Genomic DNA, 55,749 nt, shown 5'->3' on the forward strand with positions numbered 1-55,749 from the left:
GGAATCAGCTTGAGCGCGTGTTCGATCACTTCATCGTTGAGCATTTCGGTCTCGATCAGGCCCGGAGCCACGCAGTTGACGGTGATCTGGCGGCTGGCCAGTTCGAGCGCCAGGGCCTTGGTGGCACCGATGATGCCGGCCTTGGCGGCACTGTAGTTGACCTGGCCGCGATTGCCGGCCAGTCCGGACACCGACGACAGGGTGACGATGCGGCCGGGCTTGCGCCGCCGCACCATCGGCATGATCAGCGGATGCAGCACGTTGTAGAAGCCATCCAGATTGGTGTGGATGACCTGGTCCCAATCCTCGGCCGACAGTGCCGGGAAAGCACCATCACGGGCGATGCCGGCGTTGCAGACCACGCCGTAGTACGCGCCATGCGCCTCGACATCGGCCTCCAGCGCGGCGCGTGCGGCCTCGCGGTCAGCCACGTCGAACGCCAGCACGCGGGCCTGCTGGCCCAGTGCATGGATCTCGGCCACCACGGCCTGTGCCTCTTCCAGGCGGCTGCGGCAATGCACCACCACGTCGAAGCCATCACGCGCGATGCGCAGCGCGATGGCCCGGCCGATGCCCCGGCTGGCGCCGGTCACCAGCACGCTTCGATTCCCTGTCATGCCTGTCCACTCTCCAGATAGGCCATCGCGTCGGCCGGTTCGAACACCGACACGTTGGCTGTCGCCCATTCGTCCTCACCTGCCAGGATGCGGCAGGCGAACATCCCCAATCCATTGTCACCCAACAGCTCGCAGCGCGCCTGTACGCGCAGCCGCGAACCGGCGGGGAAGCTGCTGCGCGCGCTGCTGTAGCGGCGGCTGCCGAGCAGGAAGCCCAGCTGCGGCGGCTTGCCGGCCGCACGCGCGCGGCAGCCGGCCCAGGCCGCGATGGCCTGCGCCATGTATTCGATGCCGACCCACGCCGGCACTTCGCCGTTCTCCACGAACAGGCCGGCCTCGGGCACCACCAGTTCGGCCTCGAGGGTGTCCTGGTCCCAATGCGTGATGCGCTGCAGCAGGCACATGTCCTGGCGGTGCGGCACCACCTCTTCGATTGCATACAGCGTGTTCATCGACGCTCCAGTGCCAGCACGGCGTTGCTGCCGCCGAAAGCGAACGAATTGCTCAGCACCCGTCGCGGCGGCTGCGCCAGGCGGGTGGCCGGTGCGACCAGCGGCAACACCGGCAGCGCTGGGTCGGCCACGCCGTCCCACCAGTGCGGCGGCAGCTGCTGCTGCGGGTTCTCGGCCAGCAGGATCCAGCACAGCGCGGCCTCGATCGCGCCCGAGGCACCCAGCGTGTGCCCGGTCAGCGGCTTGGTCGAACTGGCTGGCACGCTGTTGCCCAGCACCTGCGAGACCGCCAGGCTTTCCATCGCATCGTTGTGGCCGGTGGCGGTGCCATGCAGGTTCACGTAATCCACTTCGTCGGCGCCCCAGCCTGCGCGCAGCAGCGCCTGCTGCAGCGCGTCGATGGCACCCAGCCCCTGCGGGTCGGGAGCGGACATGTGGTGCGCGTCGGCCGATTCGCCCCACCCCGCCAGGCACACCGGGCCGGGCTCGCGGGTGAGCAGGAACAGCGCGGCGCCTTCGCCGATGTTGATGCCGGCGCGGTGCTGCGAGAACGGGTTGCAGCGTGCCGCCGACACCGATTCCAGCGCGCTGAAGCCAGCCACGGTGAAGCGGCACAGCGAATCGGCACCACCGGCGATCACCGCATCGACGATGCCGGCGCGCAGCATGCGCGCGGCTGACATCAGTGCCTTGGCACTGGACGAACACGCCGTGGACAGGGTCCACGCCGGTCCCTGTGCGCCGCTGCGCTGGCGCACGAACTGCGCAGCGGTGCCCATTTCCTGCTGGGCGTAATCGAAGCCCTGCGGCCACTGGCCCTGTTCGGCGTGGCTGCGCAGGGCCTGCTCGGATTCACCGATGCCCGAGGTGCTGGTGCCCAGCACCACCGCCACGCGCTCGGCACCATGGCGGGCAATCGCCGCGGCCACCGCCGGTGCGATCTGCGCCAGCGCCACGTCCAGCAGGGCGTTGTTGCGCCCGCGCAGGGCCACCGGCAGGTCTTCCAGCGCCGGCAGAGGCGTGCGGACCTCTCCCAGCGCCAGGGTGCGCCCCGGCAGCAGGCTGTCGTTGTCGCTGAGCCCGCCCGGCACATCGGCGAACATCGCCGACGCGACCGCAGTGCGGCCATCGCCGAGCGCGCAGACCACGCCCAGGTCGTTCAGGTAGATCGGTGCACTCATCGGTCCTGTCCGGCCATATCGATCGATTCGATGCGCAGCGCATAGCCTTCGGCACGGTTGTCCAGCTGCACGCTGCCATCGTCCAGGCGCTGCAGCAGCAGCCACACCGTGCCGTCGCGCGACAGGCTGCGCTGCAGGCCGTCGTCGCTGACCTGCCAGTCGGCCGGCAGCGCGGCGGCGATGGCTGCGGTCGGCCACAGCGCGAACTGCAGGTCATCCAGCACACGCTCGGCACGTACCTGCGGCGGCAGCCACGGCGCGCGCTGCTGGGTCAGCTGCTGGCCGTCCCACTGCAGGCGCACGCCGGTCTGGCCCATCGCCTGCACCGCCAGCTGCACCCGCTGCGCGTCGGCCTCCAGCAGCGCGTCGAGGTCGCGCTCATGGCTGCCGAAGCGGAAATGCAGCTGCTGCTGCAGGGCCAGCGGCGCCGGCAGGCTGGCCGGCGACAGGCGCAGCGGCGGCAGTTCCACCTGTGGCTTGGGCATGCGCCCGGCACAGGCGGCCAGCAGCAGGCACAGCAGCAGGGCCGCAGTACGGAAGATCAGGCGCTGCACAATTCCTCCAGCACGCGCATGCGACGGCCGCTTTCGTCGGCCACATACGGGTTGTTGGTGTCCCAGGCGTAGCCGGCCAGGATGGAGCTGATCATGTCGCGCACTTCGGGCTGCTGCTGCGGGTGGTAGATGATCTTCTGGAAGCCGCCTTCGTACCAGCTTTCGACGAAGCGGCGGAAGGTCTTCACGCCGGCGCGCAGCGGGATCGAGAATTCAGCTTCCCAGTCGACGGTTTCACCGGCATAGCGGCGCGCCAGGCATTCGCTGGCCAGCTGCGCGGACTTGAAGGCAATGGTCACACCGGACGAGAACACCGGGTCGAGGAACTCGCCGGCGTTGCCCAGCAGGGCATAGCCGGGCCCCCACAGCGAACTGACGTTGGCCGAGTAGCCGGTGATGCGGCGCACCGGCAGCACCGCCCATTCGGCGTTGGCCAGCAGGCGGGTCAGGTTGGGGTCCTCGCCGACGATGGCCTGCAGCTTCTGCAGGTCGTCACCCTCGTAGCGCTCGAAGAACGACGGCTCGGCGACCACGCCCAGCGAGCAGCAGCCGTTGGAGAACGGGATCGTCCAGTACCAGACGTCGACGTGCTCGGGGTGGGTGGTGATCAGGATCTTGTTGCGATCGAAGTCCGCTTCGGCCGGAATGTTGTCGCGCACGTGGCAGAAGATCGCGCCGCGCACCGGGAAGTTGGATGGCGATTCCAGCTGCAGCAGGCGCGGCAGCAGGCGTGCGAAGCCGGAGGCATCGAGGATGAAGTCGGCTTCGATGCGGTATTCGCTGCCATCCGGGCGGCGCACGTTCACCGTGGGCTGTTCACCGGGTTCGACCGACAGCACTTCATCACCAAAACGCAGCGTGGTGCCCATGCGCTCGGCACCGCGTGCCAGCACGTTGTCGAAGTCGGCGCGCTGCACCTGGTAGGTGGTGCCCCAGCCTGGCGAGAACTTCTTCCGGAAGTCGAAGGCGGTACGCGCTTCGCCGTGCACGAAAGCGGCGCCGTTCTTGTACTGGAAGCCGGCCTCGACCACATCCTGCAGCAGCCCGGCGGCTTCAATGTATTCCATGCTCTGGGGCAGCAGGCTTTCGCCGATGGAGAAGCGCGGGAACTGCTGACGCTCCAGCATCAGCACCTGGCGGCCCTGCTGGCGCAGCATCGCCGCAGCCACGGAGCCGGCCGGGCCGGCACCGATGATCAGGATCTCAGTACGTTCGACAGCATCCACAGCAGTATTCATCGGTGCGTCCTTGTTGCTCGATCAGGTGGAAAGAAGGAAGTCGGAAGACAGGTTCAGGCTGGCGGCAGCTCATGCGGCGGCGGCCGGAACAACGGCGAGATCAACCAGACCAGGCCGATGCCGAACAGCAGGGTCAGGCCGAACGCGCGCAGCGCCGGGGTCTGCGACAGGCCCAGCAGACCGAACGACAGCCAGGTACTGGCCGCACCCACGCACACCGCCAGCCAGGCGCTGGCATCGCCACGGTGCTCGATCAGGAAGATGCCGTAGTCGATGCCCATGCCCAGCAGCAGCATCAACGCCAGCACGTTGAACAGCTGCAGCGGCTGGCCGAACAGGCCCAGCAGGCCCAGGGTCAGCGCGCCGGCGATCAGGGTCGGGGCGAACACGCGCCAGGCCTGGCGGCGGTAGCGCAGCCACAGCGCACCGAACACCAGTGCAATGCCGACCAGCAGCAGCCCACCCATCAGCTTGCGATAGTGGCCGAGCAGCTGCGAGAAATCGGCGGTGCGGTCGACCCAGCGCACGCCCGGCAGGCCCTCGGCCGCGCCACGCAGGGTCGTCAGTGCATCGGCGCGTGACAGGTCATCGACCATCACCACGCTGATCATCTGCCCACCCACCGCACCCACCCAAAGATGGCGGAACGGCTGCGACGCCGGCGAAGCGAGGAAGGCCTCGGCGGTAAGCGGTGCAGCCGCGAACTGCGGTCGCTGCAGCGGTTCACCCACGGCCTCGGACACGGCCGACAGCACGCCGGGTTCCACCTTCGCGGTCAGCGCGGCATCGGCTTGCTGGCGCGCCGGCGACGGCAGCCAATCGCTGATCGCGCGATAGCCACCAATGCGCTTGTCGTTGGCCAGTACACGCAGGCGCTCGGTCAGTGCTTCCTCGCGCTGCAGCAGCTGCGCGGCATCCGCGCCCTGCACCAGGTAGAACTGCGCCGGGCTGGGCATGCCCAGCAGCTGGCTCAGGCGGATCTGCTGCGCCATCAACGCTGGCGGTGATGACTGCAGGCTGCGCAGGTCGTCGTTGCTCTGCAGGCGTGCGATGCCGATTACAGACAGTGCCAGCGTGATCACCACGAACATCATCACCGCGCGACGGCCGTGCAGGCGCGGGAAGCGCTCCAGCGTGTTGCCCAGCCACTGCGAGAAGCGGGTCTGGCGGATCTCGCCGCCATCCAGCCACGGGAACCAGAAGATCACCGTGAGGAACGCAGCGGCCAGGCCCACCACCGAGAACAGCGCCATCTGGCGCAGGCCCGGGAACGGCGCCAGGCCCAGCGCCAGATAGGCCAGCGCGCTGGTCAGCAGGGCCAGCCACAGGCCCGGCAACAGGTGCCGCAGCAGTTTCCAGCGGCGATCGGCCGGCTCGGCCTGGCGCGAGGCGAACCAATGGATGCCGTAGTCCTCGGCCACGCCCACCAGCGACGCACCAAATACCAGGGTCAACACGTGTACCTTGCCGAACACCAGCACGGTCACCGCCAGCGCCACGCCACAACCGATCAGCAGCGAGGCGGCTACCAGCAGGATCGGCCGCAGCGAGCGGAATGCCAGCCACACCAGCAGCAGCACCGCCGCCAGCGAACCCCACCCGATGGTGTTGATCTCATGATTGGCCTGCACCGCGGCGGCCTCGGCATGCAGCGGCACGCCGGCATGCAGGATTTCCAGCTCCGGCGCTGCGGTCTTGGCCGCCTTTCCGGCCCGCTCCAGCAGGCCATCAAGATGGCGCTCGCCATCGAGCTGGAACGCCGAACCCGGCGTATCGAACTGCAGCGCCGCCCAATGCTTGCCCTCGGCCTCGAGCAGGCCGTCATCGCCCAGGCGCAGGCCCGAACCCTGCGCCTGCTGCTGCCACCACTGCGGCCACAGCGACAGCGGGTCCTGTCGCCAGTCGGTCAGGCGCGGCGCGCCCATCGGGCCGTACAGTGCAGCCAGCGCCTGCTCGGCCAACGCGCCCGGTTCACTGCCCTGCAGCTGCTCGCGCTGGGCCGGGGTCAGCAGGCGGTCGCGGTACGGCGCGTAGAACGCGCGCGCCTCATCGAACCAGCCTTCGATCGAACCACTGGGCACCAACAAGGCGTGGTCGGCGTCCTTGGCCATGGCCGCCGCAAAGGCCGCCTGCGCGCGCTTGGCGGCCGCGCTGTCCTTGCTGCCGAGCAGCACCACCACCTGCCGCGAACTGCCATCGGCGATGCGCCGGGTGACATCGCTCAACAGGCGGTCATGCGCATCCTGCGGCAGCAGCGCGAGGATGTCGGTGTCGATCCGCGACTGCTGGCTCCACAGGTGCCACTGCTGCGCGCCCAGCGCCAGCAGCAGCACCAGCCAGGCGATGCCCAGCCAGTGCCACCAGCGCCGCAGGCGGTCCGGTGCGTTGGATGCCACGGCCTCACTCAAAACGGCGGGCCTCGTCGGCGTTGAGCGTGGCCGGCGTCTCGCTCAACGCGCTGAACTGGATCTGCGTGCGGTCCTTGTTGGCCTCGACGATCTCGACCTGGCGCACGTAGCGATCGCCCTGCAGGGTCAGCGATTCGAAAGCCTTGGCCAGCATCGCCGACTTCGGCGTCAGGCGCAGCCGCCAGCCCTGTCCTTCACGGCTGGCCGCCACGTTGAACTGGCTGGACAGCGCCTGCACGTCGCCACTCATCAGCGCGAACATGATCGCGTTGACCGAACGCATCGCTGGCTGCTGCCGCGCATCGAGCTCAACGCGGGTGCTGCCATCGCGCTGGCGGCTGAGGATGCGGTCGGCGGTGACCACCACCTCGGAGGGGAACGGCTTGAGCGTGGTCCAGATCACGCCGTGCTGGCGTGCGACCACGAACCGGCCCTGCGAACGCAGCGGGTTCTTGAAGCCGCTGACCTGCTTTTCCTGGCTGAACTGGCCACGCAGCACCTCCGGCCGCGCCACCGCCTGGGTAATCGCATCGACAGCGGGGTCGGCAGCCTGCACCCGCGGTGCGGCCACCAGCAGCAGCGTGCACAGCAGCACGCTCGAAAGACGGGCAAGCATGGTCACGGCGCAGGCACTCCCAGGCGTTCCCACAGTACCGGCGGGCACTGGTACAGCATTTCCCTGCTGGTCGCGTCCACCGCGACCTGGATGGTCATCGCGCGGGTCAGCACCTGGCCGCTTTCCGCATCGAGGATCTCGTACTCGATCTTCAGCCGGTTCTCCCATTCCACGATGCGCGCGATCACGCGCAGGGCCTGGTTGAACAGCAGCGGGCGCACATATTTCACCCGTGCATCGACCACCGGCCACAGGTAGCCCGATTCGAGCATCTGCGGGTAGTCGTAGTCGTAGCGGCCGAGCAGCGCGCAGCGCGCGATCTCGAAGTACTTGAAGTAGTTGCCATGCCAGACCACGTTCATCGGATCGCAGTCATGGAAGGCGGGGGTCAGCGTGATTTCGCCGACCCGTTCAATGGCCTCATTCACCGGCATACAGCTCCCAACGTTGCGCGCGGATCTCCACCAGCAGTTCCCGCAGTTCGCGATCCAGCGCGCGGTCTTCTTCGACCAGGGCGATGCGCTGCCCCAGGTCGGCGTACATGTCGGCCAGACTGCCATGCAGCTGCGCGTTCAGGCCAACCCGCTCGCGCAGGGCCAGGCCCTGGCGCGCAGCGATCAGCATCGCCGCCACCACCTGTTCGGTCAGTTCGATCACGCGCAGGCAGTCGCGCGCGGCGATGGTGCCCATGCTGACCTTGTCCTGGTTGTGGCATTCGGTGGAACGCGAGAACACGCTGGCCGGCATGGTCTGCTTCAGCGCTTCGGCGGTCCACGCCGAAACGCTGATCTGCAGCGCCTTCAGGCCATGGTTGATGGCCGCGCGCGGGCCGGTGGCCGCCGACAGGTTGGCCGGCAGGCCATGGTTGTAGCGGGCATCGACCACCAGTGCCAGCTGCCGGTCGAGCAGATCGGCAACATTGGCCACGGTGTTCTTCAGGGTGTCCATCGCCAGCGCGATGTGGCCGCCGTAGAAGTGGCCGCCATGCAGGATGCGCTCGCCGTCGGCGTCGATCAGCGGGTTGTCGTTGGCACTGTTCAGTTCGGTTTCGATCAGCTGGCGCAGGAACGGCAGGCTGTCTTCCAGCACGCCGATCACATGCGGCGCGCAGCGCAGCGAATAGCGGTCCTGCAGGCGCTGTTCATTGCGCGGCGGGCGCTCGCTGTGCAGGTCGCTGCGCAAGCGCGCGGCGATGCGGCCCTGGCCCGGGTGCGGCTTGGCCGCGAACAGGGTCTCGTCGAAGTGGTGCGCGTTGCCGTCGCTGGCCAGCACGTTGAACGCGGTCAGGCGCGTGGCCATGCGGGCCAGGTAATCGGCGCGCTGCCAGGCCAGGCAGGCCAGGCCGGTCATCACCGCGGTGCCGTTCATGATCGCCAGGCCTTCCTTCGGCCGCAGCTTCAGCGGGGTCATTCCGATCTTCGCCAGCACCTCGGTCGCCGGCTGCACGCGGCCGTCGAACAGTACCTCGCGTTCGCCGCACAGCACTGCCGCCACGTACGACAGCGGGGTCAGGTCGCCACTGGCACCGACCGAGCCTTCGGCCGGAATCATCGGCAGCACGTCGTGCTGCAGCAGCGTGGCCAGGCCTTCCAGCAGCGGCACGCTGACACCGGACATGCCGCGCACCAGCGACGCCAGGCGCGCAGCCAACACCGCACGGGTCTCGACCGGGTCCAGGTAACGACCCAGGCCACAACCATGGTAGGTGTAGAGGTGGTGCGGTAGTTCAGCCACCAGCGCCGGCGGGATGTTCACCGTGCACGAGTCGCCATAGCCGGTGGTCACACCGTAGATCACGCCGTCCTCGCGCAGCAGGCGGTCGAGGAAGTCGGCACCACGCTGGATGTGCGCACGGAATGCCGGCGCGTCGCTCAGTGCGGCCTCGCACTGGCGCTGGGCCAGGGCAACCACGTCTTCGATGGTCAACGGTGCATCGCCAAAGCGGCACACGGGTACGGCGTCAGTCGTCATGCGGAGCCTGATCCCAGAAGGGGAAGAAATTGAACCAGTCCAACGGGGACTGGATGAGCTGGAGTTCCAGCCAGCGCGCGAAGCGCTGTGCCTGTTCGGCCAGTGCCGCATCGCGTGAGCCACGCGGCAGCACGATGCGTTCGGCGAACTGTTCAAACGCCACGCGATAGCCTTCGCCCTGGTGCAGGCAGGCCATGGTGTAGACCGGGCAGCCCAGCGCGGCGGCGAGCACGTAGGCGCCGATCGGGAACGGCGCCCGGTGGCCGAGAAAATCGGCGGTGACGCTGCGACCGCCCTGCACCGGCGTGCGGTCGCCGACGATGGCGACAAAGCCACCGGCGGCCACGCGCTCGGCCAGCATCACCGCCGTGGCCGGGCCCATCTCGGTGACCTGCACCAGTTCCACCGCCGCCAGCGGGTCCAAGCGCTGCAGGAGGCGGTTGAAGCGCTGCGCATGTGCGGTATGCACCAGCACGGTGATGCGGAACCCCGGCACCTGTTCGGCCAGCACCTGGCACAGTTCCAGGCAGCCGATGTGCGCGGTGAGGATCAGCCCACCTTCGCGGCGCGAGATCTTCTCCAGCACCAGGTCACGATGCAGGTGGATGCGTTCGGCCGGATAGCGCCCGCCCAGGCCGAGGATCTTGTCCAGCATCGTGTCGGCGAAGGCGAAGAAATGGCGCAGGCTGTCACGCCGCGTTGGCGTGCGGCCGAGCACGCCGCTGTGCGCCTGCAGCCGCTGCAGGTACTGCATCGAGGCCTGGCGCCCTACACGGTTGCCCAGCCAATGGCAGGCCACCACTGGCCACACGCACAGGCGGAACGGCCAGCGCCCGAACCAGCGGTGCACCCAGCACAGGAACAGCACGCCGGCCACCGACGTCGATTCGCCGATGTCGGCCCAGTGCGGGGCACCCTGCGCGGTCGCCATCTCAGTGCTGCCCCCGCAGGCGGCGCCACAGCAGGCGTGGTGCGCGCCAGAGCATGCCGAAGAACAGGCGGGTATGCATGCGGCTGATGCGCACGTTGTCGCGCCACACATCGAAGTGCGACACGCCATCGGCGGGATAGGTCACGCGCGTGGCCAGGTGCTCGACCGGCAGCTGCCGCCAGTACAGGCGCACCATCACCTCGGTATCGAAATCCATGCGGCGGCCGATGGTCTCTTCATCGATCAGGCGCAGCACCGCCGGCAGCGGATACACGCGGAAGCCGCACATGGTGTCGCGCAGGTGCAGCGAAAGCGTGTTGATCCAGACCCAGATGTGGGTCGCGTAGCGCCCGTACAGGCGCGCCTTCGGAACACTGGCGTCGTAGGCCGGAATGCCGCAGATCACCGCCTCGGGATGGGCGCGCGCCGCTTCGATGAAGCGTGGCAGGTCAGCGGTGTCGTGCTGGCCATCGGCATCGATCTGCAGCACGTGGCTGTAGCCACGCGCACCGGCTTCGGCGAAACCGGCCAGCATTGCCCCGCCCTTGCCCTGGTTGATGTCCAGGCGCAGCAGGTCGACGCCCTGGCGCTGTGCCAGCGAGCGCAGTGCATTCGCGCACGCCTCATGCGAGCCATCATCGACCAGCAGGCACGGCAGGCCGGCGGCCTGCACGCCGTCGACCACCGCCGCGATGGCGTGCTCGTGGTCGTAGACGGGGATCACCACCAGTGGCGCGAACGCGGCACTGGCAACGGCCGGATCAGTCCGCATCGGCGAAGACCACCTTGCCGCTGGCATGCACACCGTGGCTGGAGGTGTAGCGGAAGGCCAGCACGTTGCGTGCGGCATCCCAGTCCAGCTGCAGGGTCAGCTCATCGCCCGGGCGGGCCACATGCTGGAACTTCACCGCATCCATGCGCAGGAACGCTGCCGGCATCGCGAACATCTGGCGGCCAAAACGCACTGCCCAGTCCAGCTGCGCCACGCCGGGCAGGATCGCCGCCTGCGGGAAGTGGCCCTGGAACGGCCGCAGCGCCGGGTCGAGGGTCATGCGCAGGGTGGCGCTGGCGGCGTCGCGGCGGTCCCAGACCGGCACCGGCATCAGTGGCTGGAACAGCGCTGCCAGCGCCGCCTGGGTGACCTTGCCCTGTGCGTTGATCGGCAGCGTCGGCACCAGCCGCCAGCGGCGCGGCCGGGTGACCGCGTCATGTGCCTGTGCCAGGCGCGCGCCCAGGCGCTGGCCCAGCGCGCGGCGCGCGGCGTCACCGCCCTCCAGCAGCGCCAGGTCGGCCGGCACCACCACGGCCGCCAGCTGCTCGCGCTGGCCGGGCAGGACCAGCACGCGCACGTCGTCCACTTCGGCGTCTTCGCGCAGCGCGCGTTCGAGCGCATCCAGCGAAACGCGGCGCTCTTCGATCTTGACGATGCGGTCGGCACGGCCCAGCAGGCGGAAGCGGCCGTCGGCCAAGGCTTCCACGCGGTCCTGGGTGCGCCACCAGTCGAGGGTTTCCAGATGCGCCGAGGCGACGGCCAGGCAGCCATCCTCGATGCGCCACTGCACGCCCGGCAGCGGCTGCCACGGCGGCAGGTCGGCGTCCCAGCGGCGCCAGGCGATACCACCGGTCTCGCTGCTGCCATAGACCTCGGTCGGTGCCACGCCCAGCCACTGCCGTACCTGGCGTGCAGCTTCTTCCGGCAGTGGGCCACCGGAGGAGAACACCGCACGCAGGCGGCCATGCAGGCTGGCCCAGTCGAGCTGCTCGGGCAGGCGCTTGAGGTGAGCCGGGGTCGCCACCAGCACCGTGTCGGTACCGGCCAGCGCGCCCACCAGGTCTTCATGGAAGAACCGGCGTGGATGGATCAGGCGGCCGGCGGCCAGTGGCCACAGCACGCGGAACAGCAGGCCGTAGATGTGCTGGTGGGACACCGTGCCATGTACCTGCACGCCTTCCAGCTGCGCGCCGAACGCGGCCTGCAGCGCATCCACCTCGCGCGCCAGCTGGTCCATGCGCTTGCTGATCGCGCTCGGCTGGCCGGTGCTGCCGGAGGTGAACACGCACAGTTCGCAGGCGCGCTCGTCCAGCGCCTGCAGTTCGTCGTCCAGCGCGGCGTCCAGCGCCGCCAGCGGGCGGTAATCGGCGGACACGTCGCCTGCGAAACCGCTCACCTGCGGCTGCAGCGCCTGCAGCGTGGCCGGCAGGTTGTCGGCGGCCAGGAACACCCGCTTGCCGGCATGCCAGGCGCCGAACAGCGCCGCAGCAAAGGCCACGGCATCGTCGAAATACAGGGCCCAGTCACGGCCTTCGGCGGCCGCAAAGGCCGCGCGCCAGGCCAGCACGCGCTGGCGGAAGCGAGCGTGGTCGATCACCTCGCCATCGCAGACGCCAACATTGCGCTGCGGCCGCGCCTCCAGCAGCAGCCGGTCCAGGGCAATCCACTCAGCCATGCGCGTGCGCCGCCTTCACCCGCCGCCGCACCAGCCACTCACCTGCGAACAACACGCCCATCATCACGTACGCCAACAATCCGTTGTAGAGCATCCAGACCCGGTCCGACGCGTACAGCGCGGTCAGCAGGGCCAGGCTGCCGTTGAGAACGAAGAAGCCACACCACACCTGGGTGACGCGGCGGGTATAGGCCACTGCGAACGCTGGCAGGTCCGGTTCCTGCAGCCGTGCCAGGCGTTCCACCAGCGGCGGGCCGAAACGCAGGCTGGTGCCAAACACCGCCAGCATCACTGCATTGACCAGCGCCGGGTACAGCTTCAGCGGCAGGGCCTGGTTGAGTACCGTGGCCAGCACCGCCAGCAGGCCGGTGCCCGCGGCCGCGGCCCACCACAGCGGCTGGCGCGTACTCAGCGCGCGCAGCAGGGCCAGGGTGAACAGCAGCAGCGACAGCCAGCGTGGCTCGAAACGGCCCATCGCCAGGTACACCAGTACCGGGTAGGCCAGCGAGATCGCAGCCACCACGACCGTGCGTGCGCGTGCCATGGTGGAGCCGTCGGCGCTGCGGTCAGGCGGCTGCCTGGTCCGGCAGCAGCCTGTGCACCACATCAACGATGTCCTGCACGGTACGCACGGCCTTGAACGCTTCCGGCTGCAGATTGCGGCCGAGCAGCGGCTTGAGCTGCACGATCAGGTCCACCGCATCGATGCTGTCGATGTCCAGGTCGTCGTACAGGCGGGCCTCGGGCGTGATCCGGGCGGTTTCGATCTCGAAGCTGTCGGTCAGGATGCTGACGATGCGTTCGAACAGTTCATTCTTGGTCATGGCAGGTCCTGGCACCGTTACGACTGGCGGGCGGCGACGAACTCGCCGAGCGCGCGCACGCTGGAGAAATGGCGACGGGTTTCTTCCGAATCGGCCGAGAGGCTCACACCGTACTTCTTCTGCAGCGCCAGGCCCAGCTCCAGCGCGTCGATCGAATCCAGGCCAAGGCCCTCGACGAACAGCGGCGCGGTCGGATCGATGTCCTCCGGCGTGATGTCCTCCAGCGAAAGGGAGGAAATGATCAATTCCTTGATCTCGTGCTCAAGTGCTTGCACGGTTCGGATCTCCAGACAGGTCGAAATAACGAGAAAGGTGCTCGGTGACGCGACGGGCTGCCAAGGCATCCCCCCTTGGCGAGTCGTCTTCGGCCAGAAATGGCGCGATCGGGATATCTTCGCCGATCTGCAGCCGAACGTGAAAGCGACGTGAGGGGACACGATACCACTTCTGCCCCTTGGTCAGCGTTGGCGGGCTGCAGGTGATCCGCACCGGGGTGATGTCAAGGCGGCCGCGCACGGCGATGTTGGCCGCGCCCCGCTGCAGCCGCGGCGGCTGGCCCGGCACGCTGCGGGTGCCCTCCGGGAAGATGACCAGGGTGCCGCCGGCATGCACCGCGGCCACGCAGTCATCGACCAGTCCGGCGCCATCGTCATTGGCGATGTAGCCGGCGGCCCGTACCGGACCGCGCATGAACGGGTTGCAGGCCACGGCCCGCTTGACCACGCAGTCGGCGTTGGGAAGCAGCGAGATCAGGCAGACCACGTCGATCAGGGTCGGGTGGTTGGCCAGCACCAGCAGGCCGTCGCGCTGCAGGCGCTCACCGCCCTCGATCTCGTAGGTCATCACCCCCAGCCCGCGCATCAGCCGCAGGTGGCTGGCGAACGCGACCTGGACCACGCGCCGGGCGCGGCGGCGGCGCGCCACCGGGTCACGCATCAGCAGCAGTACCGGCATCACCAGAACGCCGAGCAGCACCCCGCCCAGGCCAAACGCGACGAAGCTGAGGCCGGTGCCAAACACCCGCCAAGCATGGTCGAGGCGGCGCAGCAGCTCAGCCACGGCGGCTCCAGCACCAGCGCTGGCCGTGGGCCACGTGTTCCAGTGCCGGCGCGCCGGACAACAGGAACCGGTGCAGGTCCAGCGCATGCGGCAGCAGGCCGGGCGCAGTGCTGGCCTGGCCGTCGGCCGGCTGCCACTGCAGCGACAGCGTCGGCCGGCCCTCTGCCGGAGCGGTCAAACGCCAGCACCATGCAAAGAACGGATCGGGTTCGTCGGCGAACGTCGCGTAAATTTCAGGAAGTGGCGACTCGTAGACCACTACCCGTACCTCGCGGGCGCCATCGGCAAGCAGGCCGACGGCCTCCAGGCAGGCCGTCTCCACCGTGGCCTGGCCCGCCGCCAGCGCCAGGTAGTTGCCGCGGTGACCGCGGGCGATCGAATACAGCGCGGCGATCGCGTTGTGCACGGACAGGCCGAATCCGGTCGGCGACAACGGCTGGTCGCCGACCAGCGCGCCCAGCAGGTCCATCGAACGGGCCACGTCGCCGTGGCGGCTGGCGAACACCAGCGGGACGTCACTGTCGGCGCCCTGCCCGTCCTCGCACCAGCACGCGGCCTGGATCGCCATACGACCCAGCCGCTCGATGCGACGGCGCTGCATCGCCGGCACTTCGGCCAGCGCCGGCGTGTCCCCGCCATGCGGCAGGTACGGCGTATCGGCCCAGCCCAGCCACTGGCTGCGCTCACTCAGGCCGGGCGCCCAGGCGGCCCAGTCGACGATGGAAAATTCGATCATTTGGCGATGGTGCTTCAACGGGAGAACGATAGGCACGAGCCATTACGGCGACGCGCGGCGGCCCCCCGTTCCTGCAGCCGTGCGTCCGTCCAGGACGTCGCCGGCTGCCCCCCTGGCCGCCGGAAAGGAGCGCACGCTAGCACGTCCCGCGCGGGGTGTGCAGGTTTCACATTCCCCAACACGGGGCCCGGCAAGCGCAGGCCCCGTCTTCAATCGATCAGTGGTAACCGGTGTCGGCGTGCACCTTGCCGCGGAATACCCGGTACGACCATGCCGTGTAGCCGAGGATGACCGGCAGCAGAATGACCAGCCCGACCAGGGTGAAGCCCAGCGAGGAGGCCGGCGCGGCGGCCTGCCACAGCGTCATCGACGGCGGCAGAAGGTAGGGCCACATGCCCAGCACCAGGCCGAGGAAGCCGAGCACGAACAGGGCCAGGCTGAGCAGGAACGGCGGCAGGTCACGGCGCGGGTGGGTGGCACTGCGCCACAGCGCGGCGGCTACCGCCAGGGTCAGCAGCGGCACCGGCGACAGCCACCAGAAGTTGCCGTCGCTGAACCAGCGATCCATCAACCGCGAATCGAGGAACGGCAGCCAGCTGCTGACCAGGCCCATCGCCGCGATCACCGCCACCACCAGCGGCCGGGTCATCTGCCGCGCCAGCGCCTGCACGCGCCCTTCGGTCTTCAGGATCAGCCAGGTGCTGCCCAGCAGCGCGTAGCCGGCGACCAGCGCAGCGCCGGTCAGCATCGCGAACGGGCTGAACCAGGCGAACGGCCCGCCCTGATAGACACCGTCCACCAGCGGGATGCCCTGCACCAGGGTGCCGAGGATCACGCCCTGGGCGAAGGTCGCCAGCAGCGAACCGAGGCCGAACGCCACGCTCCACAGCCGGCGCGAACGATGCGCCTTGAAGCGGAACTCGAACGCCACGCCGCGGAACACCAGCGCCACCACCAGCAGCAGCACCGGCAGGTACAGCGCCGACAGCAGCACCGCATACGCCCTCGGGAACGCCGCCAGCAGGCCGGCGCCACCGAGCACCAGCCAGGTCTCGTTGCCGTCCCAGATCGGCGCGGCGGTGTTCATCATCAGGTCCAGCTGTTCCTCGTCCTCGGCGAACGGGGCGAGGATGCCGATGCCGAGCACGAAGCCGTCCAGCACCACGTACATCAGCACGCCGAAGCCGATCACCGCGAACCATGCCACCGGCAGCCAGGTCATCAGGTCCATGTCAGCGTTCCTCCAGCGGTTCGTCGGCGGCCGACAGCGGGCGTGCCGGGGTATGGCTGCCGTGGTCCAGCGACGGCCCCTCGGCGTACGGCTGCGGCCCATGGCGCAGGATCTTCACCAGGTACCAGATGCCCCAGCCAAACACGAAGGCATAGCCAACAACGTAGACGCCCAGCGACAGCGCGGTCATCCACGCGCTCTGCGGGCCCACTGCATCAGCGGTGCGCAGCACGCCATACACCACCCACGGCTGGCGCCCCATCTCGGTAACGAACCAACCCGACAGCAGCGCGATGAAGCCACTGGGCAGCATCCAGTTCCAGCCGCGCAGCAGCCACGGCGAATCCAGCAGCTTCTTCCGCCACAACTGGAAGGCCGATACCCAGGCCAGCAACAGCATCAGCGTGCCCAGCCCGACCATGATGCGGAAGGCGAAGAACACCGGCGTCACCGGCGGCCGCTCGCTGGCGGGTACCGAGGTGAGAGGATCGAAGGTGCCGTCCAGGCTGTGGGTGAGGATCACGCTGCCCAGCTTCGGGATGGCAACTTCGAAATCGTTGCGCTCTTCCTTCTCGTTCGGCAGCGCGAAGACCACCAGCGGCACGCCCTCGCCTTCCTTGGTTTCATGCCAGTGCGCTTCCATCGCCGCGATCTTCATCGGCTGATGCTTGAGCGTGTTCAGGCCATGCATGTCGCCGACGAAGATCTGCACCGGCACGGTCAGTGCTGCGAACCCCACCGCCGCGATCAGCATGCGTCGGCCCGCTTCCACGTGCGTTCCCTTTCGCAGGTACCACGCACCCACGCCACCGATCACGAAACAGGTGGTGATGAACGAGCCCAGCGCCATGTGCGCCAGGCGATAGGGGAACGAGGGGTTGAACACCACTTGCCACCAATCGACTGGATGCACGATGCCGTTGACCATCTCGTAGCCGGCCGGTGTATGCAGCCAGCTGTTGGACGACAGGATCCAGAACGTGGAGAACAGCGTGCCCAGCGCGACCATGCAGGTGGACAGGAAATGCAGGCGCGGCGAGACCCGGCCCCAGCCGAACATCATCACGCCGAGGAAGCTGGCTTCCAGGAAGAACGCGGTCAGCACTTCGTAGGTCAGCAGCGGGCCGATGACCGTGCCGGCCACCTCGCTCAGCCGTGGCCAGTTGGTTCCGAACTGGAAGGCCATGACGATGCCGCTGACCACGCCCATGCCGAACGACACCGCGAAGATCTTCTGCCAGAAGAAATACAGCTCGCGCCACACGGGCAACTTCGTGCGCAGCCAGCGCCATTCGATGAAGGCCAGCCAGCTGGCCGTACCGATGGTGAAGGCGGGGAACAGCACGTGGAAACTGATGACGAATCCGAACTGGATCCGGGACAACAACAACGCGTCCAAGGGACGCCTCCTGCCTGTGACCGGTGGGATACCGGACCACTTTAGGAGGATTTCGTTAAGACGGGATGCGACCGGGTGACGCGCTGCTTCACTTTGTCGCAGGGGGAGGCGGATTCAGGAACGGGCGCGATTTCAGATTGGCCGGACAAACTGCAACTCGTCCCATATCTGCGGGCCTTCTGACGTGCGAGGCTCTTGCAGTCCTGGGTTGCTGACTGCAGTCGGCCAAGCTCGACAGGTGGTGTCTCCGTTCTTGCCGAATCCTCACAGAACATCGCTCAAATCAGCCAAATCATTCAGATAGCCAATGATCACAACTCCGCAACGCCGTGAGCTTCTGCGCGCACTCTATTCCACCGAAAGGCTCTACCTTGGCTTCTCAGCCTCGTCGATTTTCCAGGAGCAGCCAGCGCGCAACTTTCTGGATTCATTGTGGAACTTGGTTGCTACAGGCGACATGCCTTCACAACGTCTGATGAGCGAGACCCATCTCTATCTCGAGAACGCCGTTCCACTCGACCAGTACGGTGTTTCAGCCGCTGACAATAAAGGCGAGGCGTTCGTTCTGGCCTTGGATTCCCTGGTGCTTTTCCTGACCGATGAATCTTCAGAATCGCTTGACTTCATCCCTGAGGAATTCGAAAGATTAGTTGTCGAGGAAGTGGTGACCGATGAGATGATCGATCAGCTGGGTCCAACACGCCAAACGCTGCTGGTCACGAAGGAGGTCGAAGCAGAGATTGACAATCATCCGCTGATCAGGGCGTTCGTCAACCAACTTCAGCTGGACGAATGGAAGTCCAAGAGCATCGATCTGAATCCTGAAGATATTGAGAAATCGAAGGTCTGATCCAAGTGATCCCCGTGGACGGATTTCAGATTGGTTCGATCTGGTTCGAAGCACGGCGGCTCCATATACGGCCCCGGGCTTGATCTTCAATCAGTGCCAGAAATACCAGGCCGCTGCAGCCAGCAGCGCGCCAAACAACAGCACCTGCACCACCACATAGCCCACGCCACTGTCGCGTGACTCAGCGGCAATGCGCTTCTGCAGCGCCTCACTCACATCCGGCGTTTCTTCCCGCTGCACCTGCTCACGCAACGCCTGCGCCAGCGCGCGCTTTTCCGCATCGCGAGGGTCGGTCGGTCGGTTCACAGCAGTTCTCCGGCGGCGGCACGCCGCGTCAGTTCCTGCTTCAGGACCTGGCGCGCACGGTGAAGGTGGCTCTTGATGGTACCGCGCGCCATCCCGGTCACCTGCTCGATTTCGGCCAGATCGAAATCCTCCAGGTAGTGCAGGCCGACGATCAGGCGCTGCGGTGCACTCAGCCGTTCCAGCGCCGCGCCGAGCTGGCGCCCTACCTGCAGCGCCTCGCTCAACTCAACCGGGCCCGGGCCTTCATCGCCGACACCCAGTTCCTCCGGCACCTCCACGGCCACCATCCATTGCGCCTCCAGCCGCCGCCGGCGCAGGTGCTGCAGCGCCGTGGTGTAAGCGACCCGGGATACCCAGGTGCGCAGCGAGCATTCAAAACGAAACCGGTGCAGCTGGCGGAACACCGCAAGGAAAGTTTCCTGCAGCAGGTCGGCCACCTGATCACGATCGCCCACCATGCGCCCGATCACATGCGCGCAGGTGCGTTGATGGGTCTCGACCAGCTGCGAAAACGCCACCTGCGAGCCATCGATGATGGCCCGCACCAGGGCCTGGTCCGCGTCCAGCGGTGCGGTGGGTGCCGCCGTCGCCGCTGTATCGTGGCGGCGACGGCCCCGCAGTGCCGACAGTGCTTCGCCGAGCAGGCTCATCTACGGGGCGCCCCCTGTGCCCGTGGCACGCCTGCCTCAGCCCTTGCGTGCGGCAGGGCGGGTGAAGTGCCAGGCCAGCAATTGGCCGAGGCCGGCGCTGCCGACCAGTGCGGCGGCGGCGCCGAAGGTCAGGTCACGGGCACCCATCGCTTCCAGCAGGGCCATGGCCAGCGCCAGGCAGACCAGGCTAATGCCCCAGCGCAACGCCCCCTGGCGGCGCCGCTCTTCTTCCAGCACGGCCAGCGAGCGGATCACTTCCTCCGGCACGTGCGGGGCCACCAGCTTGCTGCGCGCGCGCGCATCGGCAATGGCATGGATCGCGTAGGCGATGCAGATGAAGAGGGTGATCGGGATCAGTTCCTGCATGGTCGGACTCCTGTTCGATGGATGATGCGGGTTCAGGAGAATGGATGCGCGAGGCCGGCCAGCGGTTGCACTACTTTGCCAATCCCGCTGCCATGACCTGTGGCCCCTGCCCCCGGCCCTTGCGGCTGATACGCTTGGCCGGTTTTCCTCTACTGGTGCCGTCCGCCCATGTCCCGAGTGCTGCCCCTGTCCCTCCTGCTGTCGGCCGTGCTGGCCGCACCGGCCGCGCATGCCGCGCCGACGCCGATCACCATCGAACAGGCCATGGCCGACCCGGACTGGATCGGCCCGCCGGTCGAGAAGGCTTGGTGGTCGTGGAACAGCCAGCAGGTGGAGTACCAGCTCAAGCGCAACGGCAGCCCGGTGCGCGATACCTTCCGCCAGCCTGTGGCCGGTGGCGTGGCCGCGCAGGTGGCCGATGACCAGCGCGGCACCCTGGACGTGGCCGAGCCGGTCTACGACCGCAGCCGCAGCCGCAGCGCCTTCGTGCGCAATGGCGACGTGTTCGTGCGCGACCTGCGCAGCGGCGCGCTGACGCAGCTGACCCGCAGCAACGAGCGCGCGGGCAACGTGAACTTCGCCGCCGACAATGGCGTGATCTGGCGCGTCGGCCAGAACTGGTTCCACTGGACCGCCGCCAGCGGCGTGCAGCAGGTGGCCAGCCTGAAGGCCGAAAAGGATCCGCGTACGCCGCCGAAGGCCGACGTGCTGCGCGACCAGCAGCTGCGCACGCTGGAAACCCTTCGCCGCGACCGTGACCAGCGCGAAGCACTGAAGGACCAGGACCAGCGCTGGCGCCAGGCCGACCCGACCCGCGCGCCGGGCCCGGTGTACCTGGGCGCCGACGTGGAGATCGCCGACAGCGTGCTGTCGCCGGACCTGACCCACCTGATCGTGGTGACCAAGCCGAAGGACTTCGATGACGGCCGTGGCGGCAAGATGCCGCTATACGTGACCGAATCGGGCTACGAGGAAACCGAAGACACCCGCACCCGCGTCGGCCGCAACGGCTTCGAACCGCATACCCTGTGGTACGTGGACGTGCGCACCGGCAAGGCCGAGAAGGTTTCGCTGGCTGGCCTGCCGGGCATCGGCACCGATCCGCTGGCCGAGCTGCGCCGCAAGGCCGGCAAGGACGCGCTGAAGGGCGAGCGCAGCCTGCAGGTGATGAGCGACTTCATGGGCGGTGGCATCCGCTGGAGCGCCGACGGCCAGCAAGCTGCGGTGATGCTGCGTGCCAACGACAACAAGGACCGCTGGATCATCAGCGTCAACGCTGCCGACGGCCGCGTGCAGAACCGCCACCGCCTGACCGACAACGCCTGGATCAACTGGGGCTTCAACGATTTCGGCTGGATGGCCGATGGCCGCACGCTGTGGCTGCTGTCGGAGGAATCGGGCTTCTCGCACCTGTACACCCAGGCCGGTACCGCAAAGCCGCAGGCGCTGACCAGCGGCAAGTGGGAAACCTCGGCGCCGGTGCCGTCGGCCGATGGCAAGGGCTTCTACTTCCTGTGCAACCAGCAGGCGCCACATGACTACGAAGTCTGCGCGGTCGACACCGGCAGCCGCCAGGTGCGCGAGCTGACCAGCCTCAACGGCGTGGAAGACTTCTCGCTGTCGCCGGACGGCCAGCAGCTGCTGGTGCGCTACTCCGGCGCCTACCTGCCGCCGCAGCTGGCCGTGCTGCCCAGTGCCGGTGGCCAGACACGCGTGCTGACCGACACCCGCACCGCCGACTACAAGGCGCGCCAGTGGATCCAGCCGAAGCTGGTGGCAGTGCCGTCCAAGCATGGTGCTGGCGTGGTCTGGGCCAAGTACTACGAACCGGAAAACAAGGAACCGGGGAAGAAGTACCCGATCGTGATGTTCGTGCACGGCGCCGGCTACCTGCAGAACGTGCACCAGCGCTACCCGGCCTACTTCCGCGAGCAGATGTTCCACAACCTGCTGGTGCAGAAGGGCTACATCGTGCTGGACATGGATTACCGCGGCAGCGAGGGCTACGGCCGCGACTGGCGCACGGCGATCTACCGCAACATGGGCCACCCGGAACTGGAAGACTACAAGGACGGCCTGGACTGGCTCGTCGACACCCAGCAGGGTGACCGCGACCACGCCGGCATCTACGGTGGTTCCTATGGCGGCTTCATGACCTTCATGGCGCTGTTCCGCTCGCCGGGCACCTTCAAGGCCGGCGCCGCGCTGCGCCCGGTGGTGGACTGGCACCAGTACAACCACGGCTACACCAGCAACATCCTCAACACCCCGGACATCGATCCGGAGGCGTACCGCGTGTCCTCGCCGATCGAGTACGCGCAGAACCTGCAGGACAACCTGCTGATCGCCCACGGCATGATGGATGACAACGTGTTCTTCCAGGACTCGGTGAACCTGACCCAGCGCCTGATCGAACTGCACAAGGACAACTGGTCGATCGCACCGTACCCGCTGGAACGCCACGGCTACACCCGTGCCGATTCCTGGCTGGACCAGTACAAGCGCATCCTCAAGCTGTTCGAGCAGAACCTGAAGTGAGCAACGCCGCGGCCACGATCCACATCGTGGCCGCGGTCATCCTGGATGACCGCGGCCAGGCGCTGGTGGTGCGCAAGCAGGGCGCCAGCCGCTTCATCCAGCCGGGCGGCAAGCCCGAACCCGGCGAGACGCCACTGCAGGCACTGGCCCGCGAACTGGATGAAGAAATTGGTGTGAAGCTGCGCGCCGGGACCGCCATCGCGCTGGGCACGTTCGAGGACTGGGCGGTGAATGAGCCTGGCCACCGCGTACAGGCACAGGCCTGGTGGGTGCAGGTGCACGGCACGCCGCAGGCGCGCGCCGAGATCGCCGAACTGGCCTGGGTGCCGCTGCAACCACCGCATGGCCTGCCCTTGGCACCCTTGAGCGAACACCATATCCTGCCGGCCGTCGCCACCCGGATGACAGCCCGCTGACCGCGCGGGCACCGATTGCAAGGACACCGGATGTCAATGTCGATCCCGCCGATTCCTTCGCTGGTCCAGCCGGCCTATCACGCCTGGGTGCGCCCGATCGCACAGGCCTCGTTCTGGCTGTCACTGCTGCTCACGGTCTACTTCGTGATGCAGGGACTGCTGCTGTGGCCGCTGCACAACCTTCCGATCTGGCATCTGGTTGAGAGGGAAGTGCAAGACCAGCACCTGCACAGCCTGATCTGGCTTTTGGCGCATCCGGTGGCCGCGTCGTTGATCGTCGCGCTGCTGTGCCTGGCCTCGGCCCTGGCCAGCTGGGGCCTGCTGCGCGAGCGCAGCTGGGGCCTGTGGAGCTTTGTGGTGATCCTGCTGCTGAGCGCATTGACCAACTTTGCGATCGCCGGCTGGTTGGACGTGTTCATGCGTGACGTCATCCCGTTTCTCTCCGACGACGCCCTCCTGCAGCAGGAACTCCATCTGAAACGCTGGTTGATCACGCTGACCGTGGTGGCCATGTCATTTGTGTTCCTCGGCCTGCAGGGCTGGCTGGCCTGGCGCCTGCTGCGGCCGGACATCCGCTCACGGTTCCACTGAGTCCCCCTTTTCCGCACGACAAGGACCGTCGCATGCGCTTGCAGGCTCTTCTCCCCGCACTGCTGCTGTTCGCCGCGCTGCCAGCCGGCGCCGACGCGTTGCAGTGTGGCGAATACCGCAGCGCCGATGGCGGCATGGCGCTGGTGTTCACCACCCCCAGCAGCGGCTACCACCACGCTGACGGCAGCGAGCCTCAGCCGCTGTGGGTTGATCGCAGTGCGGCGCAGACGCGCCTGGTCATGCTCGACGATGGCGTGGCGGAGCCGATCCGGATCAGTGCCGATGGCCAGCGCATCGAGGACGACGGGGTGGTGACCTACACGCTGCGCCAGTCCCGTGCCTGCACCGTCGAGCCCAGCACGATGGACGGCAGCTGTCGCGCCGCCGGCAGCCACTGCATTGCGCAGCTGCCCACGGCCTCTCCCGGCCAGGCCCAGCGCGCGTGCAGCGAAGGCGTTGGCGCGGGCTGCTCGGCGCTGTTGCGACAACTGCGCGATGGCAATGCCGCAGCCGCTGGTGACACCGGCGCCGCCCTCTTCGAGCGCCCGTCCGCCTGCCGCGAACACACGCCCGAGCATGACCCGCAGGCCTGCGAGGCGCTGACCGGTGATGCGCTGGCCACCGCGATGCAGCGGGTGGGTGAACGCCTGCAACAGGAAGACGAAGACGCACTGGATTCACCGCTTCCGGCCGCTGCACGCGATCGTCTGCAGCAGCTGTGCCTGCAGCACCGCAGTGGTCGCTTCTGCGTCGAAGTGGCCGAACAGCAGTTGATCGCGCTGGAACCCGCGTTGGCGGTGCAGGCCCTGCAGGTGGTCTGCGATGCAGGCCGCATCAGTGCCTGCGAACGCGTCGCACCGCTGCGCGATCTCGGCGCGGACCTGCGCCTCGTCCCGGCCCAGCAGGTGCCGTGCGGCCGCTATCAGGCCGACGGTGGCGTGATCGACAGGCTCGACTTCGGCGATGGCGCGCGTGGCCGTCTGCATGACGGCGCGATCCACCTGCAGCAGAACGGCGAAACCCTTGTGCTGCGTCAGCTCGGCAATGGCGACCTGCTTGGTATGGATGCGCAGACGGGATATCAGCGTTACCAGCCGGTGCCCGGCACGGCACAATGCACGCCCCCGCGCGAGGGCCGTGGTTCGCCGTAGCGCTTGGAGTTTTCCGTTCGATCGTCAAGGAGACGACATGCATTCACCCGCACCGCGCCGCCGCTGGCTGGCCTGGGCACTGCTGCTGGCCGCGCCGATGGCCGCCGCACAGTCACCGCAATGCGGCATGTTCAAGGCCGACCAAGGCAGCGGTACGCTGCGCATCAGCTCGCCAAACCGCGGCGAGCAGAAACACTTCGGCAGTGCGCCCTCTCCGGTCGCGTTCCAGCAGATCGACGGAAAGCTGCAACTGGTGAACCTGGAGTACGGCCTGCCCAGCGCGCTGCAGGTGCGCGATCGTGGCCGGACGGTCGAGGTGGATGGCACGGTCTACATCCTGCAGGCCCCTGCACAGTGCGCCGCAGCCGCCGCGCCGGCTGAAGGCAGCTGCCTGGCCGATGCGGCGGCGTGCCTGGACAACCGTCGCGAAGCCACCCCGACCGCGCTGGAATCAGGGTGCCGGGAAGGCGTGCCCGGCATGTGCCTGCAACTGGCTGATCGTTGGCACGAGGAGGCCAAACCCACGGTCGCGGCCGATCCTGCCCTGGCAAAGGCAGCGCTCGACGCCGCCCTGTCCGGCATCAAGCTCCCCGCCGCCTGTGACGACGGTGGCTTCGAACAGGGAACCGCGGCGTGTGCCGCCGCACTCGAGGCCGACCCCGCAGTGCAGGAGCAGCTGGTCAAGGCGGCGATGACGGCAGCCATGACCGAAGCCATGGTGACGATGACGGCGCCGACCGTGCCGGTGATCATTCCGGCCGAGCGGCGGCAACAGTTGTTGCGGCTGTGCCGCGAGGTATCCCATGGCGGCTTCTGCACCCGCGTGGCTGAACTTTCCTGGGAGGCAGGAGACCACTTGCAGGCGGTGCAGGCCCTGGCTGCGGCCTGCACACCCGGCAACGATACCGCCACCTGCGAGCGCCTGCCGGCGTTGCAGGCGGTGGGTGCATCGTTGCAGCCGCAGCCGGCAACGGTCCTGCCCTGCGGCAGTTACCGGTCCGACGGCGGCCTGATGGACACGCTGGATTTCGGCGATGCCGGCCTGGTCGGTGTGGGCTGGAGCAGCCATCTTCGCGCGCGCGTCGAAGCGGGCGACATCCGCATCCACCACGACCGGGACGGCGACTTCGTGCTGCGCCCGCTGCCCGGCGGGCAGCTGCTGGGCCTGGATAACTGGACCCGCTTCCAGGTGTTCGTCCCCACCGGGGAGGGCCCGACCCGGTGCAGTGCGCCGAAGCAGTTCAGGGTGCTGCCACTGCCACAGGATTGCCCGCTGGCACTGACCAACGAGGACGGTGCCGACGCCTGCTGCGCGCAGGGCAAGCTGCAGGGCTGCAACATTCTCGGCAACCGTCTTGCGCTGTCCGGGCACTGGCTGCAGGCCGTCGAGCACTACACCACGGTCTGCCGTGCCGGTGTCCGCGAGGGTTGCGAGAACCTGGTCACCGCTCAGGGCAACGGTGCGGATGTGGACGCACGGGCAACCCTGGAGCAGCTGTGCAAGGCCGACCGCAGCGGCCTGCATGTGGCCTGCGACGTGCTCGAAACCCAGAACTGGGAGCTGATCACGCTGGGCGGTGCCCTGCAGAAGGCGGTTGACGAGGCGGCGGTGGACGACACTCCGGTACCGCGCAACTCCAACCGCAAGCGCTGAGCCCGCCAGGGCCTGCCCGCAGCTTCGGCCGGGCCCTGCGGTAAAGTACGCGCCATGAACGAATTCGAGCGCGTGCGCGCCTACCTCACCGACCTGCAGGACCGCATCTGTGCGGCGATCGAGGCCGTCGATGGCCAGGCCCGCTTCCAGGAAGACCTGTGGCAGCGGGCCGAGGGCGGTGGCGGGCGCACCCGCGTGCTGCGCGACGGCGCGGTGTTCGAGCAGGCCGGCATCGGCTTCTCCGACGTGGCCGGCAGCCGCCTGCCGCCATCGGCCTCGGCCAACCGCCCGGAACTGGCCGGCGCCTCCTGGCGCGCCACCGGCGTGTCGCTGGTGTTCCACCCGCTCAATCCCTACGTGCCGACCACCCATGCCAACGTGCGCTTCTTCCAGGCGCAGCGCGACGGCGAAGTGGTGGCCAGCTGGTTCGGCGGCGGCTTCGACCTGACCCCGTTCTATCCGTTCGACGAGGACGTGCAGCATTGGCACCGGGTCGCACGCGACCTGTGCACGCCATTCGGCGAAGAACGCTATGCCGCGCACAAGCGCTGGTGCGACGAGTACTTCTTCCTGCGCCACCGCAATGAAACGCGCGGCGTCGGCGGCCTGTTCTTCGACGACCTGCATGGCGACTTCGAGCGCGATTTCGATTACCTGCGCGCGGTCGGCGATGGTTTCCTCGACGCCTACCTGCCGATCGTGCAGCAGCGCAAGGACACCGCCCATGGCGAGCGCGAACGCGAGTTCCAGCTGTACCGCCGTGGCCGCTACGTGGAATTCAACCTGGTCTACGATCGCGGCACCCTGTTCGGGCTGCAGAGCGGTGGCCGCAGCGAAAGCATCCTGATGAGCCTGCCGCCGCGGGTGCGTTGGGAGTACGGTTTCAGCCCGGAGGCCGGCAGCGCCGAGGCGCGCCTGGCCGACTACCTGGTGCCGCGCGACTGGCTCTGATCTTCCGGCGCCACGCCTGACGCGTGGCGCCTTCCCCGCCTGCGGTGCGCCCCGCACCGGACAGGCCCTGCCCCACTTCTTTCAAGGATGACCCCATGCCCGCTGCTGTTTCCCTTCGTCCCCGCGCTGCGGGCTGGCGCTCCCTGCTGTTGCTTGCATTGGCCTCGGCCAGCCTGCCGGCCGCTGCGCAGTCGATGGCCTGCGGCACCTACAAGGACAGCAGCGGCAACACCACGCTGACCCTCGAGAGCGAAGGCCACGGCTTCCTGTCCGGCCCCTACCAGGCGACAGAGGAGCTGCGCATCGCCCGCCAGGAGGACGTGCTGGGTACCGGCAACCTGTCCACGGGCCAGCTGGAAAATTGGTACTTCTCGGACAACGACCGCACGATCAGCACGGCCTATCGCGAGTTCACCCGTGAGCACGCCGCCGCCTGCAAGACGATGCCGGAGCCCATCGAAGACGGTTGCGTGATGAACACCTCCGAGTGCCTGGAGGCGCTGCCGGAGGCCGCACCCGTGAAACTGCACGCCTGGTGTGCCGAGGGCGTGGGCGCAGCCTGCATGCGGTTGCTGGAGACCTACCAGCAGCGGGCCAAGGACGCAGTCCCCGCGCCTGCACGAGCCGAGCCGCCGAAACCGGAGATCTGCAAGGAGGATTCCGCATCCTTCAACGCCGAGGGCTGCCGGGCGATCGCCGAGGTGATCGGGCTGGAGATGATCGGCAAGTCCCTGCTCGGGCTGCAGCATGCGGTCGACCCTGCGTTGCCGTCGGCGCAGCTCGATGAGCTGGCCGCATTGTGCCGGCAGCAGCACGGCGAGACCTTCTGCGCCGACGTTGCCGAGGTGCTGTGGAGTGGTGGACGCCTTTCACAGGCCCACGAAGCACTGCAGCTGTCGTGCGCGCAGCGCGCGGACGGCGTGGCCTGCGGCCGCGCCAAGGCACTTGCCAGCCTGGCCACCGCACCGGCCGCTGCACTGGCCCCGGTGCCGGCCACCGCACTGCCCTGTGGCAGCTTTGAAGCCGAATACGGCGTGCTCTCGCAGCTGCGCTTCCTTGATGGCGGCCTGGTTGAGGCCGAGGGTCGCGACCAGCGCATGCGCGCGCGCCTGCAGGACGGCCGTATCTTCATCCGTCGCGATGTCGGCAGCGACTTCGTTCTGCAGCTGCTGCAGAACGGCAACCTGGCCAGCATCGATAGCGGCGACCGTTTTGCCTATTACGAGCGCAAGCCGACCACAGGCAGCGCCAGCTGCAAGCCGCCTGTGGCCTTCGTGGAAATTCCGCTGCCGCTGGATTGCCCGACCCTGGCACGCAAGGACGGCGCAAAGGCCTGCTGCACCGATGGCAAGCTGCTCGGCTGCAAGGTGGCCGGCGAAGCGCTGTTCGAGTCCGAAAAATGGGCCGCGTCGCTGCCCTACTTCGAGACGCTGTGCGGCGCGGGCGTGCGCGAAGGGTGCCTGGCATTGGCAGCGGTGTATTCGCACACCGCAGACCCGAAGATCCCGCAAGCCATGGCTGCGATCTGCGCGAAGGATGGCAAAGGCACGCACGTGGCCTGTGATGTGGACGCCACCCGCAACTGGCCGGCACTGAAGGCCGAAGCCGCGCCCTGAGGCTCATGCACCTGTAGAGCCGAGCCCATGCTCGGCTCCGGACGCAAGGCAGCCGAGCATGGGCCCGGCTCTACAAGGTCAGGTGCTCTTCCTCGGAATGATGGTGATGTGCCCGTTGATTTCCAGCAGGGCCAGCTCGACATCCTCCACGCCCAGACAGCCCTGCTGGCGCATGGCGGCCTCGAAATCCGCACGGGTGACCTGCTCGCGGCGCAGAACGGCATCGAACAGGCGCCCATCACGCGCGATCACCACCGGTTCTCCTTCAACCAGGCGCTCGACCCGCCGGCTGCGGGTGCTCACCCAGCCCACCCCGTAGTTGAGCAGGATCAGGGTGGCCGCCAGCAGCAGGCCGCCGCCCAGCGAGGTGTCGGTGCCCAGCAGCGCGTTCTGCACCGCATTGCCCAGCAGCACCACCAGCAGCACGTCGAACGGGGTGATCTGCCCCAGCGGGCGCTTGCCGCTGAGCCGGACCATGCCCAGCACCACGACATAGACCACCACCGCGCGCAGGATGAACTCCCACCACGGCATTGCCAGTGCGAACAGGTCGGGCATGGTCTTCCCCTGCGGAGCGGTGGCCCAGCGTGGCGCAGGCCATGGCGTCTGGCAACGGCGCAAATAAAAAGCCCCGCTGACCAGGGGGAGGTCAACGGGGCCGGGGAACGGGCACTTGGGGAGGAGTCCCCGTTCCGAGATCTGCTCCAGGGGATGGGAGAGATCCACAACAGGCGTTGCGCCTGTCGAGAGTTATAGAAGCACTCCGAACACTAACGGTTCGTGAAGGGGCCCAATTTAATGAACCTCGATCAGGGCAACATTCATGATCGAGTCAGAAACCTCTGACGAATGAACGAATTCACGTCGTTTTCGGCCTGAAACACCCTCAGTGTGCTTCGTCCCAGTTCTTGCCGATGCCGGTATCGACCACCAGCGGCACTCGCAGTTTGGCCGCTTGCGACATGCGCTCCACCACCTGCAAACGCAAGTCTTCAACGAAACTGCTTTCGGTTTCGAACACCAGTTCATCATGCACCTGCAGGATCATCCGTGCCGGTGCGCCGCTGTCGCGCAGCCACTGGTCCACGTCCACCATCGCGCGCTTGATGATGTCGGCGGCGGTGCCCTGCATCGGCGCGTTGATCGCAGCACGCTCGGCGCCGGCGCGCAGGCCCTGGTTACGTGCATGAATGTCGTTCAGGTACAGGCGGCGGCCGAACAGGGTCTCTACATAGCCCTGGTCGCGGGCCTGCTGGCGCATCCGCTCCATGAAGTCGCGCACGCCCGGGTAGCGGCTGAAGTACAGCGCCACGTAGTCCTGCGCCTGGCCGCGGTCGATGCCCAGGTTGCGGGCCAGGCCGAAGGCGCTCATGCCGTACATCAAGCCGAAGTTGATCGCCTTGGCAGCGCGGCGCTCGTTCGGGGTCACCTCTTCCAGCGTACGCCCGAACACCTCGGCGGCGGTGGCACGGTGCACGTCGGCGCCCTGCTCGAAGGCACGCACCAGGCCCGGGTCCTCGGACAGGTGGGCCATGATCCGCAGCTCGATCTGCGAGTAGTCGGCGGCCAGCAGCTGGAAGCCCTCCGGGGCGATGAACGCGCGGCGGATGCGGCGGCCATCTTCGGTGCGGATCGGGATGTTCTGCAGGTTGGGGTCCGACGAGGACAGGCGGCCGGTGGCGGCGCCGGACTGGTGGTAGCTGGTATGCACGCGGCCGGTGTCCGGGTTGACCATCTCCGGCAGCTTGTCGGTGTAGGTGCTGCGCAGCTTGGCCAGCCCGCGGTACTCCAGGATCACGCGCGGCAGCTCGTGCTGGTCGGCAATCGCCTCCAGTGCCTCTTCATTGGTGCTGGGCTGGCCCTTCGGGGTCTTCACCACCGCCGGCAGCTTCAGCTCGTCGAACAGCACCGCCTGCAGCTGCTTGGGCGAATCCAGGTTGAAGCTGCGCCCAGCCAGTTCGGTGGCCTTCTGCTGCGCCGCCAGCATGCGCGAGGACAGGTCCTGGCTCTGCCGGCGCAGTTCGTCGGTGTCGACCCGCACGCCGTTGGCTTCGATGCTGGTCAGCACCGGCACCAGCGGCATCTCGATGTCGCGGTACACGCTGTCCAGTGCCGGTTCGGCCAGCAGCTGCGGCTGCAGCGCGCGGTGCAGGCGCAAGGTGATGTCGGCGTCCTCGGCCGCATAGCGGCTGGCTTCGTCGATGCCCACCTGCGAGAACGGAATCTGCTTGGCGCCCTTGCCGGCCACGTCCTCGAACTTGATGGTGCTGTAGCCCAGGTAACGCAGGGCCAGCGAATCCATGTCGTGGCGGGTGGCGGTGGAATTGAGCACGAAGCTCTCGAGCATGGTGTCGTCGTGGTAGCCCTGCACGTCCACGCCGTGACGGCGCAGCACGTGCAGGTCGTACTTGCCGTGCTGGCCCAGCTTCTTCTTCGCCGGGTCCTGCAGCATCGGGCGCAGCGCATCCAGCACCTGCTGCATCGGCAGCTGGGCCGGCGCCCCCGGGTAATCGTGGCCGACCGGAATGTAGGCGGCCTTGCCCGGCTCGACCGCCAGACTGACGCCGACCAGGCGCGCACGCATCGCGTCCAGCGCATCGGTTTCGGTATCGAAACTGATCAGGTCAGCCTGCTGCAGGCGCTCGACCCAGGCCTGCAGCTGCTCGGCGGTCAGCACGGTCTCGTATTCACCTGGCGCGGCCAGCGCCGGATCCAGCGTGCCCGCTGCCGGTGCCTCGGCGCTGCCGCGGGCAAAGCCTGCTGCCGTACCGCGCAGGCTCGGCGTTGCTTCGCTGGCGGCCGTCGGCGCCGGCAGCGGTGCACCCAGCTCCTTCAGCGCCTGGGTGAAGCCGTAGCGCGCATACAGCTCGGTCAACTCCGGCACGTCCTGCTCGCGCAGGGCCAGCATGGTCGGGCTGGCGTCCAGCTCCACGTCGGTGCGGATGGTCACCAGCTCGCGGTTCAGCGGCAGCCGCTCCAGCGCCGCCCGCAGGTTCTCGCCGATCTTGCCCTTCATGGTCGGCGCGGCCGCCATCACCCCATCCAGGTGCTGATACTCGGCCAGCCACTTGGCGGCGGTCTTCGGCCCGCACTTCTCTACACCCGGCACGTTGTCGACGGTATCGCCCATCAGCGCCAGCAGGTCGATGATCTGGTCGGCGCGCACGCCGAACTTCTCCATCACCGCCGCGTCCGAATCCATGCGGCTGCCGGTCATGGTGTTGACCAGCTCGATGCCCGGGCGCACCAGCTGGGCGAAGTCCTTGTCGCCGGTGGAGATGGTCACCTTCAGGTCCTGCGCCACGCCCTGCAGGGCCAGCGTGCCGATCACATCGTCGGCTTCCACGCCGGGGATGCGCAGGATGCTGATGCCCAGCGCCTCGACGATGCGGCACATCGGCTCGACCTGGCTGCGCAGCTCATCGGGCATCGGCGGGCGGTTGGCCTTGTACTGGTCGTACAGGTCATCGCGGAAGGTCTTGCCGGGCGCATCGACCACGAACGCCACGTAGGCTGGGCGCTCCTTCAGTGTCGAGCGCAGCATGTTGACCACGCCGAACAGCGCACCGGTGGGTTCGCCCTGTGCATTGGACAGGGGCGGCAGCGCGTGGAACGCGCGGTACAGGTAACTGGACCCGTCGATCAGGACTAATCTGCTCATGGGTCGATTCTACGCGCCCGTGCCTGCATCGCGGCGACACGGCAGGCGCCCGGCGATGGGGCATAATCAAGGCTCTTTCCAGGCAAAGGCCCCCGCCGATGAAGACCCTGATGCTGGCTTCCCTGCTCCTGCTCGCTGGCTGCGCCAGCATGGGTGGTGCGGGCGCTCCCCCGGTGGACGTCAAGGGCGCGGATGTATCCAAGCGCACCATGGACAACGGCGATGTCATCGAGGAATACCGCGTGTCCGGCCAGCTGCGCATGGTCAAGGTGACCCCGTCGCGCGGTGCCCCGTTCTACATGTACGACAAGAACGGCGACGGCCGTTTCGACAACGACAAGGATGGCGTGTCGCCGGTGTACTGGAAGCTGTACAGCTGGTGATGTGACCGGGGACGGATCCCTGCGATCCAGTAGATCCACGCCATGCGTGGATTCACCCCCGGCCCCCACAAAAAACAACGCCGGCGCGCATCCTGCGGCCGGCGTCGGGTCCCCTCCCCGGGAACGCTTGAATCAGCGGATGACCAGCACCGGCAACGTGCTGCGTGCCAGCACCTCGGCAGTCTGGCTGCCCAGCAGCACGCGGGTCACGCCACGGCGGCCATGCGAGGTCATCACGATCAAATCACTGTTGCGCTCGCCCGCCGTCTCGATGATGCCGTCGGCCGCGTAGCGGTCCAGCACATGCACCGGGTTGGCGGTAATGCCCTGCTCGGCGGCCTTGGCCAGCGCCGGCTGCAGCACCTTCTGCGCGCCTTCCTCGCGGTCAGCCTTGTACTCCGGGCTGTTCATGTAGCCCACGCTCCAGCCCATGGCGTCGTACATGCCGACGGCCCACGGCTCGGACACAGTCACAATATCGACCTCGGCATTGAGGTCCTTGGCCAGCTCCAGGCCCTTGGCCAGGCCCTTGTCGGCCAGCTCGGACCCGTCGGTGGCAATCAGGATGCGCTTGTACATGGTGGGGCTCCGTGGCGATCTGCCAGATGGGAACGACACCATTACACACCGGATGTGCAGGCTGCGCCTTGAGCAGGATCAATCCGGCGCCGCGCAGCGGCGTGTGCGCACCGTCCGCTTGCGTACCCGATCACTGCGGCGCAAGCTGGGTAGGCGGTGCCGCGCCGCCTTGGGAGAACCCGCATGCAGGACGGCAAACCGACATCACGCTCCCCGCTCAAGGTCATCCTGTGCAGCCTCATCGCCGCCTTCGTGCTGTTCTGCGGCGGTTATTACCTGGGCAAAGATCTTGCCCAGCGCGACAACGCCCGGCAGTCGGCCGGCCGATAGCCGGCTTCTGTAGAGCCGAGCCCATGCTCGGCTGCTACTGGCGGGAAAAGCAGCCGAGCATGGGTTCGGCTCTACATCAGGCCCGCCCTCAGGCGATCTGCACCACGCGTGCGTTCTGGCACAGCGGATAGCTGGCCACGAATTCGGCAATCGCATCACGCATCGCCTCGAACGATTCGCCATACATGTACAGCGCGGTTTCGGTCGGGCCCTGCCACCAGCTGCAGATCTCGCCCAGGCCGTCGATGTTCTCCGACAGTTGTTCGAATACGTGGTTGGAATCGCACTGTTCGTAGACTTCGTCTGGCAGGTTCAGGCCATCCAGATAGATGCCCAGGCCCTCGGTCACGCCGAAGCTGCGGTCGGCCTCGCCCGCGCCGTGGATCTTCGAGCCCTTCGGTGCACCCAACTGCTCCAGCAGGTCGATCAGCTTCGGCACGCCACTCGCATCGACCAGCGCCACTTCGATGTCGCCGTATTCGACCTCACCCAGATCGGACATCGCAGTGCCGCCGCCCGTCAGCTCGCCCACTTGGGCCGCCTGCAGCAACGCGTCAAGCGGATCCTCGAACAGCTCGTGGCGATGCTCCGGCTGCAGCCGGGCGTTCAACTTCACGGTGACGTGCAGCGTGGGTTCGGTCATGGGGGCGTTCCTGGAAGAAGTGCCGCCTATTGTAGAGCCAGGCCCATGCTCGGCTGCTTTTCGCGCCAGAAGCAGCCGAGCATGGGCTCGGCTCTACAACAGCCCGTCAGCGCAGGAACGGCGTCACCTTGCGCTTCAGCAACTCCACCAGCACCGGGGCCATGTACTCGTAGTCATCGGGAATATCCAGGCAGATCACCCGCTTGCCGTTCATCCACGCCTTGTAGCGGCTGGACAGCCGGTTGCGGTGGGCGCGTTCCATCACGAACACCAGGTCGGCCCACTGCAGCAGCTCGGGGCTGAGCACTTCCTCGGCGTCGGCCAGCAGCCCGGCCGAGGCGGTCTCGATGCCCGGCCAATCGGCGAATACCTGCTCGGCCGTCGGGCTGCGCAGGCGGTTCTGGCTGCAGAGGAAGAGCACGTTGCGGGTCATGCGTACTCACCTTGGTAGAGCCGAGCGATGCTCGGCTGGTTTTCTCCGCCAAAAGCAGCCGAGCATGGCTCGGCTCTACAGGAGTTCCCGCCCCTCGACGGTGATCAGATCACCGTCAGACTCGCATACGCCATCACCAGCCACTTGCTGCCGGCGTCGGCGAACTCGACCTGCACGCGGGCGTGGGCGCCGTTGCCTTCGTAGTCGGTCACCATGCCTTCGCCGAACTTGGGATGGGTGACCAGCGCGCCGAGCTTGATCGGCGGTGCTTCGATCGAGGCATGGCCCATCACCCGGCTGGCGCCCATCGAGGCCGGCCGCGAGACCTGCACCTTCGGGCGCACTTCGTGCAGCAGCTCGCGCGGAATCTCGCGCAGGAAGCGCGAGGGCAGGCTGTAGTTGTCCTGGCCGTGGATGCGACGCGATTCGGCATAGCTCAGCACCAGCTTCTGGCGCGCGCGGGTGATGCCGACGTAGGCCAGGCGGCGCTCTTCCTCCAGCCGCCCGCTTTCTTCCAGCGAACGTGCGCTGGGGAACAGGCCGTCTTCCATGCCCGCCAGGAACACCAGCGGGAATTCCAGGCCCTTGGCCGAATGCAGGGTCATCAACTGCACACCGTCCTCGCCGGCCTGCGCCTGGCCTTCACCGGCCTCCAGCGCGGCGTAGGCCAGGAACGCGACCAGCTCGTCCATGTCCTCGCCCACTTCCTCGATGTCGTCGGCGCGGCGCACGAAGCGCGAGGCCACCGAGACCAGTTCGTCGAGGTTGTCGGTGCGCGATTCCGAGTCCAGCGCGTTGCGGCTTTCCTTGCTCCAGTGCTCGCGCAGCTGCGAGCGGGCCAGCACGTGGTCCACGCGCTCGGCCAGGGTCATGTGCACGGTCTGGGCCTGCAGCTCGTTGACCAGCCCCAGGAAGCCGGCCAGTGCATTGCGCGCACGTGCGGCCAGCGCGCTGCCCTGGGTGACCAGCATCGTCGCTTCCCACAACGAAATGCCCTGCGCACGCGCCTCGCGGCGCACTTCGTCCAGCGTGCGGTCGCCGATGCCCCGGGTGGGCGTGTTGACCGCGCGCTCGAAGGCGGCGTCATCGTTGCGGTTGGACAGCAGGCGCAGGTAGGCCAGTGCATCCTTGATTTCGGCACGCTCGAAGAAGCGCATGCCGCCATACACCCGGTACGGTACCTGTTCACTCAGCAGCGCTTCTTCCAGCGCGCGCGACTGCGCGTTGCTGCGGTAGAGCACGGCCACTTCAGTGTAGCTGCCACCGTCGCGCACCCACTGACGGGCGCGCTCGACGATGTAGCGTGCCTCGTCCATCTCGTTGTACGCGGCATACAGATCGATCGGCTCGCCGTCGCCGCTGTCGGTCCACAGCTGCTTGCCGATGCGATCTGGGTTGTGCGCGATCACCGCGTTGGCGGCGCCGAGGATGTTGGCGGTGGAGCGGTAGTTCTGCTCCAAGCGGATGGTCTGCGCACCCGGGAAGTCGCGCAGGAAGCCCTGCACGTTCTCGACCTTGGCGCCGCGCCAGCCGTAGATGGCCTGGTCATCGTCACCGACCACGAACACGTGGCCGGAATCGCCGGCCAGCACGCGCACGAAGGCGTACTGGATGGCGTTGGTGTCCTGGAACTCGTCCACCAGGATCTCGCGGAAGCGGGCGCGGTAATGCGACAGCAGCGCCGGGTTGTCGCGCAGCAGTTCGTGCGCGCGCAGCAGCAGCTCGGCGAAGTCGACCAGGCCGGCGCGGTCGCAGCGCGCCTGGTACTCGATGTAGGCCTGGCGCATGGTTTCCAGCCACGCATCGTGCGGTTCGGGCTGGATGTGCTGCGGGCGGCGACCTTCGTCCTTCTGCGCGTTGATCCACCACGCGATCTGCTTGGCCGGGTACTTGCCGTCGTCCAGTTCCAGCGCCTGCACCACGCGCTTGACCAGCCGCAGCTGGTCGTCCGAATCCATCACCTGGAAGCCTTCAGGCAGCTTCGCGTCCTGCCAGTGCAGGCGCAGCAGGCGGTTGGCCAGGCCGTGGAAGGTGCCGATCCACATGCCGCGGCTGCCATGGGGCAGCTGGGCGTCGATGCGGTGGCGCATCTCGCCGGCCGCCTTGTTGGTGAAAGTCACCGCGAAAATGCCGTGGGTCGGCACGCCATTGACTTCATGCAGCCAGGCGATGCGGTGGGTGAGTACGCGGGTCTTGCCGGAACCGGCACCGGCCAGCACCAGGTGGTGGCCGGGAGGAGCGGAGACGGCTTCGCGCTGGGCCGGGTTCAGGCCATCAAGCAGGTGGGAGACATCCATGCCCCCCATTTTACGGCATCGCCGTCGCGGCTCCTGCGACCACCTGGGTGGCCAGTGCCTGGGCCTGCTGACGCAGTTCAGGCACCGCCAGGCTTTCCCACAGGCTGCCGATGCGCAGGCTGCCGAGCACACCCAGCCGTGCCTGCGGCTGGCCACCGGCAGCACGCAGGCGGTCGCCCGGCACGGTGCTGTCCAGGCCCAGCCCATGCGGGCCGGGGCGTGCCAGGCCCTCGGCCTGCAGCTGCTGCAGCAACGGATTGCGCAGCGCACTGGCACGGGTCTCCACACCGGTGGCGTTGATCACCCCGCCAATCATCGTCCACTGCTGTTCATTGCCGGTGGCATCGCGGCCAGACAACCGCAGGGCATCGCCTTCGCGGCAGACGCGCTGCAGGCGCGACCGATGGATGCGCAGTTGGCCACTGTCCTGCAGAGACTGCAGCTGCGCATCCACCTCTTCGGCGATGCGGTGGCGATGTACGTCCCAGTAGCGCACCACATGGCGCAGGAAGCGGCGCTGGTCGGCCTCGTCGAGGCTGCACCACAGCGCCTGCCCGTGCGGACGGATGCGGTCCATCACGCCCTGCCACGGCAGGCCATCGGCCTGCGCTTGGCGGGCGAAGCCACGCAGCGCACGCAGGCGCTGGCGCAGGTTCATCGGCAGCAGCGTGGCCGGGTCGAACGTGGGCAGGCCGCCGTGTGCGTGCGGCAGCGGCAGCAGGCCGTGACGCGAGATCACATGCAGCGGGCCGGTGTGACCGGCAGCAACCAGCGCCAGCACGGTGTCGGCCATGCTCAGGCCGGAGCCGACAATGGCCACGGCCTGTTCGCCGGCCAGGGTACGCACACCGTCGTAGTCCCAGGCCTCGATCACATCATCGGCAGGCAGCGCGTCGGCACCGGCCACGGGCAACGGGCGCATGCTGTTGCCGGTGGCCAGCACCGCCTGCGCAGCATGCAGCGTGCTGCCATCGCCGAGTGTCAGCTGGTAGCCATGGTCATCCGGCTGCAGGCCCAGTACCGGCTGCGCGATCACCTGCAGCTGTGCGGGGCTGGCGGCCACGGCCTCCTGCAGGCGCTGCTGCAGGTAGGCAGCAAAGTAATGGCGACACACGTAACGCTCGCCCAGCACCTCGCGCGCCTCGCCCGGGTAGGCGTTGGCGGCCATCAGGTAATCGAGGAAATCGCCGGGATGGTCGGCAAACGCGCTCATCTTGGCCGCCGGCACGTTCAGCAGATGCTCCGGCCACGGCGTGGCATAGGCGATGCCCTGGGCCAGCTGCGAGGCGGGTTCGAAGATGGCCAGCGCCAGCGGCGCGTGGGCCTGGCGCAGTACCTGGATCGCCACCAGCACCCCCGCCGCACCACCACCGATGATCGCCAGGTCCAGTTCGCCATTACGCGGTGAATCAGTCATGCACCGATTGTAGGCCATCGGCGATGACAGGCCGGATTGCCGAAGCGGGCGGTTACCGCCGCCTCACATCAACGCATCGGCCAAGCGTGCGATGCCCTCGCGGCTGCGCCGCCAGGCAGGACGCTTGCGCCATTGCTGCAGATCCAGCTGCCGCGATTCACGCAGGTAGCCGTCCTCGATCCCGCACAACTGCTTCACCAGCGCGTGGTCGTAGCAGATCAGGCCGATCTCGGCATTCAGCGCGAACGAACGGATATCCATGTTGATCGAGCCGAGTACGGCGATGTCCTCGTCCACGCTCATGTGCTTGGCGTGCAGGAACTGCGGTTCGTACAGCGCGATGCGCACGCCACAGCGCAGCAGCTCGTCGTAGTAGGCCTCCTGCGCCCACGAGGTCAGCCGCTGGTTGTTGCTGGCCGACAGGATCAGCTGCACCTGCACGCCGGACAATGCGGCGATACGCAGCGCGCTCAACGTGGCCTCGTCGGGCACGAAATACGGGGTCACCATCACCAGCCGGCGCCGCGCCAGATGAATCAGCGCCGCAACCGCATCGCGCGCGTTGCTGTACGGGTAGGCCGGGCCGCTGGGCAGCAGCTGGGTGGCGATGTCGTCGCCGCATTCGGGAACATCGGTGATCACATCCAGGCGCTGGCCGGTTTCCATGTACCAGTCGCTGGCGAACACCGCTTCCAGATGCGCGACCGCCGGGCCGCGCACGCGCGCCACCAGCTCGCGGTTCGGGTGGCCGGGCACGAACTGCGGGCCGGCCAGATTCTGCGAACCGACATAGGCCACTTCGTTGTCGATCACCGCGATCTTGCGGTGGTTGCGCAGGTCCATGCGGCCGCTGCGGCGCCAGCGCAGGCCACCGGGCAGCATCGCACGCACTTCGATATCGCGAGCTTCCAGGCGTTTGCGATAGGCGCGCAGGCCACGCTTGGCACCCACCGCGTCGAGCAGCACACGGCACTGCACGCCCCGTGCAGCCGCACGCTGCAGTGCCTCGACGATAGCCTCGCCCACCGCGTCGTCGAACATCAGGTAGTACAGCAGGTGCACCCGGTCTTCGGCCTGGTCGATGTCGGCGATCAGCGTGTGCAGCGATTCGTCGTAGTCGGTCAGCAGATCGACGGCGTTGCCGTGCACCGGCATGAAATCGCCCTGGCGCTGCACCAGCGGCACGATCTCGGCGCTTGCGGTATCCGGCTGCGGGGTCCAGCGCAGGCGGTGCTGCAGCGCCTGTTCCTCGCGGATGACCTGCGAGGCCTCGGCCTGGCGGCGGATGCGTTCGCGTGACAGCCACGGGTGGCCAAACAGCAGATACAGCGGCAGGCCCAGCAGCGGCACGAAGCCGACCAGCAGCAGCCAGCTGCGCGCCGCACCCGGCGTGGTGCGGGTGGGAATCCAGCACAGCGCGACCAGCCGGATCAGCCAGTCGATCAGCAGCAGATACGAACCCAGCAGCCACTCGAACAGCATCGTGTCGCCCGTCGGGAGGTGATGGACCATTCTGCCCAGCAGGGTGAGTGGAGTCGAGCCGCGCTCGACTGCTTTGAACCAGCGTGTTGACCCAGGTCGACACCTACCAGGCGCGGGGATAGTGCGCCGGCCAAGGTTGGCGGCCGCCGGGTATGGGAACAGCGTGCCGACCAACGGTCGGCACCCACCATGGGAACACCGGGCGTGGATACCGGGCATGAAAAAACCCGCCACAAGGGCGGGTTTCTTCGCGGGGATCAGCAATCCTTGCGGATTACTTGATCTTGCCTTCCTTGTACAGGACGTGCTTGCGCACGACCGGATCGTACTTCAGGAATTCCATCTTCCCCGGGGTGTTCTTCTTGTTCTTGTCGGTCGTGTAGAAGTGGCCGGTACCGGCCGAGGAAATCATACGGACCTTATCGCGCTTGCCTGCCATGATGCTTTACTCCTCAGACCTTTTCGCCGCGCGCACGCAGCTCAGCCAGAACGGAATCAATGCCGTTCTTGTCGATGGTGCGCAGTGCATGCGCGGAAACACGAAGCTTGACCCAGCGGTTCTCGCTGGCCACCCAGAAACGGCGCTCGTGCAGATTCGGCAGGAAACGACGACGGGTCTTGTTGTTGGCGTGCGAGACGTTGTTACCCGTCTGCACTCGCTTGCCGGAAACCTGGCATACGCGGGACATTGCGCACCTCGATAGTAGTAGTTGTCAGCCCGTAGCCCGGGAGACGGCGGCCTCGATGGTTGCCCACCACACGTCAAGAGAATCAAAGGGTTACGCTGGCGTTGGGCGGCCGGGGACGTGCTCCCGGGGGCGCCGCCCGGTAGAAAACCGGACACAGCGAGCCGCGCATTATGCACGGGTTCAAGCACTTGCGCAAGTTACCCACAGGCCGGGGCTGAACACGACGGCCCCCTGTAGAGCCGGACCGGCTTAACGCAGGTGAGGAATCACCTGGGCCAGCAGATGGGCGTCCTTCAGTGCGCCATGCAGGCCACGCGTCCCTGGAATGCGCAGGCGCTGCAGCACATCGTCCAGCTTGTTTCCCTGCCCGGGCCAGCGCCCGCGCGCCAGCTTCAGGCTGCAGGTGATGCGGCAGTGCTGGGCCAGCGTGGCGGGAATGCCGGCCAGGCGCAGCTCGTTGTCGAGGAAACCCACATCGAAGGTGGCGTTGTGCGCGACCATCTCGCTGCCGCGCAGGAAGTCCAGCAGTTCGGCGGCCTTGCTGGAGAACAGCGGCTTTCCCACCAGCATTGCATCGCTGATGCCGTGCACGCGCTGCGCGCCCCAATCGACCCTGCGCTGCGGTTGCAGGTAGGTGTGGAACTGGCGCCCGGTGAGCTGGCCTTCGATCAGTTCGACGGCACCGATCTCGATCACGCGATGACCCAGGCGGTGGGAGATGCCGGTGGTTTCGGTGTCCAGTGCGACGATGCGATTCATGCGTGAGGCTGTTTTCTGTTGCGTGCTGTGGTGATTTTCGCACGCCCCGTGTGTGTCACCCCAGCGCCTCCACCACCCAATCGATGAACACCCGCAGCCGCTGGCTCATGTGCCGGGTCGGCGGGAACATCACGTGCATCGGCATCGGCGGCAGCTGCCAGTCCTGCAGCACCGGCAGCAGTTCGCCACGCGCCACATGCGGCTCGGCCATGTAGCTGGGCAGCGCCACCACGCCCAGGCCCGCCAGCGCTGCGGCCAGATAGGCGTTGCCGTCATCGAAGCCGACCGTATAGCGGCCCTGCACCTCAACGCGTTCATCGCCGCGCTGCGCGCTGAACACCCGCGCCCGGCCACTGCGCGGGCTGAGGAAGCCGACCATGTGGTGATCGGGCCCTTCCAGCGCGCGTGGGTCTGTCGGCAGGCCGAAGCGCTGCACATAGCCGGGGCTGGCGTGGAAACCGATCGGCAGCGCCGCCAGCGGCCGCGCCACCAGCGCTGGGTCGGCCGGGGTGCCACCACGGATCACGCAATCGACGTTGTCGGCGATGACATCGACCTCGCGGTCGCTGACGCCGATATCCAGCTGGATCTCCGGGTAGCGCGCCTGGAAATCCGGCAGCGCCGGTACCAGCTGCAACCGCGCGTAGGGCCCGGGCACATCCACGCGCAGACGCCCGCGCGGCTGGGTAGCTGCGTCGCCCAGCCCGCCTTCCACCTCTTCCAGTTCGGCCAGCAGGCGGGCGATGCGCGGGTAATAGGCCGCGCCATCGGCGGTGACGCTGACCCGGCGCGTAGTGCGGTTGAGCAGGCGCAGCCGCAGGTGCGCCTCCAGTTGCTGCACCAGCTGGGTCACCGTGGTGCGGCTGATCTGCAGGGTGTGCGCCGCGCGGGTGAAGCTGCCGGTTTCCACTACCCGGGCAAACGCCCGCATCGCCTCGAAACGGTCCATGGCCGGCCGTTATTGTTTGGGATTGGCAATCAATCTAGCCCGATCATCGCGGTTTATCCAGACAGCACTGGCGCGGAGGATGGCGTTCTCTCCCACGGGATCTTCCCCATGTCACAGCGTGATGTCGTTTTCCCCGCCGGGCGCCAGGCCCTGTACCAGCGCAACCGCTATTCGCCGGCGATCCGGTCCGATGGCTTCCTGTTCGTTTCCGGCCAGGTCGGCAGCCGCGAGGACGGTTCGCCCGAGCCGGACTTCGAGACGCAGGTGCGCCGCGCCTTCGAGAATCTCAATGCGGTGTTGGCTGCTGCGGGCTGCACGTTCGATGACGTGATCGACGTGACCGTGTTCCTGGTCGATCCGGAAACCAACTTCGAGAAGGCCTGGGCGATCGTGCCCGAGTACTGGGGCGAGGCGCCGCACCCGACCCTGACCGGTATCGGCGTGACCTGGCTGTATGGGTTCCAGTTCGAGATCAAGGTGATCGCGAAGCTGCCGTGACCGAGCCCATGCTCAGCTGGTCGTGCGAAAGCAGCCGAGCGTAGGCTCGGCTCTACAGACCCGCAGCCCGGTGTCCGACCCCACGGGCCGAAAAGCGTGCCGGCCAAGGTCTGCACCCGCCAGGGCAGAAGGCCCCAGGCCGCCCACCTGAACGGGAGATTCCGACGTATTCCCGAAGCGGCCATTGATATTGTATCCGGCGAAAACCGCTTGCTAGCCTCCCCTTCATGCGCTGGATCACCCGCCACCTCCGTTCGACCCTGCTGATGCTGCTGATGGCGGCATTCGTGGTCGTGCCGGTGGCCGATGCCCTGGCGTGCACGGTGGAACCGCACGCCAGCACGGTGCATGTGGAATCCGCACCGGATGCCGATGGCGATACCGACGGCAAGCATGTCGGTGCCTGTGGCCACAACCACTGCCACCACTCCAACCTGAGCCTGCCGGCGCACACGATCGCCGCCTTCGGGGCGCCACTGCCGGCGCGCTGGATGAGTGCGGGCGATGCGGCGACCTATGCGGTCGCCCAGGATGAATTGACGCGTCCACCCCGGGCGTGAGTTGAGCGCGTCCCGCGATTGCGGGCTCCCGTTTCACTCACAACCGGAATCCCCCTATGTCGATCCTGACACCTCGGTCGCCGCGTGCGGCCGGGCTGGTCGTCGCCGTGTTGCTGGGCCTGGCCCCGGCGGCATCGGTGATGGCGCAAGCCGCCCCCTCCTACGACACCCTGCTTGAACGCCTGGACCAGCTGCCCGGCACTCGTGTGGGCACGGCACTGGCCGAGGCCGCCGATGCGCGCGCCGACCAGGCCCGTGCGCTACCCAATCCCTCCCTTTCCTGGTCGGCCGAAAACGCCTGGGGCTCCGGCACCTACCGCGGCATGGGCAAGGCCGACACCGTACTCACCCTGTCCCAGCCGCTGGAGGTCTGGGGCCAGCGTGGCGCGCGCGTTCGTGCCGCCCGTGCCGAGGCCCAGGCGGCCAACCTGCGTGGCGCGCAGAGTCGCAGCGACGTGGCCAGCCAGCTGGCGGTGGTCTATGCACAGGCGGAAAGTGCACTGCGCCGCTACACCCTGGCCGAGGAAGCACTGTCACTGACCCGCGATGACGCCAACGCCGTCAACGCCATGGTCAAGCAGGGCCGCGAACCACAGCTGCGCGCGGTGCAAGCGCAGAGCGAAGTAGCCAATGCCATGGCGTCGCTGGATGAAGCACAGGCGTTCCGCGATGCCGCGCTGGCCCGCCTGGCCGGCACCGCGCTGCTGGATGCGCCGGTGCAGTCGATCGACAACAGCCTGCTCGACCGCGCACCGCCGCTGCCGCGCGGTGCCACCGATACCGCACTGGCAGTGCGCATTGCCGAAGCCGAAGCCGATGCGGCGGGCAAGCTGGTCGACGTGGAGCGCAAGCGCGCCCTGCCCGACCTCAGCGTCACCGCCGCACAGACCCGCTTCCGCGAAGGCGGCGAGCGTGCCTACAACCTCGGGCTCAGCCTCAGCATCCCGCTGTTCGACCGTAACCGCGGTGGCATCCGCGCCGCCAATGCCGACCAGCGCGCGGCCGAGGCACGCCTGGACCAGCAGCGCCGCGACAGCGAGGCCGCACGCCTGTCCGCCGTGGCCGGGCTGAAGGCGGCCGGCAGCCGCACCCGTGCCGCCGATGAAAGCGTGGTCGCCGCCGAAGAGGCCTACCGCCTTGCACGCATCGGCTTCGACGCCGGACGCATCTCGCAGCTGGAACTGCGCAGCACGCGCAGCGCCCTCATCGCCGCCCGCGGCGCCGCCGTGGATGCGCGCCTGTCGCGCGTCGGCGCGGAAATCGATCTTGCCCGCCTTGAAGGGCGCGCACCTTTTGTGGAGGCCCCATGACTCTCTCCCGTACCTTCCCGCTGATCGGCGGCGTGCTGCTGACCGTGCTGCTGGCCGGCTGCGCAGGCAACGCGCAGACACCTGCAAATGAAGACCCCGCCGCGGCCAAGGCGGGCACCGACGATGGCCATGGCCACGCGACCGACAGCAAGGAAGCCAAGGCGGAAGCCGCCAAGGCGCCGGCTGACGCCGATGAAGGCGTGGTGCCGCTGACCCCGGAGCAGATCAAGGCGTCCGGTATCGAGGTGGTCGCCATCGGCCGCGGTGGCGGTGGCTCGACGCGCCTGTCCGGCCGCGTCGAGCCGTCGGTGGGCGCACGTGCCTCGGTGGCGTCGACCGTGACCGGCCGCGTCGAACGCGTGCTGGTCGCACCGGGCACCGCAGTGAAGCAGAACCAGGCCTTGGCCATCGTGGTCAGTGGCGAAGCGGCGGTGTTCCGCGCCAATGCGCTGGCCGCCTCGGCCGAAGCCGAGGCTGCGCGCCTGGCCTATGGCCGCGACAAGGCGCTGGTCGACCAGGGCGTGGTCGCGCGCCAGGAAATGGAAGCCTCGCGCGCACGCTCGCTCGCGGCACAGGCCCAGGCCGCCGCCGCGCAAGCGCAGGCCGCCGCCAACGGTGCGCCCGATGCCAGTGGCCGCGTGCGCATCACCAGCCCGGTGGCCGGCATCGTCGGCAACGTGCAGGTCACCCCGGGTGGTGTGGTCGCTGCCGGCAGCGCAGTCGCCGATGTCGCCGACCCGTCGATGAACGAGCTGGTGTTCACCGCACCGCCGGCGCTGGCCGCGCAGGTCACGCCGGGCATGAAGCTGGAAGTGAGTGTGCCGGGGGGCAGCTTCACCGCCACCGTCACCGGCTCGGCCGCCGATGTCCGCCAGCAGGGCGGCGTCGCGGTGATCCGCGCCACGCCGGTGGATGCGTCGCTGCCGCCGGCCGGTTCGCCGGTGTCGGCCGTGGTGGTCACCGAAGGTCAGGACGGCTCGCTCAGCGTGCCCGCCGATGCGGTGCAGAACGTCGATGGCAGCAGTGTGGTGTTCGTCGCCGTCGAAGGCGGCTTCAAGGCGCAGCCGGTACTGGCCGGGCGTCGCGCCGGCGACCGTATCGAGATCCTCGGGGGCCTGACCGGCAACGAACGCATCGTCGGTGCCAACGCCTTCCTGCTCAAGGCCGAACTGGCCAAGGGCGAAGCCGAGCACGGCCACTGAGGAGGCGACCATGTTCAAGCTGATCATTGAAACAGCGGTGCGCCACCGCTGGCTGGTGGTGTTCATGGCCGCGCTGATCGCTGCGGTGGGCCTGTTCCAGCTGGGCAAGCTGCCGATCGACGCGGTGCCGGACATCACCAACCGCCAGGTGCAGATCAACACGGTGGCGCCGGCGCTGACCCCGGAGCAGATCGAGCGGCAGGTGACCTACCCGCTGGAAACCGCGCTGGCCGGCATTCCCGGCCTGACCACCACGCGTTCGCTGTCGCGCAATGGCTTCTCGCAGGTCACCGCGATCTTCACCGATGCCACGGACATCTACTTCGCCCGCCAGCAGGTAGCCGAGCGCATGCGCAAAGCGTCGGAAGACCTGCCCGATGGTGCATCACCGATGCTGTCGCCGGTCACCACCGGCCTCGGTGAAGTGCTGATGTGGACGGTGGACTTCACCACGTTCGACCCAGCCAAGCTGGCCAAGCCCGGTGAAGCCGGCTGGCAGGCCGGTGAGGTCTACCGCACACCGGAAGGCAACCTGCTGCGCACGCCGGAGGAACGCGCGACCTACCTGCGCACCGTGCAGGACTGGATCATCGCGCCGCAGATGCGTTCCAGTCCGGGGCTGGCCGGCGTCGATACGGTTGGCGGCTACGTCAAGGAGTACGGCGTGCATCCGGACAGCGCCAAGCTGGCCGCGCACGGCCTCGGCCTGGCCGACCTGGTCACTGCCCTGCAGCGTTCCAACGTGCAGGCCGGTGCCGGTTTCGTGCAGCGTGCCGGCGAGGGCCTGGTGGTACGTGCCGACGGCCTGGCGCTGACCACCGACGACCTGGCGCAGGCGCCGGTGGCCACCCGCAATGGCGTGGTGGTGCGCGTGGCCGATGTGGCTGACGTCGACCTGAGCCGCGCGCCGCGCCTGGGTGCGGCCAGCCGCAATGGCCATGAAGCCGTGCTGGGTACCGCGCTGATGATCGCCGGTGGCAACAGCCGCACCGTGGCGCAGGCAGCTGCGGCGCGCCTGGAACAGGTGAACAAATCGCTGCCGGCCGACATCGTGGCGGCACCGGTGCTGGACCGCAGCGTGCTGGTCAATTCCACCATCAAGACCGTGGCCAGGAACCTCACCGAGGGCGCACTGCTGGTGGTGGTGGTGCTGTTCCTGCTGCTGGGCAACCTGCGTGCGGCGACGATCACCGCGCTGGTGATCCCGCTGTCGTTCCTGTTCGCAGTGATCGGCATGAACCGCTTCGGCATCAGCGGCAACCTGATGAGCCTGGGTGCGCTGGACTTCGGCATCCTGGTGGATGGCGCGGTGATCGTGGTCGAGTCGACCCTGCTGATGCTGGGCCAGCGCCGCGCCGAACTGGGCCGTGCGCTGACCGCGATGGAACGCCTGCGCGTGGCCGCCGATTCGGCGCTGAGGATGGCGCGCCCGGCGGCGTTCGGCCAGCTGATCATCCTGCTGGTGTTCGCGCCGATCCTCACCCTGGAAGGCGTGGAGGGCAAGACGTTCCACCCGATGGCGGCGACCTTCATGCTGGCCCTGGTCGGTGCCTTCCTCTTCTCTTTCACCTTCGTGCCGGCGATGGCCGCACTGCTGGTGCGCGAGCCGAAGCTGAAGGACGGCGAGACACACAGCGATGATGGCGAGCACGAAACCAAGCTGATCCGTGTACTGCGTGCGCGCATCGAGCCGGTGATCCGCAAGGCCGTGGCGCATCCGCGCACGGTGGTGGCCGGCGCGGTGATGATGGTGGTGGTGGGCATCGGCGCGTTCTCGCTGCTGGGCCGTGAGTTCATGCCGACGCTGGACGAAGGCAACGTGGCGATGCAGGCCCTGCGCGTGCCATCGACGTCGCTGGAGCAGTCACTGGCCATGCAACTGGCGTTGGAGAAGGTGATTGCCAAGCAGCCGGAAGTGGAGACGGTGTTCTCGCGTACCGGTACCGCCGAGGCGGCGATCGATCCGATGCCGACCAATATCTCCGACAGCGTGATCGTGCTGAAGCCGCGCAAGGACTGGCCCGATCCGAAGCTGGACAAGGAAGCCCTGGTGGCGCGCTTCGAGAAACTGGCCGGGCAGCAGCTGGGCAACAGCTTCGAGTTCAGCCAGCCAATCGAGCTGCGCTTCAACGAGCTGATTTCCGGCGTGCGTACCGACCTGGCCGTAATGATCTTCGGCGATGACTTCAGCCAGCTGCAGAAGGTGGCCGACCAGGTGGCGTTGAAGCTGCGTGCGGTGAACGGCGCGGCCGACGTGCGGGTGGAACAGATCTCCGGCCTGCCTACGCTCAACGTAGCGATCGACCACGTGGCGGCGGCGCAGTACGGGCTGACCGCCGCGGACGTGAGTGATGCGCTGTCCACCGGCATTGGCGGCACTGCGGCCGGCAAGATCTTCGAAGGTGATCGCCGCTTCAACGTGGTGGTGCGCCTGGACGATGCCTCGCGCAACGATCCGGACCAGCTCGCGTCACTGCCGATCGCCACGCCGTCAGGGCTGGTGATTCCGCTGTCGTCGGTGGCGCGCATCACGGTGAGCGAAGGGCCGAACCAGATCAGCCGCAACAATGGCAGCCGCCGCGTGGTGGTGCAGGCCAATGTGCGTGGCCGCGACCTGGGCGGCTTCGTCGGCGAGGCACAGGCCGCAGTGGCCGACGTGGCACTGCCGCCGGGTGCCTACCTGACCTGGGGCGGTCAGTTCGAGAACCTGCAGCGCGCGGAGAAGCGGCTGGCGACGGTGGTACCGGTGGTGTTCCTGCTGATCGGCAGTCTGCTGTTCATGGCGCTGCGCAGCGGCAAGGAAGCCATTCTGGTGTTCAGCTGCGTGCCGTTGGCGCTGGTCGGCGGCATCCTCGCGCTGCTGCTGCGTGGCATGCCGTTCTCGGTATCGGCGGCGGTTGGCTTCATCGCCGTCTCCGGCGTGGCGACCTTGAACGGCCTGGTGTTGATGCAGGCGATCCGCGAACGCCTGGATGCCGGCGACCTGCCGCTGCAGGCGGCGATCAACGGTGCCTCCAGCCGCATCCGCGCGGTGTTGACCACGGCGCTGGTGGCGATCGTCGGCTTCATTCCGATGGCGATTGCCAGTGGTTCCGGCGCGGAGGTGCAGAAGCCGCTGGCGACGGTGGTGATCGGTGGCCTGATCACCGCCACCGTGCTGACCCTGCTGGTGCTGCCGACGTTTGCCGCGCGCGTGGCCAAGCCGCGGGCGGTGGGGTGAGGTGAGAGGGGGGCGGAGCCCCGCCCTTCGGGCGGGGCTCTGACCCGATCGCATCACGCTCGCCGGGCATGGCCCGGCGCTACCACCGCGCATTCTGGTAGCGCCGGGCCATGCCCGGCGACGCGTCGGGTCAGGCCTTCTTGCGTTCGGCGATGTAGGCCTGGATCTGCTGTTCCAGCACCGGCAGCGGCACCGAGCCCTGCTTGAGCAGGGTGTCGTGGAAACCCTTGATGTCGAACTTGTCGCCCAGCTCCTTCTCGGCCTGCGCACGCAGGCGCACGATGGCGATCTCGCCCAACTTGTAGCTCAGCGCCTGGCCCGGCCAGGAAATGTAGCGGTCCACTTCGGTGGTCACTTCATGCTCGCTCAGCGCGGTGTGGTCACGCAGGTAGGCCAACGCCTGCTCGCGGGTCCAGCCCTTGCTGTGCACGCCGGTGTCGATCACCAGGCGCGCAGCACGCCACATCTCGTAGGTCAGACGGCCGAAATCCTCGTACGGGGTTTCATAGATGCCCATTTCCACGCCCAGCTTCTCGCAGTACAGCGCCCAGCCTTCGCCATAGGCGGAGATGTAGGCATTGCGGCGGAACTCGGGCAGGTTCTTCTGCTCGGCGGCGATGGCGCCCTGCAACGCGTGGCCCGGATCGGACTCATGCAGGGTCAGTGCCGGCAGGTTGTACAGCGGGCGCGACGGCAGGTTGTAGGTGTTGAGCCAGTAGGTGCCCATGCCACCGCGGCCGGCGGTCCAGAACGGCGCAATGTCCGGCGGCACCGGCACGATGGTGAAGCGGGCGCGCGGCAGCGTCATGTACTTGCCAAGCTGGCCATCGGCGCGCTTGGAGATCCACGCGGCACGCGACAGCAGCTCTTCCGGCGTCTTGGCGTAGAACCGCGGGTCGGTACGCAGGAAGGTCAGGAATTCGGCGAAGCTGCCCTTGAACTTCACCTGCTTGATGATGTCGTTCATTTCCTTCTGGATGCGTGCGACTTCATCCAGGCCGATGCGGTGGATCTCGTCCGGCGACAGGTTCAGCGTGGTGTATTCGTGGATCTGCTGCTTGTAGTACGCCTTGCCGTCGGGCATCGCTTCGGCGGCCAGGGTGGTGCGCGCCTGCGGCACGTACTCGTTGACGAAGAAGGTGCGCAGCTGCTGGAACGCGGGCACCACCTTGCCACTGATCGCTTCACGCGCCTGCGCCTGCAGCCTGGCCTGTTCGGCCGCCGGAACGGTGTTGGGCAGCTTCTTGAACGGCGCGTACAGCGGCGATTCGGTCGGGTCCTTCAATTCGGCGACGGTGGCGATGGAGACCTCGCGGCCATCGAGCACCGCACGCGGCACGCTGAAGCCGCGCTTCAGGCCGGCGCGCATGTTGTCGGTCTGCTGGCCGAAGTAGCGCGGCACATCGTTCAGCCGTGCGATGTAGTTCTGGTAGTCCTGCACGGTCTTCATCTCGCGCCGGGCCATGAAGGACAGGTTGGACCAGAACGAGGAATCGGCGTTGAACGGCATCTCGTAGCCACGCAGGCGCGTCTCTTCGGCCAGGTTGAACACCTGGTCGTGGTAGATCGCGTAGTTGACCTGGTTGTCGGGCGACAGGGTCTTCGGATCGATCTTCTTCAGCGCGGCGAGGGTCTCGTCCCACACCTTCAGGCGCGCCTGCTGCGCGGCCGGGCCGACGTCGGGCATGCGGGTGGCGTTGGCCGGAGCGTCTTCGTCCTCGCTGGCCTCGCCGCCGCCATCCTGGCGCCACTTCCATTCCTTCTCGTACAGCGCGCGGAAGGCGGCATCGGCGGGCGATTCGGTGGCCACGCTGGCCGGTGCGGCGGTGGCGGGCGGCGCGGCCAGGGCCACGGCAGGGGCGGACAGGGCGATCAGCAGGGCAACGGCAAGACGGGTTTTCACGAGCACAGGTTCCCGGGAAGGCAGACCCCGATCATGGCACCGCTCACCGTCCGTGGCATGGGACGAAGGTCCTGCCTGCGCCGCGGACCGGGGCCCCGGTAGCGGCCAACCTTGGTTGGCCCCATACCCAGCGCCGACCAAGGTCGGCATCTACCGGAGACCTAGTGGCTGGCCCTGTCCCGCTTCCAGCCCCGGTGCTTGATGTCCAGCTGCAGGCTGTACAGCGCGGTGAACGCCGGGAACAGGTTCTGCAGCACGCCCACCGAGTCCTGCTTGGCCGAGAATAGGAAGTAGCTCAGCGTCATCAGGCTGCCGACCACGCTCATGTACCAGAACAGCCGCGGGATCACCGGCTTGCCCGCACGCTTGGACGCGATGAACTGGACCAGCCAGCGGCCACCGAACATCAGCGCGCCGGTATAGCCGATCAGCTTCCAGCCGGTCACATGCAGGCCGGTCCAGTACAGCCAGGTCAGCGGCTGGTCGAGCCAGTGAAGTTCCAGCCCCATCACCGCTCTTCCACCGCAGTGCGCTTGCTGCGGGTGATCAGCCAGGCCACGCCGCGCAGATCACGAATGCCGACCAGCGCGCGGCCCAGATTGTTGTACTTGGACACGCCGGCGGTACGGTGGCGGTGGTTGACCGGCACGCTGGTGGTCTTCCAGCCAGCACGCTGCATCAGCGCCGGCAGGTAGCGGTGCATGTGGTCGAAGTACGGCAGGTCGAGGAACGCGCTGCGCTCGAACAGCTTGATGCCGCAGCCGGTATCGGGCGTATCGTCGCGCAGCATGCGTGCACGGATGGCGTTGGCCCACTTGCTGGCCCAGCGCTTGCTGCCGCTGTCCTGGCGGTTGACACGCCAGCCGGCGAACAGCTTCACCTGCGTCTCGGCGGCATCGCGCGCGGCCAGCAGTTTGGGAATATCGGCCGGATCGTTCTGGCCGTCACCATCGAGGGTGGCGATCCAGGGCGCCCGTGCGTGCTTGACGCCGGTGCGCACGGCGGTGCTCTGCCCGCTCTGGTTCACGTGGTGCAGCACCCGCAGTTCCGGCGTGGTCGCCTTCAGGCCCTGCAGCACCGACAGGGTGTCATCGCGCGAGTGATCGTCGATGTAGACGATCTCGAACGGCAGCCGCCCGCGCAGTGCAGCGGTGATTTCGGCAACCAGCGGGGCGACATTGTCGCGCTCGTTGAATACCGGGACGACAACGGAAAGCTCGGGTTGGCTCATAAGGCACTCGGCCAAAGGGGGACAAAGACCGCGCATTCTCCGAAGCCGAGGTTATCCGAAGATGAATCCGGCTGTGTGAGGATCTCTCCTCAGGCGCGATCACCAAAGTACTCGCGGCACCACTGCACGACGGGGGGCAACCCTTCTTCGATCGGGGTCACCGCATCGAAGCCGAATGCGTCATGGGCGCGCCGGGTGTCGGCCATCGTGCGTACCATGTCGCCGGGCTGCATGGGCTTGTAGACCTTCTGCGCGGGGCGGCCGGCCGCCTGCTCGATCACGCTGATGAAGCGCTCCAGCTCGACCGGCGTATGGTTGCCGAGGTTGAACACCCGGTGCGGTACCGGACCGTCGGCCGGATGCGCGAGCGCGCCGAGAATACCCGACACGATGTCGGAGACATGTGTGAAATCGCGCTGCATGCGGCCTTCGTTGAACACGTCGATCGGCCGCCCCGCCAGCACCGCGCGCGAGAACAGCAGCGGCGCCATGTCCGGCCGGCCCCACGGGCCATACACGGTGAAGAAGCGCAGGCCGGTGGCATGCAGGCCGTAAAGCTGCGCGTAGGTGTAGGCCATCAGCTCGTTGGCCGCCTTGGTCGCCGCGTACAGCGAGCGCGGCTGGTCCACGCGCTGGTCCTCGGAGAACGGCGGCGTGGCTGAATCGCCGTAGACCGAACTGCTGGAGGCATAGACCAGGTGTTGCACGCCACGGTGGCGACACAGCTCGAGCATGTTGACGAAGCCGACCAGGTTGCTGTCGACGTAGGCATGCGGGTTTTCCAGCGAATAGCGCACGCCGGCCTGCGCGGCCAGATGGATCACCGCGGTCGGCTTCACTTCGTCGAACAGTGCCGCCAAGCCCTGCTGGTCGGTCAGGTCCAGGGTGCGCAGGTCCAGCGCCGGGCACAGCGCTGCCACGCGATCGCGCTTGATCTGCGGGTCGTAGTAGTCGTTGAAGTTGTCCAGGCCGACCACCGGCTGGCCCGCCTCCAGCAGCGCGCGGGCGGTGTAGGCACCGATGAAGCCGGCAGCGCCGGTGAGCAGGATGGTCATGGCAGTTGCCTGGAAATCAATGAGTACAGGTGCAGAGGATACGCTGCGGGCTCAGAACAGCCCGAAACGCTTCTTGGCCACATTGGCGCGGCCGGGTTCGATCACGTCCTGGATCTTCTTCGCATCGAAGCGGTCGAGCAGCGCCTCGGCGCCCTTCTTCAGCTTCAGATCCATCTCTTCCGGATACAGCGGAACCAGGGCCATGAAGCTGATGGTCTTGCCGTCGTCCAGTTCCAGCGTGGCGAAGTCCTCCGGGGTCGTCACCGGCGGCAGCACGATGGCACCGTCGAAGCCCACGCCCGGCGCGTAGGGCTCGCTGGGATGGCCGTTGGGAATGGTGTGGCCGAAGCCCAGCCAGGTGTCCTGCTCGTGCGGCAGCCGCGCCATGCCCTTCAGCAGGCGCACCGGCCAGTAATTGCGTTCGTCCTCGAAGGCATCCTGCGAGATCGGCCAGTCAGCCGGCAGGGTCACCATCAGTTCCATGTAGCGGGGCACGTCCGCGTCCACCTCGGCGGGCACGGTCATCGGCAGGTCGCTCATGCCGGAGGTGACCAGTCGCAGGTACGGACACTGGTCAGTGGCCGGTACCACGTGCACGTCGATGTGCACCAGGTCGGAGATGATCTCGTGGAAGACACCGGACACCGGACCCAGATGGCGCTCGATGTGCGCGCCGATCGCCTCGATGTGTTCTTCGCCCTGTGGCGGGGTGAAGTCCTTCTGACGGCTGTGCACCATGATCGGGCTGCCGCCCGGGCTGACGTCGTCGAATGTGTTGCTCATGTCCTGCTCCCTGGATGAGGCCACGGACCGGAGAGCGATGCATCCCACGGCGCGCGCGGCGGTGCGTTCCCTGTCACCTGCAGGACGCGGCAGGAACAGGCCGCATCCCCTGGCGCTGCGCCGGGCTCAGCCCTGGCGCGTACGCAGCTTTTCCAGCACGCCGTCCAGGGTATCCAGGTCGGTGTAGTGGATGATCAGCTTGCCCTTGCCACCCCGGCCGTGGCTGATCGCCACCTTGGCGCCCAGCGTTTCGGACAGTTCGGTTTCCAGCGAGGCGATGTCGGCCTGCTGCACCTTCGGCGTGGCGACCGGGCGGTTGCTCGGCACCTTGCCGGCGGCGAAGGCCTGCGCACGGCGCTCGACCTCGCGCACCGACCAGCCTTCATCGGCCGCTTCCTGCGCCAGCTTGCCGGCCAGCTCGGGGGCCAGGGTCAGCAGCGCGCGGGCGTGGCCCATTTCCAGGCGGCGGGTTTCCAGCAGCAGGCGGATCGCCACCGGCAGCTCCAGCAGGCGCAACAGGTTGGACACCGCCGCGCGCGAGCGGCCGACGGCCTCGGCGGCCTCGGCATGGGTCAGGGTGAATTCGCTGATCAGGCGCTGCAGCGCCTCGGCTTCTTCCAGCGGGTTGAGGTCTTCGCGCTGGATGTTCTCGATCAGCGCCATCGCAATGACGGTGCGGTCTTCCAGCTCGCGCACCACCACCGGCACTTCGTCCAGGCCGGCCAGCTGCGATGCGCGCCAGCGGCGCTCACCGGCGACGATTTCGTAGTTGCCGGCGGGCAGCTGGCGCACCAGGATCGGCTGGATCACGCCCTGCGACTTGATCGAGTCGGCCAGCTCGGACAGCTTGCCCTCGTCCATCTCGCGGCGCGGCTGGTACTTGCCCGGCTGCAACTGGCCCACGGCCAGCTTGCGCAGCACTTCACCCGGCAGCGGCTCGATCACCGCGGTGGTGGCCTGCACCTGACTGACCGCGCCTTTCGGGCCCAGCAGCGCATCCAGGCCACGGCCGAGGCCTCGCTTCTTGGCTGCCGGCTTGCTGCTGGTCATCAGACGGTCTCCACGGCCTTGGTGGCCTTGTTGCGTTCGTTGTTGCGGCGGATGATCTCGCCGGCCAGGCCCAGGTAGGCCACGCCACCGCGCGAGGCGCGGTCGTAGCCGACGATGCTCTGGCCATGGCTGGGCGCCTCGGCCAGGCGCACGTTGCGCGGCACGATGGTGCGGAACACGCGGTCGCCGAAGTGCTCGGTGAGCTCGGCCGAGACCGCGTTGGCCAGGTTGTTGCGCACGTCGAACATGGTGCGCAGCACGCCTTCGATCTCCAGCGCCGGGTTAAGGTTGGCACGCAGCGCTTCGATGGTTTCCACCAGCGCGCTCAGGCCTTCCAGCGCGTAGTACTCACACTGCATCGGCACGATCACCGAATCGGCGGCGGCCAGCGCGTTGAGCGTCAGCAGCGACAGCGCCGGCGGGCAGTCGATCAGGATGTAGTCGTACTCGTCGCGGATTGGTGCCAGCGCGCGCTTCAGCCGCTGCTCGCGCTCGCTCTGCGCCATCAGCTGGATCTCGGCGGCGGTCAGGTCGATGTTGCCGGGCAGCAGGTCGTAGCCTT

At 67.6% G+C, this 55,749-nt stretch carries 56 protein-coding genes (2 of these 56 only partly in view); 15 read left to right on the forward strand and 41 right to left on the reverse strand.

Features of this window, described 5'->3' with window-relative positions:
* The 19 genes from AC5P6E_RS04315 to AC5P6E_RS04405 all read right to left on the reverse strand — a co-directional run.
* Positions 1-617: the 5' portion of a 3-ketoacyl-ACP reductase FabG2 gene (locus AC5P6E_RS04315; protein WP_029379816.1), read on the reverse strand. Its footprint begins 115 nt before the window's first position; 617 of the gene's 732 nt are visible here — the first part of the coding sequence; the start codon lies at positions 615-617; its stop codon lies beyond the left edge, outside the window.
* Positions 614-1,069, reverse strand: coding sequence for a hotdog family protein (locus AC5P6E_RS04320; protein ID WP_010482310.1), 456 nt, complete (start codon positions 1,067-1,069; stop codon positions 614-616). The genes AC5P6E_RS04315 and AC5P6E_RS04320 overlap by 4 nt, the downstream gene beginning before the upstream one ends.
* Positions 1,066-2,250: a beta-ketoacyl-[acyl-carrier-protein] synthase family protein gene (locus AC5P6E_RS04325; protein WP_019336778.1), complete on the reverse strand. Its 1,185-nt coding sequence runs from the start codon at positions 2,248-2,250 to the stop codon at positions 1,066-1,068. Before AC5P6E_RS04325 ends, AC5P6E_RS04320 begins: the two co-directional genes overlap by 4 nt.
* On the reverse strand, positions 2,247-2,804 hold the full coding sequence (locus tag AC5P6E_RS04330) for a DUF3261 domain-containing protein (RefSeq protein WP_191862644.1): 558 nt from the start codon (positions 2,802-2,804) through the stop codon (positions 2,247-2,249). The genes AC5P6E_RS04325 and AC5P6E_RS04330 overlap by 4 nt, the downstream gene beginning before the upstream one ends.
* On the reverse strand, positions 2,792-4,042 hold the full coding sequence (locus tag AC5P6E_RS04335) for an NAD(P)/FAD-dependent oxidoreductase (RefSeq protein WP_019336780.1): 1,251 nt from the start codon (positions 4,040-4,042) through the stop codon (positions 2,792-2,794). The genes AC5P6E_RS04330 and AC5P6E_RS04335 overlap by 13 nt, the downstream gene beginning before the upstream one ends.
* Before the next feature lie 53 nt (positions 4,043-4,095).
* Positions 4,096-6,450 (reverse strand): MMPL family transporter, encoded by a 2,355-nt coding sequence (locus AC5P6E_RS04340; RefSeq protein WP_495230718.1) that lies wholly within the window; start codon positions 6,448-6,450, stop codon positions 4,096-4,098.
* A complete protein-coding gene (locus AC5P6E_RS04345; protein ID WP_173581534.1) occupies positions 6,443-7,066 on the reverse strand; it encodes a LolA family protein in 624 nt (207 codons plus the stop codon). Before AC5P6E_RS04345 ends, AC5P6E_RS04340 begins: the two co-directional genes overlap by 8 nt.
* 2 nt (positions 7,067-7,068) lie before the next feature.
* The gene (locus AC5P6E_RS04350; protein ID WP_049454164.1) at positions 7,069-7,500 is read right to left on the reverse strand and encodes an acyl-CoA thioesterase; all 432 of its coding nucleotides are present in this window, start codon (positions 7,498-7,500) and stop codon (positions 7,069-7,071) included.
* The gene (locus AC5P6E_RS04355; protein WP_049413142.1) at positions 7,487-9,037 is read right to left on the reverse strand and encodes an HAL/PAL/TAL family ammonia-lyase; all 1,551 of its coding nucleotides are present in this window, start codon (positions 9,035-9,037) and stop codon (positions 7,487-7,489) included. Before AC5P6E_RS04355 ends, AC5P6E_RS04350 begins: the two co-directional genes overlap by 14 nt.
* Positions 9,027-9,968 carry a lysophospholipid acyltransferase family protein gene (locus AC5P6E_RS04360; RefSeq protein WP_109813739.1) on the reverse strand — a complete coding sequence of 314 codons (942 nt, stop codon included), beginning with the start codon at positions 9,966-9,968 and terminating at the stop codon, positions 9,027-9,029. The genes AC5P6E_RS04355 and AC5P6E_RS04360 overlap by 11 nt, the downstream gene beginning before the upstream one ends.
* A 1-nt stretch (position 9,969) precedes the next feature.
* Positions 9,970-10,740 carry a glycosyltransferase family 2 protein gene (locus AC5P6E_RS04365; RefSeq protein WP_043399560.1) on the reverse strand — a complete coding sequence of 257 codons (771 nt, stop codon included), beginning with the start codon at positions 10,738-10,740 and terminating at the stop codon, positions 9,970-9,972.
* Positions 10,730-12,415: an ApeI family dehydratase gene (locus AC5P6E_RS04370; protein ID WP_241872945.1), complete on the reverse strand. Its 1,686-nt coding sequence runs from the start codon at positions 12,413-12,415 to the stop codon at positions 10,730-10,732. The genes AC5P6E_RS04365 and AC5P6E_RS04370 overlap by 11 nt, the downstream gene beginning before the upstream one ends.
* Positions 12,408-12,959 (reverse strand): COG4648 family protein, encoded by a 552-nt coding sequence (locus AC5P6E_RS04375; RefSeq protein WP_010482325.1) that lies wholly within the window; start codon positions 12,957-12,959, stop codon positions 12,408-12,410. Before AC5P6E_RS04375 ends, AC5P6E_RS04370 begins: the two co-directional genes overlap by 8 nt.
* A 22-nt stretch (positions 12,960-12,981) precedes the next feature.
* Entirely contained in the window at positions 12,982-13,239 is a 258-nt protein-coding gene (locus tag AC5P6E_RS04380; protein ID WP_006402206.1) for an acyl carrier protein, read from the reverse strand.
* A 17-nt stretch (positions 13,240-13,256) separates the two neighbouring features.
* On the reverse strand, positions 13,257-13,514 hold the full coding sequence (locus tag AC5P6E_RS04385) for a phosphopantetheine-binding protein (protein WP_005411610.1): 258 nt from the start codon (positions 13,512-13,514) through the stop codon (positions 13,257-13,259).
* Positions 13,501-14,298: a lysophospholipid acyltransferase family protein gene (locus AC5P6E_RS04390; protein WP_049435993.1), complete on the reverse strand. Its 798-nt coding sequence runs from the start codon at positions 14,296-14,298 to the stop codon at positions 13,501-13,503. The genes AC5P6E_RS04385 and AC5P6E_RS04390 overlap by 14 nt, the downstream gene beginning before the upstream one ends.
* Entirely contained in the window at positions 14,291-15,034 is a 744-nt protein-coding gene (locus tag AC5P6E_RS04395; protein WP_043399566.1) for a beta-ketoacyl synthase chain length factor, read from the reverse strand. The genes AC5P6E_RS04390 and AC5P6E_RS04395 overlap by 8 nt, the downstream gene beginning before the upstream one ends.
* Before the next feature lie 217 nt (positions 15,035-15,251).
* Positions 15,252-16,265: a cytochrome d ubiquinol oxidase subunit II gene (cydB, locus tag AC5P6E_RS04400; protein ID WP_109813737.1), complete on the reverse strand. Its 1,014-nt coding sequence runs from the start codon at positions 16,263-16,265 to the stop codon at positions 15,252-15,254.
* Position 16,266: 1 nt separating this feature from the next.
* Complete coding sequence (locus AC5P6E_RS04405; RefSeq protein ID WP_049413148.1) at positions 16,267-17,664, reverse strand: cytochrome ubiquinol oxidase subunit I; 1,398 nt, start codon at positions 17,662-17,664, stop codon at positions 16,267-16,269.
* A 307-nt stretch (positions 17,665-17,971) separates the two neighbouring features.
* Here AC5P6E_RS04405 and AC5P6E_RS04410 point away from each other — a divergent pair, with 307 nt between their 5' ends.
* A complete protein-coding gene (locus AC5P6E_RS04410; RefSeq protein ID WP_005411615.1) occupies positions 17,972-18,514 on the forward strand; it encodes a hypothetical protein in 543 nt (180 codons plus the stop codon).
* 90 nt (positions 18,515-18,604) lie between these two features.
* Here AC5P6E_RS04410 and AC5P6E_RS04415 read toward each other — a convergent pair whose 3' ends face one another.
* The 3 genes from AC5P6E_RS04415 to AC5P6E_RS04425 are packed head-to-tail and all read right to left on the reverse strand — an operon-like array spanning position 18,605 to position 19,836.
* On the reverse strand, positions 18,605-18,820 hold the full coding sequence (locus AC5P6E_RS04415) for a hypothetical protein (RefSeq protein WP_495230719.1): 216 nt from the start codon (positions 18,818-18,820) through the stop codon (positions 18,605-18,607).
* Positions 18,817-19,470: an RNA polymerase sigma factor gene (locus AC5P6E_RS04420; RefSeq protein WP_495230720.1), complete on the reverse strand. Its 654-nt coding sequence runs from the start codon at positions 19,468-19,470 to the stop codon at positions 18,817-18,819. The genes AC5P6E_RS04415 and AC5P6E_RS04420 overlap by 4 nt, the downstream gene beginning before the upstream one ends.
* A 36-nt stretch (positions 19,471-19,506) precedes the next feature.
* Positions 19,507-19,836, reverse strand: a complete 330-nt coding sequence (locus tag AC5P6E_RS04425) for a hypothetical protein (RefSeq protein WP_005411618.1) — start codon at positions 19,834-19,836, stop codon at positions 19,507-19,509.
* Positions 19,837-20,004: 168 nt separating this feature from the next.
* On the opposite strand from AC5P6E_RS04425, the gene AC5P6E_RS04430 reads away from it, so the two are divergent.
* The 7 genes from AC5P6E_RS04430 to AC5P6E_RS04460 all read left to right on the forward strand — a co-directional run bounded on the left by AC5P6E_RS04430 (position 20,005) and on the right by AC5P6E_RS04460 (position 28,753).
* A complete protein-coding gene (locus AC5P6E_RS04430) occupies positions 20,005-22,374 on the forward strand; it encodes a S9 family peptidase (RefSeq protein WP_495230721.1) in 2,370 nt (789 codons plus the stop codon).
* Positions 22,371-22,790 (forward strand): NUDIX domain-containing protein, encoded by a 420-nt coding sequence (locus AC5P6E_RS04435; RefSeq protein ID WP_043399583.1) that lies wholly within the window; start codon positions 22,371-22,373, stop codon positions 22,788-22,790. Before AC5P6E_RS04430 ends, AC5P6E_RS04435 begins: the two co-directional genes overlap by 4 nt.
* Positions 22,791-22,820: 30 nt before the next feature.
* Positions 22,821-23,381: a hypothetical protein gene (locus tag AC5P6E_RS04440; RefSeq protein ID WP_029379818.1), complete on the forward strand. Its 561-nt coding sequence runs from the start codon at positions 22,821-22,823 to the stop codon at positions 23,379-23,381.
* A 32-nt stretch (positions 23,382-23,413) separates the two neighbouring features.
* Positions 23,414-24,532, forward strand: a complete 1,119-nt coding sequence (locus AC5P6E_RS04445) for a hypothetical protein (RefSeq protein WP_495230722.1) — start codon at positions 23,414-23,416, stop codon at positions 24,530-24,532.
* 37 nt (positions 24,533-24,569) lie between these two features.
* On the forward strand, positions 24,570-26,186 hold the full coding sequence (locus AC5P6E_RS04450) for a hypothetical protein (RefSeq protein WP_495230723.1): 1,617 nt from the start codon (positions 24,570-24,572) through the stop codon (positions 26,184-26,186).
* Between the two features lie 54 nt (positions 26,187-26,240).
* Positions 26,241-27,137, forward strand: coding sequence for an oxygen-dependent coproporphyrinogen oxidase (hemF, locus tag AC5P6E_RS04455; protein WP_107433471.1), 897 nt, complete (start codon positions 26,241-26,243; stop codon positions 27,135-27,137).
* A 95-nt stretch (positions 27,138-27,232) separates the two neighbouring features.
* Complete coding sequence (locus AC5P6E_RS04460; protein WP_019337917.1) at positions 27,233-28,753, forward strand: hypothetical protein; 1,521 nt, start codon at positions 27,233-27,235, stop codon at positions 28,751-28,753.
* 78 nt (positions 28,754-28,831) lie between these two features.
* Here AC5P6E_RS04460 and AC5P6E_RS04465 read toward each other — a convergent pair whose 3' ends face one another.
* Both AC5P6E_RS04465 and polA read right to left on the reverse strand, forming a co-directional pair.
* The gene (locus tag AC5P6E_RS04465; RefSeq protein WP_019337918.1) at positions 28,832-29,311 is read right to left on the reverse strand and encodes a DUF421 domain-containing protein; all 480 of its coding nucleotides are present in this window, start codon (positions 29,309-29,311) and stop codon (positions 28,832-28,834) included.
* A 328-nt stretch (positions 29,312-29,639) separates the two neighbouring features.
* Positions 29,640-32,414 (reverse strand): DNA polymerase I, encoded by a 2,775-nt coding sequence (gene polA, locus AC5P6E_RS04470; protein ID WP_019337919.1) that lies wholly within the window; start codon positions 32,412-32,414, stop codon positions 29,640-29,642.
* Positions 32,415-32,512: 98 nt separating this feature from the next.
* Between polA and AC5P6E_RS04475 the strand changes: the two genes are divergently transcribed.
* Positions 32,513-32,797 carry a DUF2782 domain-containing protein gene (locus AC5P6E_RS04475; protein ID WP_005411628.1) on the forward strand — a complete coding sequence of 95 codons (285 nt, stop codon included), beginning with the start codon at positions 32,513-32,515 and terminating at the stop codon, positions 32,795-32,797.
* Positions 32,798-32,929: 132 nt separating this feature from the next.
* On the opposite strand, the gene AC5P6E_RS04480 is transcribed toward AC5P6E_RS04475, so the two are convergent.
* Positions 32,930-33,376 carry a universal stress protein gene (locus AC5P6E_RS04480; protein WP_005411629.1) on the reverse strand — a complete coding sequence of 149 codons (447 nt, stop codon included), beginning with the start codon at positions 33,374-33,376 and terminating at the stop codon, positions 32,930-32,932.
* A gap of 183 nt (positions 33,377-33,559) precedes the next feature.
* On the opposite strand from AC5P6E_RS04480, the gene AC5P6E_RS04485 reads away from it, so the two are divergent.
* The gene (locus AC5P6E_RS04485) at positions 33,560-33,706 is read left to right on the forward strand and encodes a hypothetical protein (protein WP_329834278.1); all 147 of its coding nucleotides are present in this window, start codon (positions 33,560-33,562) and stop codon (positions 33,704-33,706) included.
* An 88-nt stretch (positions 33,707-33,794) separates the two neighbouring features.
* Here the strand turns inward: AC5P6E_RS04485 and AC5P6E_RS04490 are convergent, their stop codons facing one another.
* The 9 genes from AC5P6E_RS04490 to AC5P6E_RS04530 all read right to left on the reverse strand — a co-directional run bounded on the left by AC5P6E_RS04490 (position 33,795) and on the right by AC5P6E_RS04530 (position 42,375).
* Complete coding sequence (locus tag AC5P6E_RS04490) at positions 33,795-34,349, reverse strand: hypothetical protein (RefSeq protein ID WP_010482356.1); 555 nt, start codon at positions 34,347-34,349, stop codon at positions 33,795-33,797.
* 106 nt (positions 34,350-34,455) lie between these two features.
* Positions 34,456-34,782 (reverse strand): low molecular weight protein tyrosine phosphatase family protein, encoded by a 327-nt coding sequence (locus AC5P6E_RS04495; protein WP_010482357.1) that lies wholly within the window; start codon positions 34,780-34,782, stop codon positions 34,456-34,458.
* Positions 34,783-34,886: 104 nt separating this feature from the next.
* Positions 34,887-37,079, reverse strand: a complete 2,193-nt coding sequence (uvrD, locus tag AC5P6E_RS04500; RefSeq protein WP_329834276.1) for a DNA helicase II — start codon at positions 37,077-37,079, stop codon at positions 34,887-34,889.
* 10 nt (positions 37,080-37,089) lie between these two features.
* Positions 37,090-38,514, reverse strand: a complete 1,425-nt coding sequence (locus AC5P6E_RS04505; RefSeq protein WP_224328792.1) for an FAD/NAD(P)-binding protein — start codon at positions 38,512-38,514, stop codon at positions 37,090-37,092.
* A gap of 45 nt (positions 38,515-38,559) precedes the next feature.
* Positions 38,560-39,978 carry a cardiolipin synthase gene (cls, locus tag AC5P6E_RS04510; protein ID WP_010482360.1) on the reverse strand — a complete coding sequence of 473 codons (1,419 nt, stop codon included), beginning with the start codon at positions 39,976-39,978 and terminating at the stop codon, positions 38,560-38,562.
* Positions 39,979-40,252: 274 nt separating this feature from the next.
* Positions 40,253-40,420 (reverse strand): 50S ribosomal protein L33, encoded by a 168-nt coding sequence (gene rpmG, locus AC5P6E_RS04515; protein WP_169411268.1) that lies wholly within the window; start codon positions 40,418-40,420, stop codon positions 40,253-40,255.
* Between the two features lie 10 nt (positions 40,421-40,430).
* Positions 40,431-40,667, reverse strand: a complete 237-nt coding sequence (rpmB, locus tag AC5P6E_RS04520; protein ID WP_005411638.1) for a 50S ribosomal protein L28 — start codon at positions 40,665-40,667, stop codon at positions 40,431-40,433.
* A gap of 249 nt (positions 40,668-40,916) precedes the next feature.
* Complete coding sequence (dnaQ, locus tag AC5P6E_RS04525; RefSeq protein WP_224328793.1) at positions 40,917-41,426, reverse strand: DNA polymerase III subunit epsilon; 510 nt, start codon at positions 41,424-41,426, stop codon at positions 40,917-40,919.
* Between the two features lie 55 nt (positions 41,427-41,481).
* Positions 41,482-42,375, reverse strand: coding sequence for a LysR family transcriptional regulator (locus AC5P6E_RS04530; protein ID WP_019337928.1), 894 nt, complete (start codon positions 42,373-42,375; stop codon positions 41,482-41,484).
* 108 nt (positions 42,376-42,483) lie between these two features.
* On the opposite strand from AC5P6E_RS04530, the gene AC5P6E_RS04535 reads away from it, so the two are divergent.
* The 5 genes from AC5P6E_RS04535 (at position 42,484) to AC5P6E_RS04555 (ending at position 49,165) form a co-directional block, all read left to right on the forward strand.
* Positions 42,484-42,873, forward strand: a complete 390-nt coding sequence (locus AC5P6E_RS04535) for a RidA family protein (protein WP_049436016.1) — start codon at positions 42,484-42,486, stop codon at positions 42,871-42,873.
* A 227-nt stretch (positions 42,874-43,100) separates the two neighbouring features.
* On the forward strand, positions 43,101-43,433 hold the full coding sequence (locus AC5P6E_RS04540; RefSeq protein ID WP_019337929.1) for a hypothetical protein: 333 nt from the start codon (positions 43,101-43,103) through the stop codon (positions 43,431-43,433).
* A 56-nt stretch (positions 43,434-43,489) separates the two neighbouring features.
* Complete coding sequence (locus AC5P6E_RS04545) at positions 43,490-44,743, forward strand: TolC family protein (RefSeq protein ID WP_010482369.1); 1,254 nt, start codon at positions 43,490-43,492, stop codon at positions 44,741-44,743.
* On the forward strand, positions 44,740-45,945 hold the full coding sequence (locus tag AC5P6E_RS04550; RefSeq protein ID WP_049454203.1) for an efflux RND transporter periplasmic adaptor subunit: 1,206 nt from the start codon (positions 44,740-44,742) through the stop codon (positions 45,943-45,945). The genes AC5P6E_RS04545 and AC5P6E_RS04550 overlap by 4 nt, the downstream gene beginning before the upstream one ends.
* 10 nt (positions 45,946-45,955) lie before the next feature.
* Positions 45,956-49,165, forward strand: coding sequence for an efflux RND transporter permease subunit (locus tag AC5P6E_RS04555; protein ID WP_495230724.1), 3,210 nt, complete (start codon positions 45,956-45,958; stop codon positions 49,163-49,165).
* Positions 49,166-49,295: 130 nt separating this feature from the next.
* On the opposite strand, the gene AC5P6E_RS04560 is transcribed toward AC5P6E_RS04555, so the two are convergent.
* From AC5P6E_RS04560 to AC5P6E_RS04590, 7 genes are all read right to left on the reverse strand, one after another.
* The gene (locus AC5P6E_RS04560; RefSeq protein WP_495230725.1) at positions 49,296-51,068 is read right to left on the reverse strand and encodes a DUF885 domain-containing protein; all 1,773 of its coding nucleotides are present in this window, start codon (positions 51,066-51,068) and stop codon (positions 49,296-49,298) included.
* Positions 51,069-51,229: 161 nt separating this feature from the next.
* A complete protein-coding gene (locus AC5P6E_RS04565) occupies positions 51,230-51,577 on the reverse strand; it encodes a lipid-A-disaccharide synthase N-terminal domain-containing protein (RefSeq protein ID WP_008267433.1) in 348 nt (115 codons plus the stop codon).
* Complete coding sequence (locus AC5P6E_RS04570) at positions 51,577-52,299, reverse strand: glycosyltransferase family 2 protein (protein WP_043399632.1); 723 nt, start codon at positions 52,297-52,299, stop codon at positions 51,577-51,579. Before AC5P6E_RS04570 ends, AC5P6E_RS04565 begins: the two co-directional genes overlap by 1 nt.
* An 89-nt stretch (positions 52,300-52,388) precedes the next feature.
* Positions 52,389-53,354 (reverse strand): NAD-dependent epimerase/dehydratase family protein, encoded by a 966-nt coding sequence (locus AC5P6E_RS04575; RefSeq protein ID WP_005411650.1) that lies wholly within the window; start codon positions 53,352-53,354, stop codon positions 52,389-52,391.
* 51 nt (positions 53,355-53,405) lie between these two features.
* Positions 53,406-54,137: a suppressor of fused domain protein gene (locus tag AC5P6E_RS04580; protein ID WP_495230726.1), complete on the reverse strand. Its 732-nt coding sequence runs from the start codon at positions 54,135-54,137 to the stop codon at positions 53,406-53,408.
* A gap of 126 nt (positions 54,138-54,263) precedes the next feature.
* Positions 54,264-55,187, reverse strand: a complete 924-nt coding sequence (locus AC5P6E_RS04585) for a ParB/RepB/Spo0J family partition protein (RefSeq protein WP_049413186.1) — start codon at positions 55,185-55,187, stop codon at positions 54,264-54,266.
* Positions 55,187-55,749: the 3' portion of a ParA family protein gene (locus tag AC5P6E_RS04590; RefSeq protein WP_005420387.1), read on the reverse strand. Its footprint extends 235 nt past the window's final position; 563 of the gene's 798 nt are visible here — the last part of the coding sequence; the start codon falls outside the window, past its right edge; the stop codon is at positions 55,187-55,189. Before AC5P6E_RS04590 ends, AC5P6E_RS04585 begins: the two co-directional genes overlap by 1 nt.

Source organism: Stenotrophomonas sp. YJH_SMC_16 (genome assembly GCF_059367875.1).

Bases quoted from the DNA above. Each gene is read 5' to 3' on its own strand.
- AC5P6E_RS04395 (WP_043399566.1), bottom strand. From the start codon at position 15,034: ATGATCGAATTTTCCATCGTCGACTGGGCCGCCTGGGCGCCCGGCCTG.
- AC5P6E_RS04370 (WP_241872945.1), bottom strand. From the start codon at position 12,415: ATGGCTGAGTGGATTGCCCTGGACCGGCTGCTGCTGGAGGCGCGGCCG.
- AC5P6E_RS04480 (WP_005411629.1), bottom strand. From the start codon at position 33,376: ATGTACAAGCGCATCCTGATTGCCACCGACGGGTCCGAGCTGGCCGAC.
- AC5P6E_RS04440 (WP_029379818.1), top strand. From the start codon at position 22,821: ATGTCAATGTCGATCCCGCCGATTCCTTCGCTGGTCCAGCCGGCCTAT.
- AC5P6E_RS04570 (WP_043399632.1), bottom strand. From the start codon at position 52,299: ATGAGCCAACCCGAGCTTTCCGTTGTCGTCCCGGTATTCAACGAGCGC.
- AC5P6E_RS04320 (WP_010482310.1), bottom strand. From the start codon at position 1,069: ATGAACACGCTGTATGCAATCGAAGAGGTGGTGCCGCACCGCCAGGAC.
- AC5P6E_RS04460 (WP_019337917.1), top strand. From the start codon at position 27,233: ATGCCCGCTGCTGTTTCCCTTCGTCCCCGCGCTGCGGGCTGGCGCTCC.
- AC5P6E_RS04445 (WP_495230722.1), top strand. From the start codon at position 23,414: ATGCGCTTGCAGGCTCTTCTCCCCGCACTGCTGCTGTTCGCCGCGCTG.
- AC5P6E_RS04420 (WP_495230720.1), bottom strand. From the start codon at position 19,470: ATGAGCCTGCTCGGCGAAGCACTGTCGGCACTGCGGGGCCGTCGCCGC.
- AC5P6E_RS04530 (WP_019337928.1), bottom strand. From the start codon at position 42,375: ATGGACCGTTTCGAGGCGATGCGGGCGTTTGCCCGGGTAGTGGAAACC.
- AC5P6E_RS04430 (WP_495230721.1), top strand. From the start codon at position 20,005: ATGTCCCGAGTGCTGCCCCTGTCCCTCCTGCTGTCGGCCGTGCTGGCC.
- AC5P6E_RS04425 (WP_005411618.1), bottom strand. From the start codon at position 19,836: ATGCAGGAACTGATCCCGATCACCCTCTTCATCTGCATCGCCTACGCG.
- AC5P6E_RS04555 (WP_495230724.1), top strand. From the start codon at position 45,956: ATGTTCAAGCTGATCATTGAAACAGCGGTGCGCCACCGCTGGCTGGTG.
- AC5P6E_RS04410 (WP_005411615.1), top strand. From the start codon at position 17,972: ATGATCACAACTCCGCAACGCCGTGAGCTTCTGCGCGCACTCTATTCC.
- cls (WP_010482360.1), bottom strand. From the start codon at position 39,978: ATGCTGTTCGAGTGGCTGCTGGGTTCGTATCTGCTGCTGATCGACTGG.
- AC5P6E_RS04360 (WP_109813739.1), bottom strand. From the start codon at position 9,968: ATGGCGACCGCGCAGGGTGCCCCGCACTGGGCCGACATCGGCGAATCG.
- AC5P6E_RS04545 (WP_010482369.1), top strand. From the start codon at position 43,490: ATGTCGATCCTGACACCTCGGTCGCCGCGTGCGGCCGGGCTGGTCGTC.
- AC5P6E_RS04350 (WP_049454164.1), bottom strand. From the start codon at position 7,500: ATGCCGGTGAATGAGGCCATTGAACGGGTCGGCGAAATCACGCTGACC.
- AC5P6E_RS04380 (WP_006402206.1), bottom strand. From the start codon at position 13,239: ATGACCAAGAATGAACTGTTCGAACGCATCGTCAGCATCCTGACCGAC.
- AC5P6E_RS04575 (WP_005411650.1), bottom strand. From the start codon at position 53,354: ATGACCATCCTGCTCACCGGCGCTGCCGGCTTCATCGGTGCCTACACC.
- AC5P6E_RS04475 (WP_005411628.1), top strand. From the start codon at position 32,513: ATGAAGACCCTGATGCTGGCTTCCCTGCTCCTGCTCGCTGGCTGCGCC.
- AC5P6E_RS04490 (WP_010482356.1), bottom strand. From the start codon at position 34,349: ATGACCGAACCCACGCTGCACGTCACCGTGAAGTTGAACGCCCGGCTG.
- AC5P6E_RS04580 (WP_495230726.1), bottom strand. From the start codon at position 54,137: ATGAGCAACACATTCGACGACGTCAGCCCGGGCGGCAGCCCGATCATG.
- AC5P6E_RS04355 (WP_049413142.1), bottom strand. From the start codon at position 9,037: ATGACGACTGACGCCGTACCCGTGTGCCGCTTTGGCGATGCACCGTTG.
- polA (WP_019337919.1), bottom strand. From the start codon at position 32,414: ATGAGCAGATTAGTCCTGATCGACGGGTCCAGTTACCTGTACCGCGCG.
- hemF (WP_107433471.1), top strand. From the start codon at position 26,241: ATGAACGAATTCGAGCGCGTGCGCGCCTACCTCACCGACCTGCAGGAC.
- AC5P6E_RS04565 (WP_008267433.1), bottom strand. From the start codon at position 51,577: ATGGGGCTGGAACTTCACTGGCTCGACCAGCCGCTGACCTGGCTGTAC.
- AC5P6E_RS04335 (WP_019336780.1), bottom strand. From the start codon at position 4,042: ATGAATACTGCTGTGGATGCTGTCGAACGTACTGAGATCCTGATCATC.
- uvrD (WP_329834276.1), bottom strand. From the start codon at position 37,079: ATGGATGTCTCCCACCTGCTTGATGGCCTGAACCCGGCCCAGCGCGAA.
- AC5P6E_RS04325 (WP_019336778.1), bottom strand. From the start codon at position 2,250: ATGAGTGCACCGATCTACCTGAACGACCTGGGCGTGGTCTGCGCGCTC.
- AC5P6E_RS04535 (WP_049436016.1), top strand. From the start codon at position 42,484: ATGTCACAGCGTGATGTCGTTTTCCCCGCCGGGCGCCAGGCCCTGTAC.
- AC5P6E_RS04495 (WP_010482357.1), bottom strand. From the start codon at position 34,782: ATGACCCGCAACGTGCTCTTCCTCTGCAGCCAGAACCGCCTGCGCAGC.
- dnaQ (WP_224328793.1), bottom strand. From the start codon at position 41,426: ATGAATCGCATCGTCGCACTGGACACCGAAACCACCGGCATCTCCCAC.
- AC5P6E_RS04485 (WP_329834278.1), top strand. From the start codon at position 33,560: ATGCAGGACGGCAAACCGACATCACGCTCCCCGCTCAAGGTCATCCTG.
- AC5P6E_RS04505 (WP_224328792.1), bottom strand. From the start codon at position 38,514: ATGGCCTACAATCGGTGCATGACTGATTCACCGCGTAATGGCGAACTG.
- AC5P6E_RS04540 (WP_019337929.1), top strand. From the start codon at position 43,101: ATGCGCTGGATCACCCGCCACCTCCGTTCGACCCTGCTGATGCTGCTG.
- AC5P6E_RS04375 (WP_010482325.1), bottom strand. From the start codon at position 12,959: ATGGCACGCGCACGCACGGTCGTGGTGGCTGCGATCTCGCTGGCCTAC.
- AC5P6E_RS04585 (WP_049413186.1), bottom strand. From the start codon at position 55,187: ATGACCAGCAGCAAGCCGGCAGCCAAGAAGCGAGGCCTCGGCCGTGGC.
- cydB (WP_109813737.1), bottom strand. From the start codon at position 16,265: ATGGACCTGATGACCTGGCTGCCGGTGGCATGGTTCGCGGTGATCGGC.
- AC5P6E_RS04365 (WP_043399560.1), bottom strand. From the start codon at position 10,740: ATGCGGACTGATCCGGCCGTTGCCAGTGCCGCGTTCGCGCCACTGGTG.
- AC5P6E_RS04465 (WP_019337918.1), bottom strand. From the start codon at position 29,311: ATGCCCGACCTGTTCGCACTGGCAATGCCGTGGTGGGAGTTCATCCTG.
- AC5P6E_RS04345 (WP_173581534.1), bottom strand. From the start codon at position 7,066: ATGCTTGCCCGTCTTTCGAGCGTGCTGCTGTGCACGCTGCTGCTGGTG.
- AC5P6E_RS04450 (WP_495230723.1), top strand. From the start codon at position 24,570: ATGCATTCACCCGCACCGCGCCGCCGCTGGCTGGCCTGGGCACTGCTG.
- AC5P6E_RS04550 (WP_049454203.1), top strand. From the start codon at position 44,740: ATGACTCTCTCCCGTACCTTCCCGCTGATCGGCGGCGTGCTGCTGACC.
- rpmB (WP_005411638.1), bottom strand. From the start codon at position 40,667: ATGTCCCGCGTATGCCAGGTTTCCGGCAAGCGAGTGCAGACGGGTAAC.